The organism is Kitasatospora sp. NPDC001660 (genome assembly GCF_053596725.1).
The window spans coordinates 1-57,671 of record NZ_JBSFGU010000023.1; the positions used below are offsets into that span (position 1 = coordinate 1).

41 protein-coding genes and 5 pseudogenes (1 of these 46 running past the window's edge) are annotated in these 57,671 nt (G+C 70.3%); 20 read left to right on the top strand and 26 right to left on the bottom strand.

Annotation, left to right across the window (positions count from 1 at the left end):
• Positions 1-585: 585 nt before the first annotated feature.
• Together ACWCXH_RS23675 and ACWCXH_RS23680 are read left to right on the top strand one after the other, a co-directional pair.
• On the top strand, positions 586-1,125 hold the full coding sequence (locus ACWCXH_RS23675) for a hypothetical protein (RefSeq protein WP_449803455.1): 540 nt from the start codon (positions 586-588) through the stop codon (positions 1,123-1,125).
• Positions 1,126-1,156: 31 nt separating this feature from the next.
• Positions 1,157-2,212, top strand: a complete 1,056-nt coding sequence (locus tag ACWCXH_RS23680; RefSeq protein WP_449803456.1) for a peptidase — start codon at positions 1,157-1,159, stop codon at positions 2,210-2,212.
• A gap of 43 nt (positions 2,213-2,255) precedes the next feature.
• Here ACWCXH_RS23680 and ACWCXH_RS23685 read toward each other — a convergent pair whose 3' ends face one another.
• The 7 genes from ACWCXH_RS23685 to ACWCXH_RS23715 form a co-directional block, all read right to left on the bottom strand.
• Positions 2,256-3,560, bottom strand: coding sequence for a hypothetical protein (locus ACWCXH_RS23685; RefSeq protein WP_449803457.1), 1,305 nt, complete (start codon positions 3,558-3,560; stop codon positions 2,256-2,258).
• A gap of 511 nt (positions 3,561-4,071) precedes the next feature.
• Complete coding sequence (locus ACWCXH_RS23690; RefSeq protein ID WP_449803458.1) at positions 4,072-4,725, bottom strand: RICIN domain-containing protein; 654 nt, start codon at positions 4,723-4,725, stop codon at positions 4,072-4,074.
• A gap of 375 nt (positions 4,726-5,100) precedes the next feature.
• Complete coding sequence (locus tag ACWCXH_RS23695) at positions 5,101-6,492, bottom strand: Mu transposase domain-containing protein (RefSeq protein WP_449803459.1); 1,392 nt, start codon at positions 6,490-6,492, stop codon at positions 5,101-5,103.
• A gap of 414 nt (positions 6,493-6,906) precedes the next feature.
• Entirely contained in the window at positions 6,907-7,425 is a 519-nt protein-coding gene (locus ACWCXH_RS23700; protein ID WP_449803460.1) for an ATP-binding protein, read from the bottom strand.
• Positions 7,422-13,934 (bottom strand): SDR family NAD(P)-dependent oxidoreductase, encoded by a 6,513-nt coding sequence (locus ACWCXH_RS23705; protein WP_449803461.1) that lies wholly within the window; start codon positions 13,932-13,934, stop codon positions 7,422-7,424. Before ACWCXH_RS23705 ends, ACWCXH_RS23700 begins: the two co-directional genes overlap by 4 nt.
• Before the next feature lie 77 nt (positions 13,935-14,011).
• On the bottom strand, positions 14,012-15,298 hold the full coding sequence (locus ACWCXH_RS23710) for a beta-ketoacyl synthase N-terminal-like domain-containing protein (RefSeq protein WP_449803534.1): 1,287 nt from the start codon (positions 15,296-15,298) through the stop codon (positions 14,012-14,014).
• Between the two features lie 232 nt (positions 15,299-15,530).
• On the bottom strand, positions 15,531-15,743 hold the full coding sequence (locus ACWCXH_RS23715) for a DUF5988 family protein (RefSeq protein ID WP_449803535.1): 213 nt from the start codon (positions 15,741-15,743) through the stop codon (positions 15,531-15,533).
• Positions 15,744-16,376: 633 nt separating this feature from the next.
• Between ACWCXH_RS23715 and ACWCXH_RS23720 the strand changes: the two genes are divergently transcribed.
• Positions 16,377-16,874 carry an IPT/TIG domain-containing protein gene (locus tag ACWCXH_RS23720; protein WP_449803462.1) on the top strand — a complete coding sequence of 166 codons (498 nt, stop codon included), beginning with the start codon at positions 16,377-16,379 and terminating at the stop codon, positions 16,872-16,874.
• A gap of 157 nt (positions 16,875-17,031) precedes the next feature.
• Here ACWCXH_RS23720 and ACWCXH_RS23725 read toward each other — a convergent pair whose 3' ends face one another.
• Both ACWCXH_RS23725 and ACWCXH_RS23730 read right to left on the bottom strand, forming a co-directional pair.
• On the bottom strand, positions 17,032-18,090 hold the full coding sequence (locus ACWCXH_RS23725; protein WP_449803536.1) for an IPT/TIG domain-containing protein: 1,059 nt from the start codon (positions 18,088-18,090) through the stop codon (positions 17,032-17,034).
• 9 nt (positions 18,091-18,099) lie between these two features.
• Positions 18,100-18,297: pseudogene (locus ACWCXH_RS23730) on the bottom strand (IPT/TIG domain-containing protein); the annotation flags it as partial.
• 301 nt (positions 18,298-18,598) lie between these two features.
• On the opposite strand from ACWCXH_RS23730, the gene ACWCXH_RS23735 reads away from it, so the two are divergent.
• Positions 18,599-18,730: a hypothetical protein gene (locus ACWCXH_RS23735; RefSeq protein WP_449803463.1), complete on the top strand. Its 132-nt coding sequence runs from the start codon at positions 18,599-18,601 to the stop codon at positions 18,728-18,730.
• Between the two features lie 1,518 nt (positions 18,731-20,248).
• Here ACWCXH_RS23735 and ACWCXH_RS23740 read toward each other — a convergent pair.
• The 4 genes from ACWCXH_RS23740 to ACWCXH_RS23755 all read right to left on the bottom strand — a co-directional run bounded on the left by ACWCXH_RS23740 (position 20,249) and on the right by ACWCXH_RS23755 (position 25,880).
• A complete protein-coding gene (locus tag ACWCXH_RS23740) occupies positions 20,249-21,664 on the bottom strand; it encodes a replicative DNA helicase (RefSeq protein ID WP_449803464.1) in 1,416 nt (471 codons plus the stop codon).
• 83 nt (positions 21,665-21,747) lie between these two features.
• Entirely contained in the window at positions 21,748-22,914 is a 1,167-nt protein-coding gene (locus ACWCXH_RS23745; protein WP_449803465.1) for a helix-turn-helix domain-containing protein, read from the bottom strand.
• A gap of 1,225 nt (positions 22,915-24,139) precedes the next feature.
• Positions 24,140-24,892, bottom strand: a complete 753-nt coding sequence (locus ACWCXH_RS23750) for an IPT/TIG domain-containing protein (RefSeq protein ID WP_449803466.1) — start codon at positions 24,890-24,892, stop codon at positions 24,140-24,142.
• 784 nt (positions 24,893-25,676) lie between these two features.
• Complete coding sequence (locus ACWCXH_RS23755; RefSeq protein WP_449803467.1) at positions 25,677-25,880, bottom strand: hypothetical protein; 204 nt, start codon at positions 25,878-25,880, stop codon at positions 25,677-25,679.
• 86 nt (positions 25,881-25,966) lie between these two features.
• On the opposite strand from ACWCXH_RS23755, the gene ACWCXH_RS23760 reads away from it, so the two are divergent.
• Positions 25,967-26,848: a hypothetical protein gene (locus ACWCXH_RS23760; protein WP_449803468.1), complete on the top strand. Its 882-nt coding sequence runs from the start codon at positions 25,967-25,969 to the stop codon at positions 26,846-26,848.
• Between the two features lie 194 nt (positions 26,849-27,042).
• A complete protein-coding gene (locus tag ACWCXH_RS23765; RefSeq protein WP_449803537.1) occupies positions 27,043-27,936 on the top strand; it encodes an endo alpha-1,4 polygalactosaminidase in 894 nt (297 codons plus the stop codon).
• Positions 27,937-28,030: 94 nt separating this feature from the next.
• Here ACWCXH_RS23765 and ACWCXH_RS23770 read toward each other — a convergent pair whose 3' ends face one another.
• Positions 28,031-30,481: a PKD domain-containing protein gene (locus ACWCXH_RS23770; RefSeq protein ID WP_449803469.1), complete on the bottom strand. Its 2,451-nt coding sequence runs from the start codon at positions 30,479-30,481 to the stop codon at positions 28,031-28,033.
• Positions 30,482-31,454: 973 nt separating this feature from the next.
• Between ACWCXH_RS23770 and ACWCXH_RS23775 the strand changes: the two genes are divergently transcribed.
• Positions 31,455-31,826, top strand: a complete 372-nt coding sequence (locus tag ACWCXH_RS23775; protein ID WP_449803470.1) for a hypothetical protein — start codon at positions 31,455-31,457, stop codon at positions 31,824-31,826.
• Between the two features lie 198 nt (positions 31,827-32,024).
• On the opposite strand, the gene ACWCXH_RS23780 is transcribed toward ACWCXH_RS23775, so the two are convergent.
• The gene (locus tag ACWCXH_RS23780) at positions 32,025-32,555 is read right to left on the bottom strand and encodes an ArsR/SmtB family transcription factor (RefSeq protein ID WP_449803471.1); all 531 of its coding nucleotides are present in this window, start codon (positions 32,553-32,555) and stop codon (positions 32,025-32,027) included.
• A gap of 102 nt (positions 32,556-32,657) precedes the next feature.
• Here ACWCXH_RS23780 and ACWCXH_RS23785 point away from each other — a divergent pair, with 102 nt between their 5' ends.
• The 3 genes from ACWCXH_RS23785 to ACWCXH_RS23795 all read left to right on the top strand — a co-directional run bounded on the left by ACWCXH_RS23785 (position 32,658) and on the right by ACWCXH_RS23795 (position 37,434).
• Positions 32,658-33,911 carry an MFS transporter gene (locus ACWCXH_RS23785; protein WP_449803472.1) on the top strand — a complete coding sequence of 418 codons (1,254 nt, stop codon included), beginning with the start codon at positions 32,658-32,660 and terminating at the stop codon, positions 33,909-33,911.
• 1,175 nt (positions 33,912-35,086) lie between these two features.
• A complete protein-coding gene (locus ACWCXH_RS23790) occupies positions 35,087-36,286 on the top strand; it encodes a ParA family protein (protein WP_449803473.1) in 1,200 nt (399 codons plus the stop codon).
• Positions 36,283-37,434, top strand: coding sequence for a ParB/RepB/Spo0J family partition protein (locus ACWCXH_RS23795; RefSeq protein WP_449803474.1), 1,152 nt, complete (start codon positions 36,283-36,285; stop codon positions 37,432-37,434). Before ACWCXH_RS23790 ends, ACWCXH_RS23795 begins: the two co-directional genes overlap by 4 nt.
• 669 nt (positions 37,435-38,103) lie before the next feature.
• Here ACWCXH_RS23795 and ACWCXH_RS23800 read toward each other — a convergent pair.
• The 3 genes and pseudogenes from ACWCXH_RS23800 to ACWCXH_RS23810 all read right to left on the bottom strand — a co-directional run.
• Positions 38,104-38,304, bottom strand: a pseudogene (locus ACWCXH_RS23800) (LLM class flavin-dependent oxidoreductase); the annotation flags it as partial.
• A 15-nt stretch (positions 38,305-38,319) separates the two neighbouring features.
• On the bottom strand, positions 38,320-38,781 hold the full coding sequence (locus ACWCXH_RS23805; protein WP_449803475.1) for a TauD/TfdA dioxygenase family protein: 462 nt from the start codon (positions 38,779-38,781) through the stop codon (positions 38,320-38,322).
• 277 nt (positions 38,782-39,058) lie between these two features.
• Complete coding sequence (locus tag ACWCXH_RS23810) at positions 39,059-39,946, bottom strand: LysR family transcriptional regulator (protein ID WP_449803476.1); 888 nt, start codon at positions 39,944-39,946, stop codon at positions 39,059-39,061.
• A gap of 1,446 nt (positions 39,947-41,392) precedes the next feature.
• Between ACWCXH_RS23810 and ACWCXH_RS23815 the strand changes: the two genes are divergently transcribed.
• The 3 genes from ACWCXH_RS23815 to ACWCXH_RS23825 are packed head-to-tail and all read left to right on the top strand — an operon-like array spanning position 41,393 to position 44,522.
• The gene (locus ACWCXH_RS23815) at positions 41,393-42,496 is read left to right on the top strand and encodes a bifunctional DNA primase/polymerase (RefSeq protein WP_449803477.1); all 1,104 of its coding nucleotides are present in this window, start codon (positions 41,393-41,395) and stop codon (positions 42,494-42,496) included.
• Positions 42,493-44,121: a DNA primase family protein gene (locus ACWCXH_RS23820; protein ID WP_449803478.1), complete on the top strand. Its 1,629-nt coding sequence runs from the start codon at positions 42,493-42,495 to the stop codon at positions 44,119-44,121. The genes ACWCXH_RS23815 and ACWCXH_RS23820 overlap by 4 nt, the downstream gene beginning before the upstream one ends.
• Positions 44,118-44,522 (top strand): DUF6009 family protein, encoded by a 405-nt coding sequence (locus ACWCXH_RS23825; protein WP_449803479.1) that lies wholly within the window; start codon positions 44,118-44,120, stop codon positions 44,520-44,522. Before ACWCXH_RS23820 ends, ACWCXH_RS23825 begins: the two co-directional genes overlap by 4 nt.
• A 772-nt stretch (positions 44,523-45,294) precedes the next feature.
• On the opposite strand, the pseudogene ACWCXH_RS23830 reads toward ACWCXH_RS23825, so the two are convergent.
• Positions 45,295-45,432: pseudogene (locus ACWCXH_RS23830) on the bottom strand (MarR family transcriptional regulator); the annotation flags it as partial.
• Here ACWCXH_RS23830 and ACWCXH_RS23835 point away from each other — a divergent pair.
• The 3 genes and pseudogenes from ACWCXH_RS23835 to ACWCXH_RS23845 form a co-directional block, all read left to right on the top strand.
• Positions 45,421-45,672, top strand: a pseudogene (locus ACWCXH_RS23835) (oxidoreductase); the annotation flags it as partial. The pseudogenes ACWCXH_RS23830 and ACWCXH_RS23835 overlap by 12 nt on opposite strands.
• 428 nt (positions 45,673-46,100) lie before the next feature.
• Complete coding sequence (locus ACWCXH_RS23840) at positions 46,101-47,453, top strand: helix-turn-helix domain-containing protein (protein ID WP_449803480.1); 1,353 nt, start codon at positions 46,101-46,103, stop codon at positions 47,451-47,453.
• Between the two features lie 368 nt (positions 47,454-47,821).
• Positions 47,822-48,127 carry a hypothetical protein gene (locus ACWCXH_RS23845; RefSeq protein WP_449803481.1) on the top strand — a complete coding sequence of 102 codons (306 nt, stop codon included), beginning with the start codon at positions 47,822-47,824 and terminating at the stop codon, positions 48,125-48,127.
• A 362-nt stretch (positions 48,128-48,489) separates the two neighbouring features.
• Here ACWCXH_RS23845 and ACWCXH_RS23850 read toward each other — a convergent pair whose 3' ends face one another.
• The 5 genes from ACWCXH_RS23850 to ACWCXH_RS23870 form a co-directional block, all read right to left on the bottom strand.
• On the bottom strand, positions 48,490-49,467 hold the full coding sequence (locus tag ACWCXH_RS23850) for a hypothetical protein (RefSeq protein WP_449803482.1): 978 nt from the start codon (positions 49,465-49,467) through the stop codon (positions 48,490-48,492).
• A complete protein-coding gene (locus ACWCXH_RS23855; protein ID WP_449803483.1) occupies positions 49,464-50,057 on the bottom strand; it encodes a SigE family RNA polymerase sigma factor in 594 nt (197 codons plus the stop codon). The genes ACWCXH_RS23850 and ACWCXH_RS23855 overlap by 4 nt, the downstream gene beginning before the upstream one ends.
• A 169-nt stretch (positions 50,058-50,226) precedes the next feature.
• Entirely contained in the window at positions 50,227-50,766 is a 540-nt protein-coding gene (locus ACWCXH_RS23860; protein WP_449803484.1) for a hypothetical protein, read from the bottom strand.
• Between the two features lie 234 nt (positions 50,767-51,000).
• Complete coding sequence (locus tag ACWCXH_RS23865) at positions 51,001-51,960, bottom strand: hypothetical protein (protein WP_449803485.1); 960 nt, start codon at positions 51,958-51,960, stop codon at positions 51,001-51,003.
• Between the two features lie 14 nt (positions 51,961-51,974).
• Entirely contained in the window at positions 51,975-52,814 is an 840-nt protein-coding gene (locus tag ACWCXH_RS23870; RefSeq protein ID WP_449803486.1) for a papain-like cysteine protease family protein, read from the bottom strand.
• Positions 52,815-53,362: 548 nt separating this feature from the next.
• Between ACWCXH_RS23870 and ACWCXH_RS23875 the strand changes: the two are divergent.
• Together ACWCXH_RS23875 and ACWCXH_RS23880 are read left to right on the top strand one after the other, a co-directional pair.
• A pseudogene (locus tag ACWCXH_RS23875) lies at positions 53,363-53,527 on the top strand (IS256 family transposase); the annotation flags it as partial.
• Between the two features lie 191 nt (positions 53,528-53,718).
• A complete protein-coding gene (locus tag ACWCXH_RS23880; protein ID WP_449803487.1) occupies positions 53,719-54,219 on the top strand; it encodes an HIT family protein in 501 nt (166 codons plus the stop codon).
• A gap of 295 nt (positions 54,220-54,514) precedes the next feature.
• On the opposite strand, the gene ACWCXH_RS23885 is transcribed toward ACWCXH_RS23880, so the two are convergent.
• Entirely contained in the window at positions 54,515-55,126 is a 612-nt protein-coding gene (locus tag ACWCXH_RS23885) for a TetR/AcrR family transcriptional regulator C-terminal domain-containing protein (protein WP_449803488.1), read from the bottom strand.
• A 105-nt stretch (positions 55,127-55,231) separates the two neighbouring features.
• Between ACWCXH_RS23885 and ACWCXH_RS23890 the strand changes: the two genes are divergently transcribed.
• Positions 55,232-56,746 carry an FAD-dependent monooxygenase gene (locus ACWCXH_RS23890; RefSeq protein ID WP_449803489.1) on the top strand — a complete coding sequence of 505 codons (1,515 nt, stop codon included), beginning with the start codon at positions 55,232-55,234 and terminating at the stop codon, positions 56,744-56,746.
• Between the two features lie 51 nt (positions 56,747-56,797).
• Here the strand turns inward: ACWCXH_RS23890 and ACWCXH_RS23895 are convergent, their stop codons facing one another.
• Positions 56,798-57,247, bottom strand: a complete 450-nt coding sequence (locus ACWCXH_RS23895; protein ID WP_449803490.1) for a MarR family winged helix-turn-helix transcriptional regulator — start codon at positions 57,245-57,247, stop codon at positions 56,798-56,800.
• A gap of 103 nt (positions 57,248-57,350) precedes the next feature.
• Between ACWCXH_RS23895 and ACWCXH_RS23900 the strand changes: the two genes are divergently transcribed.
• A protein-coding gene (locus ACWCXH_RS23900; protein WP_449803491.1) for a nuclear transport factor 2 family protein crosses the window boundary here: on the top strand, positions 57,351-57,671 show its 5' portion. Its footprint extends 84 nt past the window's final position; 321 of the gene's 405 nt are visible here — the first part of the coding sequence; the start codon lies at positions 57,351-57,353; the stop codon falls past the right edge of the window.

Here is a 57,671-nt window from a genome sequence, read left to right on the forward strand (position 1 = left end):
TCACCCACGGGCGCAGGGATTTGGGAGGGGGGTGCGGGGAGTCGCCGAAGGCGACCGTGCCGGGCGCTGCGACAGCGGCCGTCAGGGCCAGGACGACGAGCGCACGGTAGAGCCGCCTGAGGCGGCCAGGACGGTGGGACATGAGACACCTTCCTGAAGGGCACGGCGGGAGCCGGAGCGCCGGCATGACACGCATCACCGGCGTCGGGCTTGGAGGGAAGAGAGGCGAGGCAGCCGCCCGGTGCCGCGACACGCGGCTCAGGACGACATCACATTCGTCATCACGCTGCGCACGTACAATCCCCACTGAGCTGGCGTCAAAAACAAACGATGGAGCGGAATCTCGGACTTCTCTCTTCGGAATTCATGAGCGCGCATCTCATATGACTGCATTTCGCAAATCCTCACCGCCTGTCGATGATGCGTTCGTCTCCCGGCCCGACCCGGCCGGGCTCCCTTCCATGGTCGCGTTCGACCAGACGGAGGAATGACGTTTAGCCGCTGTGCGCGTACGGATATCACTAGGGGTCGCCACTGGGGCGATACCCGGACGGTTGCTGTTCCGGGCTTGGACGAGGAGAGCCCATGCGTATCCGATATTCCGTGGCCGCCGGAGCCGCGATGGTTGTCGCCAACACCGGAGTGGCCAGCGCCGCGCCCGGAGACACGGCGGTCACGTTCTCCGTCTCGGGTGGTTCGTTAGCGATCTCGGTCCCCGCCGGCCCGGTGGGCCTGGGAAGCGGACTGCCCGGAAACTCCATCAGCGGACAACTGGGCAATGTCACGGTCACCGACTCCCGAGCCCTGCTCACGGCGGCCTGGACCGCGTCCGCGATCTCCACCAGCTTCACGACGGGCGGCGGCACGGCCGCGGAGACGATCCCGGCCAGCGCGATCTCCTACTGGTCGGGAACCGCGAGCTCCACGACCGGCCTGGGCGTCTTCACGCCCGGCCAGGCCACGGCCGCCCAGGCCCAGAGCCTCAACGTCAGCCGCACCGCCTACAGCCTCACCGCGGGCACCGGCAACAACTCCGCGACGTGGAACCCCACGCTCGTCGTCGCGGTCCCTGCCAGCGCGGTGAACGGCACCTACACCGGGACGGTGACACATTCGATCGCGTAGCTCGGCGGGCCTGTGGTGTACGGCCGCAGCGGTGCTCGCGTTGGTCTGCGGCGCGGGCACCGCCACAGCCGAAGGCCCGGACCAGACGCCGCCTCCCACCATTGAGGGCAGCATCGGCCTCAAGTTGCTCGACGCGCCCCGGGACCGTGAGTCCGACCCTCGCGCACATATGTACATCGTGGACCACCTTGCGCCCGGCAGCGTCATCCACCGCCGGCTGCTGGTGACGAACACCTCCGACGTCGACCAGCATGTCGACCTCTACGCGGGCTCCGCCGCGGTCAACAGCGGCACCTTCACCGTCGATGCCGATCGCACCCAGAACGAGCTCACGACCTGGGTCTCGGTGGACGACTGTGTCTCGGATGCGGATGTATCCAGCAAGACGACGGACTGCGGCGCACCGGGCACCCGGCCGCCCACGCCGCCGTCCACCGCCGTGCGTGACATCCCGGCGCACGGCACGGCCGTGGTCCGCGTCAGCGTCCGGGTGCCGTCGAACGCGTCCGCCGGCGAGCGGTACGCAGTCTTCTGGGCACAGGTCGCGGGCCTTGCCGGCCCGGCTGCGAACGTCCGCCTGGTCAACCGCGTGGGAGCGCGGATCTACCTCGACGTCGGTCCCGGAGGCGAGCCGCCGTCCGACTTCCGGATCGAGGAGCTGACTCCCGCGCGCGCGCCCGACGGTACGCCGAAGTTGGTGGCCAAGGTCCACAACACCGGTCAGCGTGCCCTCGACCTGACCGGATCGATGTCGATGACCGACGGGCCTGGATCCCTCAGCGCCGGTCCCTTCACGGTGAACCTCGGCACCACGCTCGGCATCGACGAGACCGAGCCCGTGACTGTCCTCCTGGACAGGAAGCTGCCCGACGGCCCCTGGAAGGTCCACCTCACACTCGCCAGCGGTCTGATCCGACGCACCGCCACGGCCACCGTCACCTTCCCCAGCGGCTCCCAGGCCGGCGCGTCGGTCACGCCGGACACGGCGGACTCCCGATCGATGACGCCGGGCATGGCCGCGGGCGTGTCCGCCGTCCTTCTCCTGGTCGCCTGCGGCTGGACGGTTCGCCGCATGCGGGTGAGCTGAACCCGACAGGCCCGAACGGGCTCATCGGCAGGGGACGGCGCCATCAGGCGACGGAGTGGGTCACGGTGCCCGTGTAGGTGCCGTGAACCGCAGCGGCGGGGATGTTGACCACCAGCGTGGGGATCCAGCTCGTGGAGTTGTTCCCGCTGCCGGTGGAGGTGAAGGCGGTTCTCGCACTGTTGAGCGCCTGCGCGGCCGAGGCACTGCTCTCACCCGGCGTGGCCGTCACGGTCCCGTTCGTGTTCGTCGCGGCTCCGGACCAGTAGGAGACGTTCGAGGTGGTGATCGTCTCGGCGGACGTGGCGCCGCCGGTGGTGAAGTTCGTGGCGGACACCGTTGCTGTCCAGGTGCTGGTGCTCAGTCCTCGCTGGTCCGAGACGGTCACCGTGCCGAGGGCCGCGCTGAGGGTGCCCCCGGGCGCCGCGCTGCCCAGGCCTGCGGTGGTCGGCACGCTGATCGACAACGTGCCCGTGGTCGGAATGATGGTGATCTGGGAGCTGTTGCTGCCGTTGGTCTCGACGCTGTCCACGACCGCGCCGGTGAAGCTGGCCTTGCCTCCGGATGAGGCCGTCAGCTTCCCCGCGGCGGTGTAGAGCACACCGCCACCGGTGAGCCAGGTGCCGTTTCCGGTGACCGAGACCCCCGCGGTGTTGTTGCGGTCGGCGATGAGCGAAAGACCGGTGAAGGCCCCCGTGGTCGGTGCGCTGAGAGTGATCTTGCCTCCGCTCTGGTTGGTGAAGGCCGCACCGCTGGTGCCCGCCGCGCACGCGGTCGGGTAGGACGGGCAGGCGAGGTAGATCGTCACTCCCGTGCCGTTCACCTTCCCGCCGGAAATCGTCAAGCCGCTGGTGACGACGTACGTACCGGGATTGAGGGTGAGCGTGCCGGCCAGGGACGAGATGCTGGAGTACACCCCCGGACTGATCGTCTGGTTCCCCGAGACATGGTTGACCGAGGGGTACGGCGGAGTCGGCGTCGAAGGACAGGCCGACGCGGCCGGGCACTGGGCCAAGGCGGCGTAGGGGTCGGTACCGGCGGGCTGGTTGGTCGGGGCCGGGCTGTACGAGCCGCCGCTCGACGTGGCGAAGCCGGCCGGTGCCGCCGGGCCGCCGATGGTGCCCCCGTTCGCGATGACCGAGGTGGCACCACTGACGAGCGCGGCCTGACTGTTCGTCGAGTCGACCAGGATACTGCCGGTGACCTGGACGCTGCCGGGGTGGACGTACAGGGCGTCCGCAGCACTCGCATTGAGGACGCACAGACTCGCCGTACACGCAGTCGCGGCCCGGGCGGCCTCGGACGGACCGGTCACGACCCAGGCCAGCACGGACGTGAGGGCAAGGAGCATGGCATAGAACGCGTGCGACAGACGGCTCCGTCCACGCCTGCGGTTGAGGCCGACCGACCGAGGGGGCTGGGTAGTCGTCGTTCGCCGCGACACCTTGAACCGAACCGCCATCCCCCGGCCCGACCGCCCCTGCTCGCACCGGGCCCGCCGGATCCTCTCGAACAACGCCTCACGCGACCTGTGCACCAGCGGTCTCCCTGACCCGGACCGTGATCGACAAGCACAGCGTGACGGGCCGAACGGCCTGCGTACCCCGATTACTCCGAAAGCGGCATGTCACACACCATCACACCAGGTGGCGCCCAAACCCACTGAAAATCCAGTGGCCCCCGATCCCGCCGAAAGCGCGGTGCCCATCCACCCCGAAGAAATCAGCCCGTCACCGCCGTCCCGTCCCAGCCCACCGAGGTGGCCGCCGCCGTCACCGCCGGCGTGGGTGGCGCGCAACATGGGGCAGCAGCCGGGCCTAATCCCGACTACTGCCCCACGAGGACTGCTCGGTGTCGCCTGGTCAGATACTGGTCAGGGACCACCAGTTCTTGGCGTCGTTGCTGTTGGTGTCCAGCACCACGACCTGCTCGGGCAGGTTCTGGATCGGCGTCATGGCCTGTCGCGTGGAACGGTTGACGATCTTGTACAGGTTGGTGAACACCGAGTGCTCCAGCCCCCACTGGAACTCGAAGCTGTCGTTGCAGCTGGCCTGGGTCACGTACGTTCTGCCGAAGTAGGTGAAGGGGGCGGGTTTGAGGCACTTGCCGGTGGCGTTGTTACGGATGAGGAAGTAGCCGCTCAACAGCTCCTCGAACGTCCACTGGTCGCCGCGGGTGGCGCTGTTCCAGGCGACCACCCAGATGTTGTCGTCGTGGTCGTCGCCGAATCCCCAGGGGAGAAGGTGGCCGCTGGTGGCGGAGTTGACGACGGTGACCGGGCTGAACAGGTCGCCCGGCGCGGCGCTCGCGGGCGCGACCGATGTGCCGAGCAGCGCGGTCATCAGGCCGAGCAGGACGGCCAGACGCGCCACGATGATGCCGTGTCGCGGACGCCCGGCCGCAGCAGGGGCGAGAGTGGTGGGGGTGCTCTGCGCTCTGGCGTGCTCGCGGGATGCGCCGGCGATGGACGACCTGGCGGCTGTGCTGACGGCGCCCAGGGCGCGGTGGATACGCACGGGAAGACCTCCTGCAATGGCGTGGTCGAGGGACAGCGGAAGCCGCCCCAAACAGCCTGGCGGCACTGTCAGTAATCGCTAATGTGCAGTGTGTACTCCATGTTGCCCAAGGGGGATCACCCCTTTGGCGGGCGTGCGAAGCATTTCCTGGAGCGCGCTATGTGAATGACCGGCTGGCGGGACGATGGTGCGCCCGCCAAGCCGCATCAGCTGACCCCCGTAAAGTCAGGTCGGCATTGAGGTGTTTGGCGCTCGCCTTTCTGGTCACCTGTGGCAGCGCCGGGTTCACCCTGCCCACCGCCGACAAGCCAGCTTCCTCCGTCCTCACCCCCGTAGGGCCCCGCAGGGCCCCGACCGTGGGCCGCAGGCACCGCTTCACCGCTGGAAGACATCACGATCGTGGCCGGACCTGGGCGGAAGACGGTGCTGGGATGCTCGTCGGCCCTCAGCAGTCCGCTCCGATCGCTGTGGATACGCGGCACCGGAATCGGCTCCGCGTGGGAGAAGCGGATCCGCCTCCTGCTCCGCGGTGCGAGGGAGCGGCCTGGTGGGCTCCTCGCCGTCGTACCGGGCCAGGGCCTGGGCCTCGGCCAGGGCGGCCCGGGACCGTGGGCGGAGGATTCTGCCTGCCGTGCAGGTCTGCGCCCTCGCACCGAAGGTCCGGGTGGGCCGTTCCAGAGTGACGGAGCCGCTGCGCCCGGCGACCGTGTGGCCTGCCCCTCTCGGGGCCCTCAGGAAGCACGCGATGACCGCCCCGCGGGTGGTCGTGATCGACAGGTGGGGTTCGTCCAGCCGCCAGCGGATCCCTACCTCGCTACCGGCGAGATCTGCGGGGAGCAGGTAGAAGTTGCCCTCGAACGACACGAGTCCGTGAAGATCGACCCTGCGCTGAACGCAGATGCGAGCCGGGAACGGGACTGCGGGCAGGGGCAGCAAAGCCCGGGCGTCGCAGCCTGCCCGTCGACGCCAGCCGTCCGAGCGTTCGGCGAGACGGTCGAGGCTGTCCTGTGCCGCCTGCATGCCGAGATCGCCGGCCGTGGTGTCCCACCAGTGAAGGACGATGGAGCGGCGGGCACGGGTGGCGGGGACGGACGGTCCCGTCCGCGGGCGGATCGCGATGGAGGCGGCGTAATAGATCGCGATCTCGTGGAAGGCGGCGGTCACCTTGCCGGCCGGTGAGCAGACGGGAGGAGTCCGGTCGAATAACCAGCGCTCACCGGTGCCGCCCAGCCGACGCAGTACCTGGTCCACGGCTTCGACGCAGTGCGGGAGGTCGTTGGCGTCGGTCAGGGCCGCCCGCCAGCGGCCGGATCGCGTGAGCGAACCCATGAGCAGGTACGCCTGGCGCCCGTAGTCCCATTCGACCGGCGGGGCCGGGAGCTGCACCCAGTCGAACTGCACGTCCTCCGTAGTGCCGCGGGTGGGGCTGGCCCTGCCCGGGTGGCAGAGTCCGCAGCGCGGCCGCGTCAGATACTTGCGCAGGGCGCGGGTGAAGGTCGAATAGGCGCCGTCGTAGCCCAGCTCGACGATCTCGCTGTGAAGAACGTTCGCCCGCAGGTGCGGATCGTCGTCGAGCCGCTGCTGGCAGTACGGGACGAATCGCAAGAACTCGTTATGGGCCACCGCTCGGACCCCTACGGTCCGCTCTCCGTTGAGATAGGCCCTGACCGTCTTGCGGTCACGCCCCAGACATCGGGCGATCGCCGAGACGGACCAACCCTGGCGACGCAGGGTGCAAACCTCTCTGTACTCCTCTGAGCTGAGCACCCAAACCCCTAACTGTCGAACTTCACCACCACAAAGTGCCTTGAATTAGCGACGACCGGGAGACATGGTCGAAATATAGCACGTGGCCCAACCGCCCCCCAGGGGAGAAAACGTTTCTGCTGAAATATGTCATGGGTAATTTCAGAGATTTTGAGCCACCGTCATACTGGCAAGGATCACCGCCTCCGACCTGCGAAATCAGCGGCACAAGCCACCCCTCTGCGGAGTTTTGCCGAGCATTGCGAGAATTGCATATTGAAGGACGCCAGAATCGTGCGCACACAGGGATTGGCGGTGAATCGTTCATGCCGCAAAACCGGTGTTCGCCGCCCCGCCCCCCACCCGGCAAGCGGGGGGCGAACCGGCAGTCGGTGCGGCTGGTGGCAGCCGGCGTGGGACACGACGCGCGCCGTCTCACAACGACAATCGGCAGGAGACGGTCTTGGTTCCGTCGGGATGGAAACGGCAGGCCCAGGAGCCGGCGATGCTCTCGACCAGAAGCAGGCCGCGCCCGCCTTCTTGACAGGTGGTTGCCTGGTGCGCTCGGGGAACGGCCGTCGAGCGGTCTCGAACACCGATCAACAGCCACCGCTGGTCGAGCGCGATCGTCACCCGGATCGGCTGCTCGCTGTCGGTGTGCCGGATCGCGTTCGTCAGAAGCTCAGTGGTCAGGAGTTCGGCGTCATCGGTGAGGTGCGCCATCTCCCAGTGGCTGAGAATTGCCTTCACGGCGCGGCGCACGGGCTGCAGTTGATGGGGCTCCGGAAACACGAACATGGAGATGTGCCGTCCCTGTACGTCACGTGCGTCCATGCTCGGCGAGTCTGTGGTGGTCATGTCCGTCCCCTGGTTCCACTCCCCCGGCGAAGCCGGGATCCCGTCCTTCACGGTCCGTCGGCGGTTCGGCGCGCTCGCAGCCTGGAGTGCGCTCATGATTTCTTCCTCGGAGGCCTGGTGCCGACCGGGGCGTCCGGCGACTCGGCCGGCTGTGGTGGGCGGGGACCGATGAGGTCCACGGCCGGGGATGCGGTGCCGTCGGGGGGAGCCGGAGAGGCGTCGGCGGTCAGGCTGACGCCGATCTGCTGGGCGAGGCCGTCGGCGAGAGTTGCCAGGGTGGGGTGGGCCGCGACGAAGTCGCCGGCGAGTCTGACGCCGAGCGAGGCCTCCAGGCGGGTGCGCAGTTCGATGCGGAGCAGGGAATCGAACCCGAGTGCCTTCAACGGGGTCTGCGGGTCCAGGGTGCTGGCCCCCAGTCGCAGGACGGTGCGGATGTGTTCGGCCAGGTAGTCCTCGAGGACCGTGCGGCGGGCGAGGCCGGGTTCCGCGGACTGCAGCTCGCCCCGGATGTCGCGCGCGGCATCCTGCGAGACCGTCTGCGCAGGGGTGTCGGGCGCCTCGGGCATGAGGAGCGCGAAAAGGGAGGACTTCCGGCCTGCCGGGGGGATCCAGGTGTCCGGCGGGCCGGGGACAACACCGGTGCGCACGCGGCTGTGGGTCAGGAGCGCCGCGAGGGCCGTGAGCCCCTCGGCGGTGGGGATGGTCTGGTAGCCGCGGGTCGCGAAGCCGGTGGCGACCCCGGTTTCGCCCCAGGGCCCCCAGTTCACGGCCAACGTGGGCAGGTCCTGGGCGGTGCGCCAGGTGGCGAACGCGTCGAGCCACGCGTTGGCGGCCGAGTAGGCGCCCTGGCCCGGGTTGCCGAACAGGGACGCCATGGAGGAGTACAGGACGAACCAGTCCAGCGACAGCCGGGCGGTGGCCTGGTGCAGACGCCAGGCACCGGTGGCCTTGGGGTGCCAGACGCGTTCGAGCTGGTCGTCGGTGATGTTGGCCACCGCAGCGTCGTCGAGGACCATCGCGGCGTGGATGACGCCGCGCAGTGTCCCGCCGTCGGCGGTGGCTTCGGCCACCAGCTGCTCGGCGACCCCGGGCTGGGCGATGTCACCGAGCACGACGCTGACGCGGGTTCCCCGTTCGCGCAGTCCGGCGAGGACCCGTTCGGTGTCGGCCGAGGGCGGTGTCCGTCCGTTGAGAACGAGGTGGGTGGCGCCCTGGTCTGCCAGCCAGCGGGCCGTGGCGAGGCCGACGCCGCGCAGGCCTCCGGTGATGAGGTAGGCGCCGTCCGCTCGGACCGGTGAGGGCGCTTCGCGCAGTACGGCAGTGGTGCTGCCTTCGCCGGGTACTGTCAGGACCAGTTTGCCGATGTGCCCGGCACCGGCCATGAGGCGGAAGGCATCGGAGGCCTGCGCGAGCGGATGGGTGCGGCAGGGCAGCGGGGTGAGGGCGCCCCGGTCGAACTCCGCCAAGACCTCGCGCATCACCTCGGCGAAGGTGTCCGCGCGGGTGTGCTGGAGCTCGACGAGGTCGACCGTGCTCATGGTGATGTTGTGCCGTAGTGGTGCGAGACCCAGCGGGGTGTCGGCGAGAATGTCGCGCACACCCAGCTCGACGAATCTGCCGAAGGGCCGCAGCGTCTCCAGCCCGGCCCTGATGGCTCGCCCGGAGAGGGAGTTGAGGACCACGTCGACCCCCTCTCCCCCGGTGAGGGCGCGGGTCTGCTCGGCGAAGTCCAGCGAGCGGGAGTCCATGATGTGCGGGATGCCCATCGCACGCAGGTACAGGCGCTTTTCCTCGCTGCCGGCGGTGGCGAACACCTCGGCGCCCAGGCGCCGCGCGACCGCGATCGCGGCCAGTCCGGTCCCGCCGGTGGCGCTGTGGATCAGGACACGCTCACCGCTGCTGAGCCTGGCGACGTGGCGCAGTGCGTACCAGGCGGTGAGGTAGGCGATGGGCAGGCCGGCGGCCGTCTCCGCGGACAGGCCCTCCGGGATGGGGGCGACGGCGGCCGCGGGCACGGTGGTGAAGGTGGTGAAGAGACCGCCCCGCACGTCGACGACGAGGACGCTGTCGCCGGCGCACAGGTGCCTGACGCCCGGTCCGACGGCGGTGATCACGCCGGTGGCCTCGAAGCCGATGCGGTAGCCAGCTTCCTCGTCGGTCGCCAGCATGCCCATGGCGGTGAGCACGTCGCGGAAGTTCACGCCCGCGGCGTGGAGCCGCAGTTCGACCTCTCCGGGGCCGGGGGCCCGTCGTGGGGTGGTGGTCAGGCGCAGGGCGTCGAGGTCGCCGAGCCGCTCCGCGTGGAGCTGGAAGCGGTCGATGCCGTAGCGCACGGTGCGGGTGACAGCAGTGGCGCGTTCGGTTTCGGACAGGGGGGTGTAGGCCAGCCGGGCGATGTGGCGGGCGTCCCCGCGCAGGGCTATCTCGTCCTCGGGGGGGTCGGTGAGGAGTTCGGCCGCGAGCCGGTGCAGGTCGACGTCAGCGCGGTCGGCGTCGATGAGGGTCGCTCGCAGCTCCGGGTGTTCGTGTGTCAGGACGCGTACGAGTCCGCGCACGGCGCTCTGGGCGGGGTCGGCGGGTTGCCCCGGCTGCGGATCGTGGGCGGATCGGGTGACGGCGAACAGGCGTGTGGGCCCGCTGTGCGCGATCGTGCTCTGGGCGGCGGCGAGCAGGCGGCGGGTGCGGCGCAGTGCGATCGCGTCGGTGTCGTCCTCGGGCGCGGGCGGTGCGCACAGGAGGACCACGGCGCACGGTGCGGGCGAGGAGTCCCAGTGCCGGGTGATGGTCTGCTTGAGCTGCGGGAGGGTGGCGGCGTCGACGGGGAGGTCGAGGACCTCGGCGCGTGCCCCGGCGTGGTCGAGGGCGTCCGCCAGTGTCCGGGCGGATCCGTCCGCTTCGCCGATGACGAGCCAGGATCCCGGGTCGGCGGGTTCGGGGCGCTCCCGGCGCGGCACGGGCTGCCATTGGGTTTCGAGGAACCACCGGTCGACGGTTTCGCGGGCTCCCCCGCCGTGGCGCATGAAGCGCAGTGCGTCGATCTCGACGAGGGGATTTCCCGCCTCGTCCAGCAGCCGCACGTCTCCGACGATGCTGTCGGCAGTGGTGTGGGTGAGCCGGGCGTGCGCGTAGCGGGCGTCCTCGGGAGCTCCGAGGATCCGCACGGCCCCCACGTGGACGGGCAGCACCAGGCCGTGGCCTGACTCGTGGATCAGGCCGGCGACGACGAGCTGGGCGCACAGGTCCAGGAGGACCGGGTGGATCCGAAGGCCGTGACGGGCGCTCTGTGCCGGGGCCGGCAGCGTCACGCGGGCCCAGAAGCTGTCGCCCTGGGCGGAGCTGCGCAGTTCGGTGATGCCGCTGAAGGCCGGGCCGTGCTCCAGGCCCCGTGCGCGCAGGCTCGCGTAGAGGGCGTGCGGATCCAGGACGACGTGGTGGTCGGCGGCCAGTGCGGCCACGGAGAACGCGGGTTTCCGGGGGGATGCGTCGATGCGGCGCAGCTCGGCGGTCGCCTGCCGCACCCAGGCTCCGTCCTTGTCCTGACCGAAGATTTCGCAGGCGGCGCGGTCGGTGCCGGTGAGGGTGACGGTCGTTCCGACGGGCGTGCGGGCGTCGAGGTGCAGCAGCTCGCGGAAGTGGATGTCGGTCGCTTCTATATCGTGCGCGGCGCCGTGGAGGGCCTCGCCGGCGGCGGTCAGGGCCAGGGCGATGTAGGCGGCGCCGGGCAGGACCGGCTGGCCGTGGACGCGGTGGTCGGCCATCCAGGGCAGGACGTCGGTGCCGGTGTCGGCGTGCCAGGTGTGGCGCGGTTGGTCGCCGGGCACGTCGGTGTGCGTGCCCGGCAGGGCGGCGGGTGCGCGTTCGGCGTGCTGGGAGGCCGCTCGGGGCGGGGCGACGTCGGTCCAGTGGGGACGGCGGTCGAAGGTGAGCGCGGGTACGTCGGTCAGGTGGCCGTCGGCGTAGAGGCGGGACCAGTCGACGCTGACCCCCGCGCAGTGCAGGGCGGCGAGCTGGGTGCGGAAGGTGGTGCGTTCGTCCTCCCTCTTGCGCAGCGTCGGCAGGATCACGGGCTCGTGGAGCAGGCCGGTCAGGCTCCTGGCGAGGGGGTGGGTGACGACGGGTTGTGGCGAGACCTCCACGTACACCTGGTGGCGGTCGGCGGCGGCCGCGGCCACGGCGGCGTGGAAGCGTACGGGTCGGCGCAGGTTGGCGCACCAGTAGGCGGCGTCGAAGAGGGGGGTGGCGCGGGGGTTGTCCAGGACGGTGGTGTAGAAGGGGATGGCCGGTTGGCCGGGGGTGAGCCCGGCGAGGGCGGTGGCGAGGTCGGCGAGCAGCGGGTCGACCTGGGGGCAGTGCGAGGCGACGTCGACGTCGATCATGCGTACCACGACTTCGCGGGCCTGCCAGGTGGCGCTCAGGTCCCGGATGGCGGCCACGGGGCCGGCGACGACGGTCGAGTCGGGCGCGGCGACGACGGCCACGGACACCGTGTCGGCGCCGATGGCGGCGAGCTCGTTCTCGATGGTCGCGCTGTCGAGGCCGACGCTCGCCATGGCGCCGGCCCCGGCTATGCGGGTGAGGAGAGCGGATCGTCGGCAGATGACGCGCACGCCGTCGGCGAGGGTGAGTGCTCCGGCGGTGACCGCGGCCGCGACCTCGCCCATGGAATGGCCGATGACGGCGGCCGGCTCGACCCCGTGGTCGCGCCAGGTGGCGGCCAGGGCGACCTGCAGGGCGAACAGCGCGGGTTGCACGCGGCCGCAGCCGCTGATGTGTTCCCGGTCGCGGACGGCTCGCAGGACGGAGAACCCGGTTTCGGCGGTGATCAGCGCATCGGCCTCGGCCAGGGCCTCGGCGAAGGCCGGCTCGTGGCGGAGCAGGCCGTGTCCCATGCCCTGCCACTGCGAGCCCTGACCGGAGAACACCCAGACGGGGCGGCGGCTGACGCCCGCGCCCACGTGGCCGCGTACGACGCCGGGGTGGGCTTGGCCGGCTTCGAAGGAACGCAGGGCGTGGGTCAGCTCGGCGCGGGAGCCGGCCACCACCCCGAGCCGGCCGTGCCCGGGGGAACGACGCAGGGCGAGGGTGTGGCCGATGTCGTGCAGGGGCACGGCGGCTCCCTCGGCCTCCAGCCAGTGGGCCAGGCGTGCGGCGGCGGTGGGCAGTGCGTCCGGGGAGCCGGCGGCCAGGAGGAGGACGTGGGGCGGGGTGGTCTGTTCCTGCGGTGGCGATGTGTCGACGGGGACGGCGTCCGCGTTGGTGGCGGTGCCGGTGGTGGGAGCGCTGGGGAGGACGGCGGCGCGGCTGCGGGTGGGGGCCTGTTCGAGGATCACGTGGGCGTTGGTCCCGGAGAAGCCGAAGGAGGAGACGGCGGCCAGTCGCGAGGCCGTCAGGGTGGGCCAGGCGGCCAGCTCGGTGGGGACGAACAGGCGGGTGCCCTGGGCGTTGATGGCCGGGTTCCAGCGGGTGAAGTTCAGGTTGGGCGGGACGAGCCCGCGCTGAAGGCAGAGCACTGCCTTGATCAGGCCGATGACTCCGGCCGCCGGTTCCAGGTGGCCCACGTTCGTCTTCACCGAACCCAGCGCGCAGCGGCCCTGTCCCACACCGTAGACCGCGGCCAGGCTCGAGAACTCGACGGGGTCGCCGACGGGTGTGCCGGTGCCGTGCGTCTCCACCAGGCCCACTTCGCGCGGGTCGGTTCCGGCTCGGGCGAGGGCCTGGTGGTACAGGGCCTGCTGGGCCTCGGCGGAGGGCGAGGCCAGGACGTCGGAGCGACCGTCCTGGTTGACGGCCGAACCGCGGACCAGGGCCAGGATGCGGTCGTCGTCCCGCAGCGCGTCCTCCAGACGTTTGAGGACGACGACGCCACAGCCCTCGCCGCGTACGAAGCCGTCCGCGGCGGCGTCGAAGGTCCGGCAGCGACCGGTGGGCGAGAGCATCCCCATGCGGGCGAAGGACATCGTCGTCCTCGCGCCGAGCATGAGGGTGACGCCGCCGGCCAGTGCGAGATCGCACTCGTCGTTGCGCAGGGCCTGACAGGCCAGATGGACCGCCACGAGCGAGGACGAGCACGCGGTGTCCAGTGCGACACAGGGGCCCTGCAGGCCCAGCAGGTAGGAGATGCGCCCTGGGGCGACGCAGTGCCCGTTGGTCAGGATCGCGCCCTCGAGTTCGCTGGGTTGGCCGGCGAGGGACTCCATGTAGTCGGTGTAGCTCAGGCCCGAGAACAGTCCCGTGGAGGTTCCGGCCAGTTGCTCCGGGGGGAATCCGGCGTGTTCGAGTGCCTCCCACGTCACCTCCAGGAGCAGCCGGTGCTGGGGGTCCAGAACGTCGGCCTCCTTGCCCGAGACCCCGAAGAAGTCGGCGTCGAAACCGGCGACGTCGCGAAGGTAGCCTCCCCACCGCGGCATCGCCCCGGCGGCGCCGACCGGAGCCGAGGCGATCTGCCCTGCGCGGGTGATCGGCGGTTCGCCGACCGCGTCCTGGCCGTCCTCGAGCAGCCGCCACAGCGCGGCGGGCGAGTCGATGTCGCGGGGAAGGCGGCATCCCATGCCGACGACGGCGATGGGCGCATCAGCGGCTCTCGGGTTCTCTGCGTGGCCTATCACGTGGGTCTCCTACGCGCTTGCACGAACGTGGGTGGGGAGCGCTCGCCGTCCCGCGGCGCGGTCGGCGGCGGCCGGGGTCAGTCGGCGTCCGAACTGCCCAGCAGGATCGCGCTCTTGACACCTCCGATCTGGTAGTTGCAGGTCAGTGCGTAGTCGAACTCCACGTACCGGGTGTGGACGCCGGGGACGGGATCGAAGCAGATGTTGTCGGCCGGCTCCTCGCAGTTCGCGGTGGGGCACACCTCGCCCTGTTCCAGCATCAGGAGGGTCAGGGCGACGCCCAGAGCCCCCGCCGGGGCGCCGTTGTGGCCGAAGCAGGCTTCCTGGGAGGTCATCAGGAGGCCTTCGACGGCGTCGCCGTAGAGCTGTCGGACCGCGTTCGCCTCGAACGCGGTCACGACGACGTCGCCGTCGCTGCCGCCGTGGATGTAGGGGATCTGGCCGATGTTCCACCGGTCGCCGAGGCACGTGCGGATGGCGGCGACCAGTGAGGCACCGCTCTCGTCGCTCGCCAGCGGATTGGACAGGCCGTCACGGGTCATGCCGTGCGACAGGACCTGGCCGTAGGTGTACGCCCCGCGGCGCTGGGCGCGGTCGCGGCTCTCCAGCACCAGGGTCACCGATCCCTCCCCGTGGTTCACGCAGTCGGCCCGCCGGTCGTAGGGCCTCATGACCCGGTCGAAGGCCGGGAGGAGCTCGGGCATGCCGTCGACGCGGATGGAGTCGTAGGCACGCTGGGCACCGTGCAGCAGGCGTTGGACGTTCTGGATCACGTCCACACCGAAGACGTCGACGCCGGTGACGACGGCGAGGTCGATGTCACCGTCCGCGATCATGCGGCGGGCGTTGCCGATCTGGACGGCGGAGGACGCGCAGCCGCACGAGACGGTGAAGCAGGGGCCGGTCGTGCGCATCAGCGCCCCTTGGACCAGTGCCACGTCAGAGGGGGTGAGTCCCTGCTGGGCTCTGACGAACAGCTCCATCGCCTGGTGCGGGGTCGTGGTGCTCGCGTCGGCGTGCAGGACTTCGAGGTAGCTGGGGACGTTGGCATCGATGCCCCCGCGTCCGACCAGGACCGCGGCGTCGGTGAGGTCGCCGTTGCGGATGCTCAGCTGGGCGTCCCTGCAGGCTTCCACGAGGGAGACCAGTCCGTAGCGGTGGGCGTTGGTGTAGTGCCGGGAGAAGATGCCCGGCAGTTCGGGCAGGCGCTCCGCGAACGCCGTCTCCGGCAGGTCGACGGAGCCGTAGTAGACGCCGTGGTGCTTCAGGCACGAGCGGCCGTTGGAGGCCACGTCCCAGACTTCGTCCACTGTGAACAGCGGATGCTCTTCGCCCGGCAGGCAGAACCCCATGCCGGTGACCATGGTGTCCCGCTCGCCGGCGACGCCTCGTGGGCGCCGGCCGGAGGGCCCGCTCACGACGCGCGCCCAGGGGCGCAGGGCGGACGCTCGTTGCGTCCTCGCGCAGGAAGGTCGCTGATCACTGCTCACCTCGGGGTGTGGGGGATGGGGTGATGCGGGACGGCGCCGCGCTGGTGTGCGGCTCCTGGGGCCCGGCGTCCGCGTCGGATGCCGGGGAAGGCGGTGACGGGCGCTGCTACTCGGCAACGGCGGTCCGGTACGACCACCGGTAGACCGGCATCAGCATGCCCCCGACGTCTTTGAAGCCCCGCGTGAGCTCGAAGTGCTCGTAGCCGTTCCCGCGCGGGATTTTCAACCGATCTTCAATGACCTCGGATTCCACTTCTTGAATCTCGGGAATGTCGCTCGGACCTCCGCTGAGGAAGACGAGCAGGCGGTGGGACGTCATACTCACCTCACCAATTCAAGACACTCGGAATTCTTCGGGAGGGTCCAGCAGTGCACTGATCGCACGCGCTCCAAATACCCGCTCAGATGGTGGCTAACCCAGGAAACCAAGCGGCGCGCACAGTGAGCCAGGGGCGCGCACCACAACAGGCCACCACTGGCCACCTGGACGTAGCGCACCGGCAAACCGTGATTCACATCACGCACACCAGAAATCGCCGTGGTAAATAAATATGAATAATTCGACATGCTCGCGCCGAATCTCCAGGTGGCATGCATCGCAGCAGGTCAGAGCGATGCTCAAGCTGGCATCCGTGCACGTCCTCATCGACCGAAGGCGCTTCTCGGGCAATTCCTGTACGGATCATCAGGGAATCCGTCGACGGGCGGCCGGAGGGCATCCGAATCGCGCTCACCAAAAATGGCCAGGGGCAAGCCCTTCAATCACCACAGATTCCACCGAGCGGGGCACCGAAGAGATTGCGCGCCCCTGAAGGGGTCGGACGCTCCACCTTCAGCGAATAACCTATTGCCGCTCGCCGACGTCCGAACCTACCGTGAGGAAAACGCCTCGTCGACTTGGCCAAAATGGTCTTGTCCGGCGTTCTTCAGAGATCGGGAAAGAGGAACCCCCATGTCTCCGATTCTCCTCGCCATCGTCCCCTCGCAGGGCCCGACGACCGGGGGCAACCCCGTGCTCCTGGTCGGCACCGGCTTCACCGGTGCCACCGCGGTCCTGTTCGGCGCCACCCCCGCGACCTTCACCGTCCAGTTCGACGGCGCCATCACCGCCGTCGCCCCGCCCGGAACCGGAACCGTCCCGGTGACGGTGATCACCGGTGCGGGAACCAGCAACGCGGCCAGCTACACCTACCAGCCGGCGGCCCCGCCGGTCATCCTCGCGCTCGTGCCGCCGGTCGGCCTGGCCACGGGCGGCCTGCCCGTCCTCATCGTCGGCCACGGCCTGGCCGGTGCGACGTCGGTCCTGTTCGGCGCCACCCCGGCCACCAACTTCACCGTCCTGGGCGACGGCGCCATCCTGGCCGTCTCCCCGCCCGGAACCGGAACCGTCGCGGTGACGGTGACCACGGGTGCCGGCACCAGCACCGGCGCCTCCTACACCTACCTGTAGGGGTTTCGGTCGCCGGTCCTGGTGGACAGGACCGGCGACCGGGTGACAGCAGTGAGCTCCGACAGCAGACCGGCTGTCGGAGCTCACTGCTTGTCGGACGCGGTTGCGGGCGGCCGATGCCCGCGCCGTTCCCGCAGGGGCGGCCACCCGCACCGGCTCAGATCGTCGGTGGGGCGGTGTAGTTGTAGGAGAGGCTGTTGCTGGTACCGCCGGGGGTGGTCACCGTCACCTGCACCGTGCCGGAACCGGCCGGCGCCGTGGCGACCAGGTAGCTGTCGGACACGACGGTGAAGGCGGCCGGCGCGGACCCGAAAGTGACCGCGGTGGCGGCGCTCAGCCCGGTGCCCCCCACCGTGACCGTGGTCCCGCCCGAGGTCGGCCCCGCGGCGGGAACCACACTCGCCAGGTGGGGAACGGAAACGTAGGTGAACGCGACGCCGTCGCTGGTGCCACCGTGCGTCGTCACCGTCACCTGCACCGTCCCCGAGCCCGAGCCCGCCGGCACCGTGGCGGTGATCTGCGTTGCCGACACCACGGTGAACGACGAGGCCGCGACGGCACCGAACCGCACCGCCGTCGCCCCCAGCAGATTGCTGCCCGTGAGGGTGACGGTGGTTCCGGCGAGAACAGGCCCTTCGTCGGGGACGACAGCGGTGAGCTGGGGGGTGCTCAGGTAGTAGTAGAGCACCGGGGAGCTGACGCCACCGGGCGTGGTGACGGTGACGTCGACCGGCCCGGGCCCTCCGGTCGGCACCGTGGCGGTGATCTGCGTCGCCGACACCACAGTGAACGACGAGGCCGCGACGGCACCGAACCGCACCGCCGTCGCGCCCGTGAACCCGCCGCCCGTCAGCGTGACCGTATTGCCCCCGGACGCCGGTCCCTGGGCCGGGACGATCGTGGTCACCACCGGTCGGGCGGTGTAGGTGTAGGCGAGGCTGTTGCTGGTGCCGCCGGGGGTGGTCACCGTCACCTGCACCGTGCCGGAACCGGCCGGCGCCGTGGCGACCAGGTAGCTGTCGGACACGACGGTGAAGGCGGCCGGCGCGGACCCGAAGGTGACCGCGGTGGCGGCGCTCAGCCCGGTGCCCCCCACCGTGACCGTGGTCCCGCCCGAGGTCGGCCCCGCGGCGGGAACCACACTCGCCAGGTGGGGAACGGAAGCGTAGGTGAACGCGACGCCGTCGCTGGTGCCACCGTGCGTCGTCACCGTCACCTGCACCGTGCCCGAGCCCGAGCCCGCCGGCACCGTGGCAGTGATCTGCGAGTCCGACACCACGGTGAACGACGAGGCCGCGACGGCACCGAACCGCACCTCCGTCGCCCTCCAGAACCCGAGGCCAGCCAGCGTCACGACCGCCCCCGCCGCCCCCGACGCCGGACTGACCGAGAAGAGCTCCGGATTGTTGTGATGCTCAGCCATGACCTACCCCATGGAGTTGGGCAGCCTCTGAAGGCTGACGGGATGTCGTGTGTGCGCCAGGCGGCGAGAGCGCCGGTCCGGCGCTCAGGGACGCTCGGCCACGAGCGCCGAGGCGGGGTGAGCCCCGGTCGACGGAGGGAACATCGACCGGGGCCCGTCAGGGGTGGTGTACCGTCCAGGCGGCCCGGCCGCCCGCCCCGACAGGGCTTGTGCCGACTCGCGACCACCGTGCCGAGCCCGAGCGCGGACCGCTGGGAATCGGATTCCGGGCGGGGAGATGCAGGCGAGGGCGCCGACCTGTGTGCCGGTCCCACCGGTGGTGATCACCGTCATGCACTGGGCGTCGGCGGTCCCGGGCGGGGTGACGGCCGTCGGCCCGGTGTCCGGGACGACCGCCGACGGCGCGGGCGTGTCCGCCGTCAGAACCAGCTGAGCGGTCGCCAGGTGCGTTCCGGGCACCGTCACCGGAGTACCCCGGGGTCGGGCCGGAGTGTCCGGCATGAGGACGCTCAGCCGCCCGGTGTTCTCGTTGTCCGGCTCGCAGGCGGCCGGGGTACGACGTGGCCGGCCTGACGCCGTGGCGTACGGGAACCGGTACCGCCGTCGATCGACGAAGGCCGGCACGAGGGACCTTCTCCGCCCCCGGAACGGAGGAGCTCACCGCCGTCCGCCCGGTCACTGTCGCCGGGGCGCCCGCCTGTGCGGCCGCAACGCCTTCCTCGGCCGATCCGCGCCCGGCTCCGCCTGTGCTTGCCGTGGACGGACTCGGCCGAACGCACCGCACGCGACTCCCGCCCGGAAACCTGGTCATCGGTGGCCACGGTCACGCTCTCCGTGGTCAGCGGTCCGCTCGGGCGCTGACCGCCCGCCATCACCGTCGGTACGTACCACCCCAGCAGAAGCCCCCAGCGCCAGAGCGCCGGCGTCGCCCATCGACGGTCCGGGAGAAGGGAGTTGCCATGGCGTGTCGGCCGATTCCCGTCGGGTGCGCGACGCTCCCCCGGCCCGACGGCCGGGAAGTGTTCCCAGGGCACGCACCTCGCCGTGCCGACGTCGGCCGCCGATGCTCCGCGCGCGCTCCCTCCTCTGCCCTGCGATGCACGCACCTCAACACCGAGCGCCGATCCGCCGCGCATTGTCAGACACGCCTTGGACCAGCCGGTCGCCACACTGGCCAGCATGCTGTGGAACCTTTGGATTGCTCGCATGACGCCCGCCTCCTGGCGTATGTGAGCCGCCGCACCTGCCGGCACCGCTGAGGCGGCACCGGCAAGTGGATCCAAGTCCTCCACGGGGGCGCCCATCGCACAAGCCGTATGCGACCGCCGCCTGACGGACAGCGGACGCTGGCTATTGCGTTTCCCCCCGGGGAGGGATGGGCGGCCCGCCGGGTTGGATACAAAAAGTAATCCAGAGCCCCGAAATCGGTGACAAGCCTCCCGGCCCGCTTTCACCCGGTTGGCGCAGTGCCCGGCCAACTCCCACAACCACGGAAAATGGCCGGAACCGCGCCGCGCAGCCGACGTTCATCAGCAAAAGCTACCTGTCCGTGCGGAGATTTGCGCGCAAATTCCCCACCCGGCGAGATCACGACTTCCGCACGGGGACGGCCGTGAACCGACCCGCGCGGAACATGCGCGAGCAGGCGCCGCGACGCCGATTCAGCCGGGTTTCGTAAGCGCGACCGCGCGGCACCGCGACGGCGCCCCGCCGGCGATCTCCCCGGCCATGCCCGGGTCCGGCCCAAAACGCGGCGCGACCGGTGATGGATTCTCTCGAAAATTCCCCACCGTCTGCCGTTCGAAATGCCTATCTCGCTCATCAGATTTCCCAACCGAAATCTTCTGCTCGGGCATCCGCGCGCCCGGAGAAGGCCGACTCCACCGTCCCGAGCGGACCCGATGCCACTCGTGTACGGATGAAGACTCGATCCGGAACGCGTCACTCTCGGTCATGTGACATTGCGTGTCATGTCGACGAAGCGCGAGTAGTGGCCCTGGAACGCGACCGTCGCCGTGAACGTGCCACCCATGCGGTTCTTGGCCACAATCACGTCGGCCTCGCCGGCACGCGGAGACTCCTTCGTGTAGGCATCTTCCCGGTGCAGCAGGATGATCGCGCTGGCATTGGCCTCGATGCCCCCGGATTCCCGCAGGTCGGCCATGGCCGGTTTCCTGTCCGCACGCTGCTCGACGGATCGATTGAGCTGGGCGGCCACGATCACCGGAATGTTGAAAGCCTTCGCAAGCATCTTGAGGCCGCGGGCGAGTTCGTCGACCTCGGTCGCTCGACTGGAGGTCCGGCCGGTCTCGGGGGACATCAGCTGCAGGTAGTCGACCAGGAGGACGGCCGGCAGGCGTCCCTGGCACTGCAGGCGGCGCAGCCGAGAGCGCAGCCGGTGGATGCTGACCTCCTCGCTCGTGTCGACGGTCAGCGGAGGGGTGCCGGCCAAGGAGATGGCCCGTCGTCGCCGTGCCTTCTGCTCCGCGTCCAGGGTGCGGTTGCGGATGCTGTGCAGGGGGATACGGGCTTCGGCGGCGATCATGCGCTGCATGACCTGCGTGTGCGTCATCTCCAGGCTGTTCAGGTAGACCGGAAGGCGGTGGCGGATCGCGGCGTGCCGGGCCAGGTCGACCAGCATCACGGACTTTCCCATCGCGGGCCTGGCTCCGATGACGATCAGATCGCCGGGCTCGATGCGCAAGCCGGCTTCCAGATCCGCGTACGGCAGTGGCAGGAACGGGGCCGCTCCCGCGTTCTCCGCGGCGAACATCGCGTCGACCATCTCGGCCCAGTCCTTCACTTGATCGTCAGCGGTCTCGATTCCGCAGGTGACAGCCATGACCTCGGCTTGGGCGGTGTCCAGGACGGTTTCCAGTCGGCCTTCGGCGGCGTACCCCATGCCGGCGATCCGGGTGCCCGCCACGATCAGGCGTCGCAGCACGGCGCGCTCGTGGACGATCTCGGCGTAGTACTCCGCGTTGGCCGCGGTCGGGACGGAGCTGACCAAGGTGTGCAGGTAGCCCGGACCGCCGACCCGGCCGAGCTCGCCACGCTTGGTGAGCTCGTGTGCCAGGGTGATCGGGTCGGCCGGTTGGTTGGCCGCGTGCAGGTCGATGATCGCCTGGTGGATCAGGCCGTGCGCGGGTCGGTAGTAGTGCTCGGGTTTCAGCGCCATGTCCATCACGTCGTTGATGGCATCAGGGGAGAGCAGCATGCTGCCCAGGACGGAGTGCTCGGCCGCGAGGTCCTGCGGGGGGCGACGTTCCAAGCTCCGTTCTTCCTCCCCTCGGTGGTGTCCGTGGCCCGGGTGCGTCACCGGATCCGTCGGCGGCAGGTGCGGGGTGGTCTGTCGGGGAAGCCTCATGGTGATCTCCTGTCATTGCGAGGCGCGGACCGGCGGGGTCACGGGCGCCGCCGTCCCGTTCTCCGGCGTGCAGGGCCGACCGGTCAGGTCTTGCTGGGCATCGGTTGCGCGACGTAGGTGCAGGCACAGCGACCCGCGGTCTCCATGCCGTTGAACTGGCTGTAGACCCAGCCCTCGTCGCAATATCCGCAGAACGGCCGGAAAGGCGACTGCCGGGTGCTCCGGAAGACCGGCTCGGCCGGAGCGCCGGCGTACTGGGCCTTGGTGGCTTCGCCCAGACCGACCCAGGAGGGCTGCTCCGTTCCCATCCACATCGCCACCGCGATCAGCCACTCCACCGACCGGCCCTGCCGCACCAGCGTGGTCGCCGCCGCCGTGAAGTCCCGCAATGCCGTCGCCCGGCGGTGCGGGCCGAAGCCGGCGGCCTTGCGCGCGTTGATCCAGGTCGCGACGATCCGCTGGACCTGGGCGTCCTCGGCGGCGGATGCGTCGTCTTCCCGGGCCTCCCCGGGAACGGTCGTCGGATCCGCCGTGCCGCCGGGCACCCCGCAGGCCGCCGCGAGGCGGTTGTCCGGGTCGCTCTCCGTGCCGGTCTTCTTCCGCTTCCTCACCGTGGGCTGTCCTACGGACGGTCCGGAAGAAGAAGAGTGGACAGAGTTAGAGGACAGAGTTGGGGTGCTTGAAGCACCTCCTGCGGGTGCTTCAGGCACCGGGGTGCTTGAAGCACCCGGGTCAAAGACCTGTGAACCCGGCGAATTCGAGCAGGGGGTGCTCAAAGCACCCGGGAGGCCGGAAGCACCCCCCGAGGCATCCGGGTCGACTGACCGTTTCACCCCTTTGTCGACACGCGGCTTACGTGCCGGCGCGGGAGCGAGCGGGGGCCGGTCCTCGGCCGTCAACGGCCCCAGCCCGCGGTCGGCCCGGTCCTCGTTCACCCTCGCCAGCTGTTCGGGGCTGAAGAAGGAGAAGGGGATCATGATGTCGTACACCTTGGGCCGCAAGGACTTCGGGATGCGGAAGGCTGCCCGCTGATCGCCCTCACGGATGATGCCGCGGGCTTCCAACCGCCTCAGCCGGCGGGTGACCGTCGACTTGTCGCACAGACCTGCCCTGGCCAGCGAGTTCCGCGACGGATACGCATCGGTCCCGTCCGAGTTCGCCTTTCGCGCCAGCACGGTCAGCAGCAACCGCTCGTAGGGATCGGTCACCGGTGAATGTTCAAGGGCCCACTCCACGGCCAGAAAGCTCATCGCGGCACCGCCCTTCGGGCAAGGGGTGACGGGATCTGCCCCGCCTGCACGACGAGGAGAACCGCTGGGTAAGGAGAGCGATTGGAATCGAACATCTTGGTTCCACCTGGGCATGACGCGCTCGGAATGCGCGAGGCCGTGCCCGCTGGGGCTGAGGTCGCGGTACAGGGGACGAGCACCCGGTAGTCCTTAACCCGACCCGGGACGGATGAACCCGAGCTCGGAATGCGACCTGGTACCGCCTCGGTGGGATGTGCGTCGGAGCAACGCAGGGAACAGCGCGATGACCCCCGTCGGGGAGACGGGACGGGGCAGGACCCTCCGGGGCCGGGTCGCCGACCGGAATTGCGGGCACTCTCACACCGTCAGGCGTGGTCATCGTGTCGATCTCCTCTTCGCGACTTCAGCCATCCCGAGAGGATCAACCACTAACCGCTGCACCCGCAGACGCCGCTCCGAATCGCGATCCCCCCGGAGCGGGGCCGTAAATCCGGCAGCGGTCCAACCCTGGATCAATCGTCTTGCGGCCGCCAGGCAGCTCCCCCGTCGGGTCGGTCGCCGGTGAAGCGCTCGTGGTCGTCACGCACCTCGCCGCCGGCATCCTGGCGGGAAGTGCCCCCCTTCCGAGCCGAGCGGCCAGCTCCGGCAACCAGGGACCCGCCCGCCAGCGTGCCAGAAGAATATGCGTGACTCATAGTCACGAGTCAAGTGCGGAGCGCAGCTGGGGCGTGTGGAAGCATCTTCGGCTCTTCACGGGGCTTGGTACGCCGATGAAGGTGCTCAACGCAATCCCGACGCAGGCGGTTCCGTCACGGCCCGGCACGCCAGGAACACCGGGCGACGACGTACCGGTCGAGGGTCTCCATGGAGCGGGGCCGTGCGGGAGGTATCGCCAGGTGTCGGCAACGGCCCCACGTGGTTCAGTCCCGCGCCCCTCTGATCGGGTGACACCCTCGCACCGGCTCTTGCCACCCGTTCGAGGGCATGTGTCGCTTTGAGCAGGGAAACCACTGGGCCGCCCATCCCGTCCCGGCGACCTCGGGAGGGAGATCGCGTCGGTCCTGGCGCGCTCGGGCGGCACGCCGTTCTCCCGGGGCCGGCTGAGAGATCGGAAACCGAGTGCGGCGGAACGGGACTCGTCCGGGCGGGACCGGGAGCGGTCCCGCCCGGACGAGTCGGCCTCGTGGGAGGCGCCGTCCAGGTGTTCAGCGGCCTGGTTCCCGGCTCAGATCCCGGGGGCGGCGAGGTACTGGAACGGGGTCGCGGCGGTCGCACTGCCGGCCGCGTTGGTGACCGTGATGTCGGCGGGCCCGGGGGCACCGTCGGCGGTGGGCGGCGCGACGGCGGCGACGGTGGTGTCGCTGATGACGACGAACGGGGCCGGGTGGCCGCCGAAGGTGACCGACTGGGTGCTGCTCAGGGACGTGCCGGTGATGGTCACCGCGGTGCCGCCGGAGGCCGGGCCCGATCCGGGAGCGAAACTGGCCACCGTGGGCACGTCCACGTAGGTGTAGGTGAAGCCGTTGTTGGTCCCGCCCGCGGTGGTCACGCTCACCCCGACCGATCCGACCGCCGCGCCGGCAGGAACGGCGACGGTGATGACACCGTCGCTGATGACGGTCGGCGTGGCGATGTTGGCCCCGAAGTGCACGGCGGTGGCAGTCGCCAGCCCCGTGCCGGTGATGGTGACGGTGTTGCCGCCCGCCAGCGGCCCGGAGCTGGCGCTGAGCGAGAACTTGAACGGCGCGCCGACGTAGAAGAAGCTCAGCGGGTTGCTGGTACCGCCCGGGGTGGTCACGGTCACCGGGACCACCCCGCTGCCGGCCGGACTGGTGACGGTGACCGAGGTGGCCGTGTTGGCGGTGATGGTGGCCAGGTTCAAGCCGAAGTGCACGGCCGTGGCCCCACCGAGGTTGGTGCCGGTGATGGTCACCGCGGTGCCGCCGCTGGTCGACCCCTGGTTGGGGGAGATGGGCACAACTGCCTCCTTGAACGAGGTGAGGTGAACCGCGCAGCGGCGTGCCCAGGAGGAAGTCGCGGGCCGAGCACGGTGTGGGCCGGACCAGGCCCCGGCAAGGACGAGGATGGGCGGCCGAGGCGGTGAACCAGACGCCGGCGGGCCGGTCCACGGGTGTGGCCGGGCCGCCTTCCGGGCGTGAGGACGTGACGGTCCTGGACGGCTGTCGCCGATCGCGGTGGCCGGCGGATCGTTCACGCCCTGCCGGGAGAGCCCACGGCGCCACTGGTAGTGACCGGCCAGACGGCAGGCCGACGCCTCACTCCCCCGGAGAGGATGGGCGACCCACCGGATCGGACGATCCAAGTAACCCATTGAGGTGACACACGGGCAAGACACTTGACGTCGTATCACTCGAATGGCGGCGCGTACGCCCGAGGCACGGATTCGGGCCGGCGACGCCCGGTGACGGCGGCCGTGACATCCTCCCCGCAGGGCGAACCGCATGGCCGTTGACACCGGGCGGACAGCACGTGCGGGATCGTCTCCGGGCAGAGCGCGCTCGGCCGTTCGGGTGAGAAGCAGGCCTTGCGGTAGCCACCTTCCGTAGCCCGATGAGTTACTCGTAGCGATTGCACCCGGTGGGCCGCCCATCCCTTGCCGGGGGAATGCGTCGGACCTCAGGAGCCACGTGCTCCCGGCCCGGCAGCCTCGGGCGCCCCCGGCATGGAGCCGACGTCATGTCAGCTGTCGTGAACGCGACAGCCTTTGGGCGTCGACGGTCCCCGTTTGACCGGAGGGGACGTCATGACCGCAGCGACCGACCGCCCGACAGCAGGGCGGGCGGCGTGATCGACACCGCGATGAACGCAGTCAGCGCCACCATCGCTGTCAGCGCCAACCCCATCGGCGCGGCGGTCACCCCGAACGGCAGCCGCGCCCACGTGACGAACGACGCCGATGGCAGCGTGAACGTGATCGACACCGCCCCGAGCAGGGCGGCACTCACCCCGAACGGTCTGTCCTCCCACGTGAGCGTTCCGGACACGCCGCACCCGGCCCCGTGAACGATCCACTCGACACCGAGGAGAAGCAATGAGCCACAGCAAGCTGGCGATCCGCACGCTGAGCGCTCTCGGGGCGGCCGCCCTCACGGTCACCGGCATGGCCGCCACCCCGGCAGCCGCGCAGACTTTCGTCCCGTGCACCACCGACGCGCTGGCGGGCGCCATCACCGACGCGAACACCTCCGGCGGCACGCTCGTCCTGGCCCCGGGCTGCATCTACACCCTGACCACCCCGCTGCCGTCCATCCAGAACACGATCACCATCCAGGGTGACGGCGCCACCATCACCCGTGACCCGGCCGCGCCCGCCTTCCGCATCCTCACGGTCGACCCGACGGGAAACCTGGACCTCGGCGAGGCCATCATCGCCAACGGTGACGCGACGGGAGACTTCGGGGGCGGCATCCGCAACGACGGAGTCCTCACTGTCAGGGGCAGCCTCATCCGCGACAACCACGCCGACTTCTCCGGCGGGATCGGCGGCAACACCGGGTCCACCACGCTCGTCGACCGCAGCGTCATCAGTGGCAACAGCGCGCTCCACGACGGTGGCGGTCTGGGCAACGACGGCACCATGACCATCACCAGTAGCACCGTCGTCAACAACACTGCGCTCGAGCTGGGCGGCGGAGCGGCCAACGACGCCACGCTGAACGTCTCGCAGAGCGACGTCTTCGACAACTCGGCATCCGGGCCCACGGGTGCGGGCGGCGGAATCGCCAACTTCGGCGGTGCCGGCGCCACCACCACGCTCACCCGGAGCAAGGTCGACAGCAACAGCGCGACCAACGCCCCCGGAGGCGTCTACAACAACGGCGGCAGCGTCACGCTCAACTTCACCGCCGTGTTCCCCAACAGCCCGACCAACTGCTTCGGCAGCCCCACCGCGGTCCCCGGCTGCGTGGCCTGACCCACCGAGCCCGCTGTCCGCAGCTCCCCCACCTCGACGGCGGCCAAGAACCCGGCCGCCGTCGACGACCATCGCCCGGTCCCTGACGCTGCCGGCAACGGGACGAATGCTGCCGCGCTGCGCTTCCTCCGTGCTTCCGGCACCGCAAGGGGGAGTTGCCCTGAGGACATGCCCTGCCATCCTGGAGTTCGATGATGCCCGTCAACCATGGTCGATCCCGCACGTCGCGCGTCAGGATCGCCGCAGCGCTGACGATCTCGGCGGCGGCCGTTCTCGCATTCTCCTCGTGCAGTTCCTCCGGCGGGACTGCGGAACCGGCTGTGACGATCTCGCCTTCCGCGTCCGAGGGAACATCGGCATCGGCGACAGCCCCGCCCGCCGTGACAATGCCTCCGGTGCACGCCGGGTTCGACTACCAGATCGGCGGGCCGTACCAGCCGCCGGCCGGTGTGTCCGTCGTCAGCCGCGACCACGGGGCGTCCCCGGCCCCGGGGATCTACAACATCTGCTACGTCAACGGCTTTCAGGCCCAGCCGGACGAAGAGCAGCAATGGGACCAGGACCTGCTGCTCCGGGACCAGGCCGGCAACGTCGTCCATGACACCGCCTGGAACGAGGCGCTGCTGGACATCAGCACGGACACCAAGCGTCAGCGGATCGCTCTGAAGGTGAACGGCTGGATCGACGAGTGCGCCACCAAGGGCTTCAACGCCGTCGAGCCGGACAACTACGACAGCTACACACGGTCGGCCGGACTGCTGAGCGCGGCCGACGCCGAGGCGTACCAGTCCCTACTCGTCGCGCACGCCCACGGACAGGGCCTTGCCATCGCCCAGAAGAACGCCGCGGAGCTGGCACCGGACCGCCGGCGACTGGGCCTCGACTTCGCGGTGGTGGAGCAGTGCGGCACGTACGGCGAGTGCAACCGCTACACCGCCGCGTTCGGCGACAGCGTATTCGACATCGAGTACGACGAGCAGGGCCTTCAGGCGGCGTGCACGACTTGGGGGACCCGCATCAGCATCGTGCGGCGCGACCTCAACGTCGTTCCACCGAGCGATCCCGGCTACCTGCGCCAGACCTGCTGAACCGCCGCGTGTGCTGATCGGCCCTGGGAACGGCGGAAGGCCGGAGCACGGCATACTCCGTGTTCCGGCCTTCCGCCGTCGTGCGCCGGGGGCGTCAGACGTAGAGCGTGAACACCGTGTCGGCCCGGCCGACGTAGGCGTTGCTCAGGGCGAACACGTGGCTGCTCGGGCGGAAGATCCCGAACGTCGTGCGGCCGCCGGCCTGCCAGTCGCCGACCACCGGCAGGTCGCCGGCGGCGCCGTAGGAGGCGGTGGAGACGCTGCCGTCGTCGTGGCGCAGGATGAAGGTGTTCGGCTCGCCGGCGCTGCGGCCCGGACGGAAGAGGCCGAACTGGGCGTGGTGGACGCCGTCCCAGTCACCGACCACCGGAAGGTCGCCCGGGCTGCCGAACTGCAGGGTCGTCACGCTGGTGTCGTCGTGGCGCACGGCCAGGGTGCCGGTGCTCGGGCGGTAGACGGCGAGCTGGTCGTGGCCGTTGTGGTCCCAGGCGCCGACTGCCGGGATGTCGCCGGGCTGGCCGAACTGAACGACCGTCACGGACTTGTCCCGCAGCTGCAGGGCGAACGTGCCGGTGCTCGGGCGGTAGATGCCCAGCTGGCACTGGCAGGTGTTCTCCCAGGCGCCGACGACCGCGACGTCGCCGGGGTCGCCGAAGGCCCGGCGCTCGTTCACGCGGCCGGTGGTCTTGGAGTAGTCGATGTTCCAGCGGCCGTTGTCGAAGAGGCCGACCTGGGTGGTCGGGCCGCCGAGGTAGCCGGCGAACGGCACTCCGGCCTGGGGGCCGGCGACGTAGGTCTGCGTGGATGCGGCGGCGGAGCGGCCATGGTCGTCGACGACGGTCTCGGTGACGGTGTAGTAGCCGCCGACGCCGTAGTCGTGCGTCAGGCCGTTCGGCGGGTTCTGGCCGTCGGTGACGGCGGGGGCGGTGCCGTCGCCGAAGTCCACGGTGTACCGGGCGACCGGCCAGGGGCTGGACGTGTTGTCGCGCACGGAGACCCGTGCGGTGGTCTGGTCGACGGTGCTCACCTGGGGGTTGAGCCAGATGGCGCCCACCGGGGCGATCGTCAGCTTGGTGATGCCGGTGCGGACCAGGCCGGTCTGGGTGGTCGCGGTGATCGTCACCGTGTACGCGCCGGACGCCGGGTAGTCGTGGTCGATCTCCCTCGTCCCCTCGCCCACGTCCACCGGCGTGCTGCCGTCGCCGAAGTCGAGCTTGGCACCGGCCGGCGCCCAGCCGGTCTGGTACCAGGTCTGGACCCGGGCCTGCAGCGGGTGGCCCGCCATGGCGTACGGGACCGCCGACACCGTGACGGCGGTTTCGTCCTGGAGCTCGACCGCGCCGCGGTCGTAGTAGCCCGGCCCGGTGCCCGTGTTGGCGATCTTCGGGTGGTCCACGCGCGGGTTGTCGTAGAAGTCGGTCTCCAGCATGCCCGGCGCGGCCGCGTCGGCCGCGTCCGTCAGACCCTCGGCGGCCTGGGGCGCGTAGTCGCTGGAGTAGTACTGGTACTTCGGGTCGGCCGCGTTGTCGTGAGCGCCCTGACCGGTGGCCCTGAAGTCGGCGGGAGCGGTGTACGGGGTGCCGCCCCAGAGGTAGCTGACGCCGGCGGCCGCGTGCACGACGCTGTTGTAGTCGACCCTGGTTCCGGGGACGGAGTCGGCCGAGACCGACAGGTCGGCGGCGGACTTGAGGGCCTGGTCCGTGCAGTAGCCCGCGGGGACCTTGGTGATCACGTTGTTCACCACCGTGGCTCCCGAGGAGTTCCCGGCGAGGAGCACGTCGTTCCCGCAGTTCGCGACGAAGGTGTTGCTCGCCACGACGGTGCCCGGGGCGTCGGTGACCACGACGCCGCCCGCGAGGCTCTCCACCACCTCGTTGGTGGTGATGACCGTCCCGGAGACCCCGGCATCCACGACGATGCCGGCCGTTCCGTTGCCGTAGACCCTCGTACGGCTCACCGTGGTGGCGGTGGTCTTCCCGGTGATGCGAACGGCGGGTGCCGGGTTCGGGTAGGACGCGCCGCCGTTGGCCGCGGGGTTGCCGGCGACGACGGTGTTCCGGTTCACCACGATCCGGTCGGCGTCCTGGACGAGCACACCCTCCTGCGGTGCCTCGAACTGGAAACCGGACACCGTGATGTCGTGCACGCCGGAGAGCACGAGGGCGTGCGGGGCCGGCTTCGAGTTCGCGTCCCAGGAGCGGATGCCGAGGATCGTCTGCGGCGTGCCGTAGGGGATGTCGGACTTGATGGTGATCGGCTTGCCGGGGAGCCCGGAATGCTTGACCGTGACCGATTCGGGATAGGAACCGCCGGTCACGACCTGGACCGTCTGTCCGGGTTGGGCCGCGTCCACGGCCGCCTGGACGGTGCAGTACGGCCGTTCCTGTGTGCCACTGCCGGCGTCGGTGCAGATCTGCCCGGCCGATGTGTTGTTGACGTAGAGCACGGCCTGGTCGGCCGCGTGGGCGACCGAGGGGAGAACCGCCCCGGTTATCGCCGAGCCGGCAACCGCGGCGGCCAGGCCGACGCGATGACGAATGGTCACAGATGTCCCCTTGAGGCGAAGTGACGCCGAATGTGCTGGGTTCGGGAAGCCCTCGTGATGGGTTCGCTTTCCCGATCGTTCGGCGAAGAGTATCGCCGATGATCAGCCGGTCGTCACGCGGGTATCTCCGCGCCCGGAACCGGGGCCAGGAGCGCCCCGGCACCCTACGTGGGTGCCGAGACGTCAGGTGTTGCCGGCAGGGCGACGGTCGACTACCCGCCGTAGAACTCCCGGGTGTTGATCCGATCAACGGCATACCCGCTCGAGTGATGATCTCTCCGTTCACGTCACGGTGACGGATGCCGGCCACAGGTTCGTTCACGTGTGAGAGTCCGCGAAGATTTCACCGATCGGCGTACGAGCAGATCACGGCCGCAGGCTGGTGACCCCCGGGCTGCGGTCCCTGCGGAGGGGTACCCGGGCTGATGTGGGCATGTCTGCCGTTTGGACGCCTTTCCCGCACGGCCGTGGTGGCGGCGTGGCGGGCCCGGCCAGTTGACGATGCCGTCGATCGGCTGGGCGTAGGCGTCGGTGCCGGTCATCGGCTGGAGGCCGAGCGCGGCTCCGTCCCCGGCGGCCCCGGCGGGCAGGCAGGACAGGCCAGGCTTGGGCGGACCAGGCCAGGCTTGGGCGGGTCTGGCTCCATCTCCCGCCTGGAGCCGAACCGCTGACAGGGAAGGGCAGGCGGGATACTTGTGGGATGCGGCAATCAAGGGCTTCTTGGGTCAACACCACTCACGACTGGGCCGGTGCCGTGGACGTGGGACATCTCGGTCAGATCCGGCAGGCTCCCGGGGCTTTCGCTCCGGGGGGCACAGGCCACCTGCTTCTCGAGATCGTCGCTTATGCCGCTGACGAGGCAGCAAGCCGGGGCAGTGGACGATGCGTAGTCACGCTGCACTCCGACGGCTCGGTATCCGTGGAGGATGACGGACGGGGCACCGACACCCGGGTCGACGAGCACGGTCGGGTGGTGAAGAAGCCGGTCATGGCGACGAAGGACCTTCGCTTCTTCGATCTCCCGGAGGTGGAGCGGCTTCCGGACGGGCATCCGCGTCGCGGCGCGTCCGTCGTCGCAGCGCTGAGCGAGTGGCTGATTCACACCAACCGCCGGCTCAACGGCTCCTGGACCCAGCGCTATGAGCACGGCCTCCCCGTGACCGACTTGGAGCCCGTCGAGGCCGACGGGACCACGGGGACGTGCGTGCGCTTCCTGCCGCACGAAGCCCTGCGGTCAGGGTTGTCGGTGGCTGCGGGTGATCTGGCGCGGTGGTCCGCGCACTGGCCGGACCTGACCGTCCGCCTCGACGATCAGCGCGACCACAGCAACCCGCCGGGTCGGTGACCCAAGGCCCCGAACGTCAGGACCTGGCTGCAGCAGCCGCCTCGGTCGATCGGGCCCAGGCGACCATCCCGGGGCAGCATGAGTCACGCGACGGGCGCACGGGGATGGCCCTTGAACCCCTCGTCCGTTCCGTACCGACGGTGTAGACGGTGCGGAACGGGGGTGGCCATCCGTGGGCTTGCCCGCGCCCGCACGGGATCAGTACTGCCTCGGCAGATCCGGATGCGTCGTGTCCTGCAGGGGGAAGGCCATCATGCTGACGCCCAAGGGGATGGTGCCCGGTGCGTGCGGTGGCTGCGCGGCCTCGTGGAGCTCGACGGCGAGCTCGGTGAGTCGTCGTCGAACGTCCTGCCAGGTCCGGGGATCCACCCACAGTTCGGCGTCGACGGTCACGCCCTCGCTCGCCTCCAGCCGGCGACTGGCACGTTCCCGGAGGGTGTGTGCCATGGTCTCGGCCAGCATCGGGGCCCCGTCGTGCTGGTCGGACAGCGGCGTGCCGCGGACGGTGCGGTAGCGGCGCTCCCTGCCACCGCGACGAGTGCGCTCCTCCGCCAGCTCGACCAGGCCCACCGCGTCCAGGCGCCGCAGGTGCTGACTGGCCAGCGCGTGCGAGACGTCCAACTCGCGCGCGAGCTCGGCGGCCGACATCGGCCCCGGCCACATGAGGCTGAGCATCCGCAGTCGCAAGGGATGGGCGAGCGCGCGAAGTACTGGGTCGGTATCGGTCACGCAGGCAAGTAAACCGCAACCGGCGCGGTCTGAACCCCTACCACCAATCAAATGCTTGGGGGTAGGGTGAGCGCGATCAGGTGCACGACGAGGGGGATACGAATGAGCTGGCGCACGCTCAAGGTCCTGCGGGACCGCAACGCGGGTCTCTATCTGGGCGGGGTGATCGTCTCGGGGTTCGGCGACTCGGCCATGTCGCTCGCCGCCGGTATCTGGGTCAAGACCCTCACCGGATCCAGCAGCCTTGCCGCGCTGGTCGGCTTCTGCCTTTGGCTGCCGACCTTCGCAGGCCCGGCGATCGGCACAGTGGCGGACCGGGTGCGCCGCCGTCCGCTCCTGGTCGCCACGAACCTGGTCCTGGCCGCCGTCATGACCGCGCCGATCGCCGTGCACTCCCAAGCGGACATCTGGCTGCTGTTCGCGGTGCTGACCCTGGTGGGAGCGGGAATGGTGCTCACGGACGCGGCGGCGACCGCGCTGGTGGCCGCTGCCGTGCCAGAGGAACTGCGCGGTGACTTCAACGGCCTGGTGTACACCGCGATCGAGAGCATGAAGCTGCTCGCCCCGCTGGCCGGGGCCGGACTGTTCACCGCCTTCGGCGGGCCTGCGGTGGCAGTGCTGGACGCGATCACCTTCGTACTGGCCGCGGTCGCCTTCCGGTTCATCCGAGTCCAGGAGGCCCTGCCCGCCACCCGCGAAAAGCGGGCATGGACCACTGAGACCGCTGAAGGCGCCCGCTTCCTGTGGCGGCACCCGGTGCTGCGTCCCCTGGTCGTCACCGGCGGGACGGCCATGGCGCTCTCCAGCCTGAGCAGTACGGCCACATTCGCCATGCTCGATGCCGGGCTTCACCAGTCTCCGACGTACGCAGGCGTACTGACCCCGCTCCAGGGGTTCGGGTCAGTCGTCAGCGGACTGACAGCCGGTGCGTTGATGCGCCGGATGTCCGAGCGTGCCTTCTCGGCGATCGGACTCTCACTCTTCGCACTCGGCGTGCTCGCGCGGGCGACTCCCTGGCTGCCGGTCGTGCTCGGCGGCAGCCTGGCCATCGGGCTGGGCCTGCCCTGCGCACTCATTGCGGCCATGACCGCCGTGCAGCGGGAGACTCCAGGCGAACTGCTCGGCCGGGTTGCTGCTACGGCCAACACCCTGATGTTCGCGCCCACCGGGCTTGCCCTGCTCATCGGCACCGCGATGGTGGCCGGCCTCGACTACCGGGTGCAGCTTCTCAGCTCCGGGGCCATGGGCCTGACCTGGGCCGCCGTGCTCACTGTGGCCGGCCATGCGGCGCGACCCACAGCACCGGACGGCGCGCAGCCGATGCCCGAGGCTCAGCAGGTCGACATCGCCCAGTAGGAGGAACAGTGCGGCAGGGATCCATCGCCATGGGGGACTTGATGCGATCCCCGCTGCCCGTTACCGAGCTCACCTGCTACACCGACACTCCCCCCTCCCCTCCCCTCCCTTCCCCTCCCCCACCCTCACCTCCGACCAGCGCCGCCAGGCCGCCGCCGCGATCCGCGCCATCGGCCGCCTCGCCCCCGTCCGTACCGCTCCCGCTACGCCTGCGACACCTGTGCGGTGGCGTGGTCCGGGCCCGGGGCCGACTGCTGGTCCTGCGGACGGCCCGCCACCCACATCTGCGCAGACTCCTCCCTCCCCCACCGCCTGCTGCTCTCCCCCGTGACCTCCAGGAAGGCGGGACGACGGTGAGCACCCTGCTGCCCGATGACCTCGATCGGCGTCTGACCCCCGAACTCGTCGAGCGTCGGGAGCTGGCCGCCCTCGCGGCCTCCGCCTCGACCTGGGGAGTGCTGACGCTCGGGCTCAGCGCGGACCACGTGTTCGGGCTGAGTTCCGCCCTGCGACAAACAAGGCGGCGCGGACGCGGAGGACGTGACCACCGGAACGAGCCCCGGGCCGTGACGGGGCTGCGGCCCTGGTCTGCGTCGGCCAGTCCGCCTGGTTGGACACGGGCCACTTCATGCTTCGATGACGGGGCGTGTCTGTGAGGACGTTGGTTGTGGCGGCCGTTCGCGTCCCCCGCCAGGCTCAGCCCTCGCCGGCTTTGCCGGTGGTGCATAAACGCCGTTTACGTTCACGGAGGTCCAGGGATGACCACAACGCCACCGGAGCCGCCAACCGACCAGCAGCAGGCTCACCAAGTCGCCCAGGTGCCCGCGAGCGTCCTCCCTCGTTTCCACGATGACCTTGAACATGGCCATCCCACCGAACCGTGAGCACTCACCTACACCCACTACCTAAACGCCGTTTACGTTCACGGAGGTCCAGGGATGACCACAACGCCACCGGAGCCGCCAACCGACCAGCAGCAGGCTCACCAAGTCGCCCAGGTGCCCGCGAGCGTCCTCCCTCGTTTCCACGATGACCTTGAACATGGCCATCCCACCGAACCGTGAGCACTCACCTACACCCACTACCTAAACGCCGTTTACGTTCACGGGGGATCCCGTCGATGACACACCGGCCCTGATGCCACCAAATCCGCCACTAGCAACTAAGGTGACGCCATGGCATCTCCTTATCCTGGTGGCGGCAGGGAAAAGGTGGCATCCAAGCTGCCGCCGTCCCTTCGTCAAGAACTCAAGACCCGAGCCGCCCAGCTCGGTATCGACATGCAGGTCGCCGTCACCGACGCCATCGAGCAGTGGCGCGCCCGGCCGGTCGACGACAACCGTGTCGTCGACACCTCTGGGGCCGAGAGCTGGAACACCTGGCTCCCGACCGGCCTGCCCGACGCTTTCAAGGCCGACTGCGCGGACCGGGACATCTCCTTCGTCCAGGGCCTCGCCCAGGCGATCCGCGTCTGGATCGACTCACACGGCGTACCGCTCACCGACCTGACGATCCCCCAGTACACACGCCGAATCGTCGTGTGCAACCAGAAGGGCGGGGTCGGCAAGACCACCGTTGCCGCCGGCGTCGGCCAGGCCATAGCGCTGGGGCTGCCGCGAACCACCGGCGCCGCCGGACTGCCGGAGCTCGCCGGGCTCCGCACCCTCCTCGTCGACTACGACCCGCAGGGCCACCTCACCTCACAGCTCGGCGTCAAGCAGATCGCGCCCGGCACCGAGAGCCTCGTAACGCACATGGTCGAGCGCGAGCGAACCACGGGGAGCCTGATCGACCAGGTCGTCCCGATCGCACCGGAGCTCTTCGACGACCGCCTGAGCCTGCTGCCGTCCAGCTTCGACGCCTTCCTGCTCGACTCGCGGCTCGGCTCGGTCCGAGGCCCCCGCGAGACCAGCCTCCAACGCGCCCTCGCACCGCTCGAGCAGCACTTCGACGTCATCGTCGTCGACGCGCCCCCCAACCTCGGCCTCGCGATGGACGCCGGCCTGTACTACGCACACCGCCGCAAGAACGAGCCCGCCGGGGCGTCGGGCGTCCTCATTCCCGTCGAGGCGGAGGACTCTTCCGCCGACGCCTACGCCATGCTCGACAGCCAGATCCGCACGGTCAGCCTGGACTACGAGGTCGACATCGACCGCCTCGGGCTCGTCGTCAACAAGTACGACAAGCGCAAGGGCTACGTGGCCACGCACTCCCTTGAGAACTGGAGGTCCCTCGGGTCCCCGCCCGTCGTGTCGGTTGTGCCCGATCTCAAGGAACAGCGCGAGGCCGTGCACCTCAAGCAGCCCCTGCTGATGTACGCACCCACGTCCGTCCAGGCGCAGCGCATGCGCGAGATCCGCAGGAGGCTCGGATGAGCATCGCGAAGAAGCTCGCCGGCGGTGGTGGCTCTTTCGGTGCGCTGGCGCAGGGTGAGCGCCGTCAGGAGGAGGTTGTCGCGCGCAGTGAGGCCCTTGATGCGACGGGGAGGGTCCGGCGGTCGTCGGTCGCTCCGGTCGCGTCGATCGTCTTCAACCCTCTCAACCCGCGTAAGACGATCATCGACGAGACGATTGATGAGCTGGCGGAGAGCATGCGCCGCGGTCAGATCGTTCCGGTCACCGTGGTCAGCCGGGGCGCCTTCCTCGATGCGAACCCGGATCAGGCAGGGGCGATCGGCGACGCCGATTTCGTCGCGCTGGACGGCAACCGTCGTCTGAGGGCGGCGCAGCGGGCCGGGTTGGCGACGTTGCGCGTGGACTTGAATGACGATCTTGCGGCCAGTGCGTCCGACCTGGTGGAGGCCGCACTGGTTGCCAACATCCACCGGGAGGATGTGGCGCCGTTCGAGGAGGCCCAGGCCATCGAGCAGCTGGTTGCGACCGTGTACGCCGGCAACCAGGCTGCGGTGGCTCGCAAGCTCGGCAAGTCCGCAGCCTGGGTCGGCCAGCGGCTGGCCCTTCTCCACCTGGCTCCCGAGCTCCAGGAGCAGGCGAGTGCGGGTGAGCTGGCCATCGAGGATGCTCGCAGGATCGGTGCGGCGGCGCGAGCGGGGAAGCTCACGGCGGCTGACCAACTGGAGCGGGCTGAGGCGGCGAGGAAGGCTGCGGCAGACAAGCAGGCGGCGAAGGCCGAAGCGAAGGCCAGGCGGGCGGCACGGGTGGAGGGCGCCGGTGTGCCTGCTGCTCAGAGCGAGGCTGTGCCGGATGCCTCCCGGACCGGTGGCGCCGCGCACGACGTAAACGCCGTTTATGCCCCCGGTTCGGTGAGCTCCGCTCCGGGCGGCGGTCAAGATCGGGACGGCGACGTAAACGGCGTTTATGCACCCGCCGTTCCGGATCAGCGCGAGGCACGGACCGAGGGGGCGTCGGGAGCCGGGCTCGGCCTGCCCGACTGGCGGGATCTGGACGGCATCGCCGGATGGATCTGCAGGTTTCTGCCACCGGACGAGGCTCGTGTCGTCGCTCAGGCCGTGCTCAGCAAGGTCGAAGAGCTTGAACACCAGGACGGCGCGACGGCCCGCTGACGGCCACGCTCGGACGGGAGCCCGGCACTCGCCTCACGGCGAATGCCGGGCTTCTGCCATGTCGGACAGCCTCAGCAGGCGGGGAAGGCCGGCTGGCGGGGAGGTTCGACCGCGCTGTGGCGGAGGTCCCTCCGGCGGCCGGGCGTGCGACCGGAACCTCCCGGAGAGGATCCGGTGCGCTGCGGTACGAGCCGCCGGCTCCTGACGGCTCTTTGGTGCCCGCTCGGGAGCGGGCACCAAGCCGGTGTGACGCCGGCCTCGCGCAGGCGAGGCGTACGCGGGGACCGACCGAGGACGGCACAGGTGCTCGTGCAGCGATGTTCGCGACCATGTGAGCCTTGATTGCATGGACATGGCGAAAAATCGGCCCGCAGAAAGGCCCCTTCTGGCGCCTTTCGGAGCGTGGCCGGTGCGTGGGGCTTGTTGATCGGTCAATAGGGCGCCAGCGAGGCCTTCCAGGGATTTTGATCATGGTGTTCAGCGCTGAAATGGCGAGAGACACCCCTGTGGGCCCCCGGCGCCGTCCCGTCATTCAGCTCTCCCGCAGACCCGCTTCGAGCTGCTCCGCCGACACGAGGCGATCGCGGTCACGGTCCCGGTCGGCAGGTCGCCACCGGCCGGCATGATGTTGAACCCGTCCGCCGCGCCGTGGCGGAACCACTCCTCGATGGGCAGGACCTTCAGCAGCTCCGGGTCCCGGCCGAAGCCGGCGGCGCGCCGCTTCACGTCGGCGTAGAACGCCTGGCCCTCGGCGGGCGTTGGCTGCGCGGTGAAGAGCGCCTCCGCCCAGCGCGCCGCGAAGTCCTTGCCGCTCTCGCTGGACCCCACCTGCACCAGCAGCGCGTGTCCCTGCGGCGAGCGCAGCACGTTTGAGAGGGAGCTGAGTCAGGTCGCGGTGAACCTGACCGGGCCGCGCCCGGCATCGGCAGTGACCACCACCACGTCCGCCGGGTGGCGGCGGACCGCCTGCCGAAGCTCTTCGCGGGAGATGCCGGCGGCGGGCAGCAGGTCGGTCACGGCCCCTCCCCGTCCGGCCCGCCCAGCACTCCCGGCTCGGCCAACGGGGCGGCCCGCAGCCTGGCGAACGTCGAGCAGGCGTCGGCTCTCCGTGGCCGAGACGCCCACCAGGTGGCTGGTGAAACCGAGGTTGACGAACAGGGCCCGCTCCCCCGTCTCCGGGTGCACCCGCACCACCGGGTGCACGGCGACCAGCAGGTTGCTGTCGATCCGCCTGGCGTACTCGCTGCCCGCACCGAACTCCCGTGCGCCGCCCGTAATGGTGCTCGGCCCGCAGGGTGTCCACCAAGACTGGACGTAAGTAGCCTGCCCGATCGCGTTCCCACCCACGATCCCGGCGAACGCCGTACTCCACCTGCCCACTTTGCGTACCGACGGCGCCAAGGTGCGGGCCGACCTCGCTCACGCCCACCCCGTCCCCACGACCCGGCACACCGGCCACACCGTGGCGCTCGGCGTCGACTGGGGCCTGAACACACTCCCGTCCGCCGAGGCGGCCGAGAGGGGCAGCTTGGGGCGCAGGCTTCCACCTGCGCGCCCACGCCACCCCACCCAGATGGGAGACGATCCCAACCGATCCCACAACCCGCGGATCGCACAGGATCGATTAACTGATCAGAGACGCTTCGGTCAGCGCATCGACCACGACGCCGATCGAGGGACGCGCGGCCGAGGTGGATCGCCAGACGGCGAAGACCCGGCGCCGCGGGGCGTCCACCAGAGGCACGAACCGCACTGGAGCGGCAATCGGTTCACGTCCCAGGTGCGGGATGATGGCGATTCCCAGTCCTGCCGCGACCAGGGCCATCTGCGTTGCGTGTTCTGAGGCGGTGTGGGTGATGCGGGCATTCCTGAGGCTGCGCACCAGCCATTCGTGGCACAGCTGCCCGTCGCTCGAGGTGATCCAGTCCTCATCGCCGAGATCGTCCAGGCTCAGTGCCGGACGGCCGGCGAGCCGGTGCTCGGGGGGCAGGGCGACGTCGTAGGTGTCGTCGAGGAGAGCGCGGTGGTCCAGCCCCTGGGGCAGGGCGAGCGGATCATCAGTCCAGTCTTCGCCCACTGCCAGGTCGAGCAGCCCGCGCCGCACCGCCGGGATGGCTTCGTACGGCTCCTGTTCCCGCGCCGACACCGTCAGATCCGGGTACCGCGCCCGCAGGGCGCGCAGCACCGGCGGGAGCAGCGCGCGGGCGGCGGTGGGGAAGGCCGCGATCGTGAGGTTGCCGGTCACCACTCCGTGGTGCTGCGCCATCGTCGCCATGACGCGCTCGACCTGCGCGAGCAGCTCTGCGGCCTGGTCCGCGAGCAAGGTGCCGGCCTCGGTCAACCGGATGCCTCGGCCTTGCCGTTCCGCCAGGTGCGTGCCCGTCTCCTGCTCGAGCCGTGCCATCTGCTGCGAGACCGCCGAGGTGGTCACGTGCAGGAGCCGTGCGGCGCCCACGACGGATCCGGTCGTCGCCACCGCGTGCAGCACCCGCAGGCGTTCGAGGTTCAACATCTAAGTGATGCTACGAGGTGTGGTCCACAGACATTCACTTGTGCTTCCCGGTGACCGACACCAGAGTGGGCGGTGCAACAGGTCGTTCTCATCGGGGGAGCACCGAAAGCCGATCGCTCGGGTTCGGTGCGATGCGGGGCCAGGGAGACCGAATGCCCTCGACCTGGTGCCCGCGCTGTCGAGACCCTCGCAGTGCCTCAAGGTCGACGACGCGTCCGCCCGAGACATCCCGGCAGTGGGCGCGTCGTCGCCCCTCTTCTTTCAGGACTTCACCCTCACCGAGGGGGAGCGACGCACTCGCGCACCTGGTCCTGAAAGCGCTGTAGACCTCGGTCGTATGGATCACAGCGAGAGACTACGAGCAGAGGCAGCTCCACGTCGAAACGCGGTGCTGCGGCCGGTACCGGCGATCGGACAAGCGGAACTCTGAGCAGTATCCGCACGTTTCTGACCAGAGAGCTGAGTCTCTGAGCCCGCACACGGAAATGGCATCGGCAACCCCGTGCCACAGTCGCTTGGGTCGCTGCCGGCTGGGAGCAAGACCCGCGGAGGGGGCACCGCGGCAACAGCTCGACACCCCACTCACGGCTCCTGCGGCCACGACACCGCGGCCACGTTCGCACGGCCCCGGCTCAACGTGGCTGCTCATGAGGCTCCGGAGACTCCTGAGCGACCGACAGCGACTGTTGCTGCAAGCCGAGCGGCTCGGAGCTGTTGCTGCAAGCCGAGCGGCTCGGAGCTGTTGCCGCTCCGGAACAGGGGAGCGACTGAAGCAGCAGCGACGGTCACAGCGACTCAGCGACTCAGCGACCCAAGCGACTCACCGCCTGACACCCGGCCTGGCGCGGGCGCCACCGTCGACCGCAGCAGCCGATCAATCCAGCGGACGGAAGGGGAGCGACCGAGCGACTGAAGCTACCCAAGCGACCGAAGCCAGGGACTTCCAAGAGATCCCGACACCCGCGACACGCCGAGCGACCCGGCGAGAGAGACTCGGTCGCTTCAGTCGCTGAGCTTCAGTCGCTCGACAAAACCCCAGGTCAGAGCACATGCAACCCTCCCAACAGCGACCGAAGCGACCGAAGGTCGGGTATATGAAGACATTCCCGTGTGCGTGTGCGCGTTATAGACCCGGGCTTGAGTCGCTTCAGTCGCTGTTTGCTGTGAAAAACGGCTCTGACCTGCGAGAACGTTCAGCACCCAGGATCAGCGACCGAAGCGACTCGGTCGCTCTCCCCAGGCTCGGTCGCTGAGTTTCTCCTCGAAGTCCGGCAGTCCGGGCCCGAACGTGCTCGCTCGGCTAGTCTGTGTGAGCTATCTTCTGAACTTCGGTCGCTTCAGTCGCTGATCCGGCACACAAGAGTGCTCTGACCAGGCTTTTTGCCCCCAGCTACTGAACGAGCGACTGAAGACCGAGCAGCTACTGACCATGGGGAAGGGACCAGCGTGACGGCGCCGAAGGCCGTGGGGAGCGACCGAACGGTCCGCCAGGCGGACTCACTCACCGTCGCCCGCTGGTGCGCTGCCCAGGGCTGGCCCGTCCACCCACTCGCCCCCGGACGCAAAACGCCGCCCGCCAACTGCCAGCCCTGCCAGGAATCCCCGCACACGCCCGCCGGCTGCCCCTGCATCCCCGTCGGTCGCTGGTGCCACGGCTTCCACGCCGCCACCCTCGACCAGGACACCCTCACCGCCTGGTGGCGCGTCAACCCCGACTTCGGCACCGGCGTCGCCTGCGGCCCCGCCGGACTGGTCGTCATCGACGTGGACAGCCACACCGTCCCCGTCCCCGCCCGAGACCGGATCCTGCCCGGCATCCCGATCCACGAGGGCGTCAGCCTCGACGGCCTCGAGAACGGCTTCCACACCCTTTCCCTGCTCGCCGCCCTCCGGGGAGCCCCCGACCCGGCCGCCGACACCGAGACCCTGCGCGTGCGGACCCCCTCCGGCGGACTGCACATCTGGTACCAGGACCATGCCCACCTCGGGTTCACCTGCTCCACCGGCTCCTCCAACGGCAGGGCCCTCGCCTGGCAGGTCGACGTACGGGCCCACGGCGGCTACATCGTCGCCCCCGGCACCGCCACCGGCGCCGGCCCGTACGAGGCCCTTCCAGGCGCCAGAACGCCCGCTCTCCTGCCCCAGTGGCTCAGCGAGGAACTCGTCCGCACCGGCCACCTCAAGAGCCGCCCAGGGCACCAGTCCGCCCCCCAGCCGGCCGTCCCCGCCCGCGCCCGCCAGGCCGTCGTCGCCGCGGGCGGCGGCAAGCGCGGAGCCGAACGGATCCTCGACACCGTCCTCCAGGACGTCACCGACTGCGCCTCGACCCCCGAGGGCGCAGGCTTCACCGGCAAGCTCAACCGCGCCGCCTACACGGTGGGAGGACTCGTCTCCGCAGGCCACCTCACCCACACCGCCGCCGAACGGCTCCTCCAGGACGCCGCCCACACCGCACGTCCCCACCAGGACAGGCACAGCTCCGCCGTCATCCGCTCGGGCCTCGCCGCAGGCGCCCGCCAGCCCCTGCACGTCAGGGAGGCCCGCGGATGAACGACAGCCCCCGCAAGAGGACGGTCTTCGACCCCGTGGCCGCAGCCCAGCAGATCCTGGAGTACCCCCCGGTCCCCGGTCCCTCCCCGGCCCCCTGGCACGGCACCGCCGTCCAGGAGAGCCTCCTCGACACCCCGCCCACCGGCGCCTCGCAGACAGCCCCGAAGGCCACCGCCGCCGCTGCACACGCCGCTGCGCATGGTGCCGCGCAGGCCACTGGAGGCCCCGAAGCGAGTCCCCACGGTCTCCTGCCCGACTCCCTCTCCGACCGCGGCAACGCCAAGCTCTTCGTCCACCTCTACGGCCGCGACTACCGTCACGTCCCCGGCATCGGCTGGTACCGCTGGGCCACCCACCGCTGGCAGCTCGACGAGGACGACACCGTCCTGTGGGCCGCCGGCGAGATGGCCGAGAACATCGCCGCCCACGACCCCAGGGGCGTCCACACCAACACCGACCTGCGCCGTCACCGCCGCCGGGCCCTGTCCACCTCGGGCATGAACGCGATGCTGGCCCAGGCCAAGTCCGCCCCCGGCATGGTCCTCAACGCCTCCCTCCTCGACGCCGACGCCTACGCCCTGTGCACCCCCGGCGGCGTGGTCGACCTGCGCACCGGCGCGATCGTCCCGCCCGACCCCCGGGTCCACCACCACTCCCGCTCCACCACGCTGGCCCCTGCCCGCATGCCCACCCCGCGCTGGGACCGCTTCCTCACCGACACCTTCGGCGACGACAAGGAAGGCCGCCAGACCCGCGACTTCCTCCACCTGCTCCTCGGCTACTCGATCAGCGGCGACGTCGGTGCCCAGGTCATGCCCTTCCTCTACGGCCAGGGCAAGAACGGCAAGTCCGTCCTCCTGGACGTCATGATCCAGCTCCTCGGCGACTACGCCGACGCGGCCCCGCCCGGTTTCCTCATGGCCAAGACCTTCGACGGCCACCCCACCGACCTGGCCGAGCTCCACGGTCGGCGCATCATCGTCTGCTCCGAGCTCAAGCCGGGCGACCGCTTCGACGAGGCCAGGGTCAAGCTCCTCACCGGCGGCGACAAGATCAAGGCCCGCCGGATGCGCCAGGACTTCTTCTCCTTCGAGCCGACCCACAAGCTCTGGCTGCTCGGCAACCACCGCCCCGAGGTCGGCACCGGCGGCTTCGCGTTCTGGCGCCGCATGCGCCTGATCCCCTTCGAACGGGTCGTCCCCGAGGAGCGCAAGATCGACAACCTCGCGCACGTCCTCGTCGCCGAGGAGGGCCCCGGCATCCTCGCCTGGCTCATCGACGGCGCCCGCCGCTACTTCGCCGGCGAGAAGGACCTCGCCGGCCCCCAGCGCGTCCAGACCGCCACCACCGCCTACGCCGAGACCGAGGACCACGTCGGCCGCTTCCTCAAGGAGGCCTGCATCACAGGCGAGGGCATGCGCGCCGAACAGTCCCAGCTCTTCGGCGCCTACACCCGCTGGTGCGGATTCGAAGGAGCCAATCCAGTATCCGGCCGTGCGTTCGCCGCACGAGTTCGGGAGACACTGGGTATGACCTCTCCCAAGGAGATGGTCCTGTCCAACAGCCGCAAGTACTACCCGGGCATCGGCCTGATCACCGACGACACAGAGGAGCAGAACGCGTGAGCGCGCTGATCGACCCGGCCGAGCTCGCCCACGAAACCGACCTCGTCTGGCTCGAGGACACCACCGACCTCGACTACGTGCGCCAGTCCCTCGACCGCCTCACCACCCGCCGCGGCCGCCCCGCCTACCACCGCGACGGCCGCATGGTCGGCTACGCGATGCTCGGCCCCGACGCCAGGTCCTCCCGCGCCTCGGGCACCTTCCGCCGGCGCGTCTTCTGGCTCCTGCCGCACGACCGGGACCAGGACCCCGACGGCCTCTACTCCACCGGCGCCCCGTCGGAGGCCGTTGACCCGCGTACCGTCGCCCCCGGTGTCAAGGGTTACAAGACCGAGCGTTCCGAGGGCGGCCCGGCCTCGCCGGCGATGCTCGAACTGGGGATAACCCTCCCGAAGGCGTGACCGCGTTGGTGTGGGTGCGGCAGCCCCCACACCAACGCCCGGTGCCCACGGTTTCCGGGCCAGGTCCTCGGTGCTCCTGCTCCCGCCGGAGGCTTCCGGCGATCCCGGCCGTGGCCTGATCCGGTTCGTGCAGATCTGGTTCACAACAACGCGCGAATTGTCTGCGGAAGACCCGAAGGCCTCGACCGGGTTCACCGCCTGGGCCGACGACACACCCTGAGGCCTCTCGGTCCGGCCCGGCCTTCCGGAGGACGGCCGGCACCGTCCCGGGCCAACCCCGGCGGCGCCAAGGGGGTTGCCCGCGCATAGTAGGAGAGACCGGTCCGCCCCCGAACCCCCGAGCGGGCCCGCGGACCGGCCCCCACAACATCACCCCGACCATGTTCGCCCTCGCGTTCCTGGTCGAGGCCGTCAACGATGCGGGACGACCGGACCGGCGATGGCGCCGACGGTGCGGCGGCCGATCGTGGCCAGCCGGCGGACCTGTGCCCTGGCGAGGGCGTCGTGCGGTTCCCGCCCGGCCACCGCCCCGTCCCAGCCGCCGGCCTCGGCTCGCCCGGCCGTCCTGGACGATTCCCGGCAGACCGTACCCGCGTCCCGACCGGCAGATCCGGCTGCTCGTCCGGGTGCCCTGGGCACCAGTGGATCTGCCCGTAGGCACGGCTGACGCCTCGGCAGCGCGGTGCCGGCCCGGCGGAGTCGGTCGCCGGTGGCTGCCACCGTCCTGACCTGCCAATGCCCGCAAACGCGAACGAGGCCCGGCACCCTGGTGGTCGCGGCGCAGGGCGTGGCTGGCCGCGGTGGGTTCGATGAGGGATGCGCGCTTGTCGGTGGGGGAGGGGCGGCGGCGGACGAAGCCGGCCTGTTCCAGGCGCTGGACGGTGCGGGTCATGGTGGCGGCGGCACGGTCGAGGGCCGGAGCCGTTTCGCCGTCGAGGTCGTCACGGCCGTGGCCGAGGTGATCGGCAGCCACCGGGTGGGCCTGCGGATCTCGCCCGGGAACCCGTTCAACGACATCGCCGAGGACGACCCGGCCGAGGTGTACGAGGCGCCGCTGGAGCGGCTCGCCGGCCTGGACCTGGCCTACCTGCACCTGATGGAGGGCCCGGACCGCGCCCTGACCGCGCGGCTGCGCAGGGCCTGGCCCGGCACAATCCGCTGTCGTGTCTGCCCGCAGTTCATGTCAGAGCCGCATATTCACCGCCAATCAAGAAGATTCACGCTTCCACGCCGGAACGGCTCCTGACCCTCGCCCCAGGTCGCAGCCTCCTCGTCGAATCTACGGGCCATGGCAAGAGGATCGCAGTGCGGATCTGCACAGTTGGCGGCTTCACAGGGTGCCGAAGTGCACAGTTGTCCTGTCGGGGCCCGAAATATCGCCGCGTGTACTCTGCAGTCCGACGCATCGGAAGATACCGGGGGAATAGCGTGGGGACTGATGATATTCGCGGTATAGCAGCGACCCGGCAGGCTGAACGGGCGGACGACATCCTGGCCATGCATCGCGCCGCTCGTAAAGGCGGGACGACGCAGGTACTCCGCTGGCTGGCGCACCGGACGGGGGCCGAAGCCTTCTTGATGAACCCCTCCGGCACCGCGGCCAGTGCGGTGGCGCCCGCGTTAGGGGGCGCCGCGCGCGCCCTCTGCCTGCGCGGCGTGCGGGAGATCACCAGCCGGCGGCTCCGGTCCGTGGCCGTCGATCAGGACGATCTCACCTGCTTCACCCTGACCCTCGACGACACCGGACAAATGCCCCTCCTCGCCGTGGTCGCACAGCGGCCGGCGCCTCCGAGGCTGCCGGTCGTGGTCGCGGACGCCGCATCCGTCCTCGGCCTGACATGGCAGGCGGAAGAAGTCCGGCGAAGGCAGCGTCGGCTCCGCGCCGCGGACGACAGGGTCAGGGAAGCCGTCCTGAACCTGCTGATGGACGGCCAGACAGCCACGGCCCGACAGATCTCGGGAACACTGCAACCCGCGCTGCCCGAAGTCGTGCAGGTGTACGTCGTCGAAGGCTCACGCGGGGCACGCGACGAGATGGCGCACCGGATAGCCGAGGCGGGCGAGGGGGCCTGGGCCGTGCCGTGCCCCGTCCACAACGACCACATGATCGTCCTCGCGCCCGCGGCCGCCTCCCTCCCGGCCTGGACGACCGACCGGCCCGCAGCGGCGAACACCTGCTGGATCGGGGTGAGCACCGCAGTGCCCCTGCGGGAAGCCGTCACCGGCTACGCCCAGGCCTTCCACGCCCTGGCCGCGGCCCGTCACCGCACCGACCGGCTGTCGACGTTCGCGGCCGAGCCGGACCTCGCACTCACCATCGGAGCGCCCGCTGCGGACTGGGCCGACTCCTTCCTCTCACCCATGCGGCTCCACCGACCGAGGCGCCCTCAGGACCCGGACCGCGCCGAGCTGATGGCCACCGCCGCGTCATGGCTGCGCTTCTCCTCCGGTGCGGCGGCTCATCTGAAGATCCACCGCAACACCCTGGCCGCACGCCTGACCTCCGTCCAGGACCTGCTGCACCTGGACCTCGCCCCGCTCGCCAACCGGTCCGCACTGGCCCTCGCCCTGCACACGACCGCGGCCGGTGCGCCACCCCGGAGGGACGGCGACGCCACCGCAGACGGCCAACCGGCGCCCACCCTGGACGATCTCCTCGCGCTGCCCCGCGTCCGGGCCTGGGCCCACCGCCTGTTCCGTCCGCTCCGGGCGGCCGATGCCCCGACAGCCATTGCGGAGACGCTCGCCGCGTGGCTGCGCCTGGACGCGCGCCTCGGCCCGACGGCCGAGGCGCTGTCCCTCTCGCCGTCCGCCGTCCGCAAGCGCCTGGCACGGGCCGAAGAGCTGCTGCAACGCTCCCTGACGCGTTCCCCGACCTCCGTCCACGACCTGTGGCTCGCCCGACGGGCCCTCGAACTGGCAGAACGGTGATCGGAGCGACGAGCGGGACGATGACCAGGACGACAGCCCGACGGCCGGCCCCGTCGGGCCGCCGCCGCCGGACAGCACGGCGGCGATCCCGTCCAGGCCTCGACCAGTGCCGGATTTTCCGTACCTTTTCTCTCAATAGACACCTGCCTGCCGGTTTTGCGACTGTGTGTGGAGAAATATCGGGCCCGTAAAGGGATGACTGTGCGGTTCGACACCGTACGAAGCCGCTGACTGTGCAATACGGCACCAGACGTCTCCTGCGATTGCTCTAGATTTGATGACGGTCCGCAGAGCAAGCGCGGGCCAGGTGAAAGGAAAGGGCTTTCTCCCCGATGTGGGGATACATCCGCCTGGCTGGAGGGGATTTGATGCTCAAGGTACGCGCATTGGCACTGGCGGCAGTTGCCGCGGGCTCGCTCGCACTCGGAGTCGGCACCGCCGGGTCGGCCTCGGCGTCAACGACCGATGTCTGCACCGAGTGGTACGACGGCAACACGTATGGGGCCAGTTGCCCCCGCTCCAACACCGCCATCGTCTTCCAGGCCGTGGCCGTCTGTCAGAACGGCCAGAACGTGTACGGGGCGTGGAAGCCGACCGGCAGCGGTCTGTGGAGCTATGCCTACTGCAGCAGCGTGAACTCCTCGCTCCTCGATTTCTATGTCAAATTTGCGTGAGATCAGGGGTTGATCCGCTCCGGGCAGTTCGCGGCCGGGAAAGGCTGCAGCCGGCCGAAAGGGGCGGCTGGGGGCTGTCGGGATTCTCGTCGCAGGAATCCCGACGGCCCCCGCCGGTCCCGCGGTCTCGGGCCTCGATGAAGCTGACGGTGGTGCGCGTGACGATGGAGGCCGGCTCGGGCGGCCACCTGATGGCGAGGTCCGGGTCGAGCGGGTCGAGTGACAGGAACTGCTCGGGCGGTCCAGTTCGCCCGGGGAGCCTGCAGAGCCGCCCAGGGACCCTTGCAGGTCCGGCAGGACGAGTCAGGGCGCGGCCGGTCGTTGCCGGGACGGTGTCCGCGCCCTGTGGCGACCCCGTCGGATCAGAGATCCTTCTGGTAGCCCTTGTCGCTGTCGGAGTCGTAGACCAGCTTCCCGCTGGTGTCGTAGCCCTTGATGCGCGGGGTCCGGGTCACCGAGTCGTTGAGGATGCCGGTGGCGGCGAACCAGCCGTGGTCGAGCGCCGCCTCCACGGCCGGCCCGTCGCCGTACGAGACGGTCACCCGGGCGACCGAGGGGGCGAAGGTGCCGATGCTGCCCCAGCGGTACGGCAGCTTCCACGCATGGCCGTCGATCATGGCCTGCCGGTACAGCTTGCCGCCGTTGATGTCCGGGTTCACCAGGCCCTCCGGGCCGCCCGCCCGCGGGTCGGCGCCGCCGGTCTGTAGGCCGGAGGCCTTGCCGTCGGTCTGGTGGCAGACCATCCGGGTCGGGTGCGGGCCCTGACTGACACCGACGACGACGATGCCATCGCCGGGGGAGTTGTCGTCCCCGGTGCTCTTCATGGCCAGCAGGATGCGGTAATCGGAGACGGCTCCGAAGTTGTGGACGGGGAAGCTCGGGTGCGTGGTCTGTGCGGCGGTCGGCATCTGGGCCTGCAACCTGGACTGCATCTGCTGGTCGTAGTCCAGGCACTGCCCGAGCGCGGTACCGGCCTGCTCGAGGGTGATGCCGTCGACCAACTGGGCGGCCGACGCCGGGGGCAGCGGCCCGGCCACAGGCGTCGCGCTGGGCGTCGCCGGGGCGGTGGAAGGCGAAGCGGAGACGGGAATGGCCGTACCGCCCGCGGCCGGGGCCTCTACGGTGGCCGGGTGCGCATTCTCGTGGCTGCCGGCCGAGATGGCTGCGCCCGACAGTGCGATCAGGCCGACCAGTGCGGCCGAGAGAACAACAGTGCGGCGCCGGCGGGCCGCGTGGCCCTGCCGCCGGATGGCCTCGTAGGGCGCCTCGCCCGGCGTCCGGTCGAGGACCGTGACGGCGAGCTGCTCGCGCAGTGCCGCCTCGAAATCCGGCCCAGTCATCGCTTTCCTCCAGCAGCAGTGGTGATGAACTCGTCGAGTCCGGACGAGATCCGGCCCGGTACGAAGCGGCCCTCCGACACTCCCGGGCCGGCGGGCATGGCCGCCAGCCCTGGATGCGCCCGCAGTTTGGCCAGCCCCTTGGAGGCCTGGCTCTTGACCGTGCCGAGCGAACAGCCCAGCGCCTGGGCGACCTCCGCCTCGGTGCGATCGTCCCAGTAGCGCAGCACCACCACGGCCCGCTGACGGGCCGGCAACGCGACCAGTGCATCCAGCAGACTCCGCCGCTGGTCGATCTGGCCGACCGCGTCGCCGGGCGCGGCGACCTCCGGCAGCGCCTCGGTGAGCCGCTCGGCGACCCGCCGCTTGCGGAACCGGTCGCTGTTGCACGTCACCAGCATCCGCCGGACGTAGGCGTCCGGGCTGTCGGCCTTGCTGACCCGCCGCCAGGATCGGTAGGCCTTGGCCAGCGCGGTCTGGGCCAGGTCCTCTGCGTGGTGCCAGTCGCCGGTGAGCAGGTAGGCGGTCCGTACCAGGTGCGCCCACCTGGTACGGGTGAAGGCCTGGAAATCGGCCTCTTCTTCTGTGTGCATCAGCACCCCCTCAGCCCTCCAGACCACGCCCTTGCCGCCCCAGGTTGCCTTGGCCGCCACATCACGGCGCCACGGGCCACCGGCACCGGGGGCAGACGGGCCTGGGCGGCGCGCTCCGTAACGCCTTGGGGGCGGCCCGGCCTCCGGGCCGCCCCCAAGGCGGGTGGTCCTACTGGCCGGGGGAGTTCCCGGCCTCCTTGTCGTCAAACTGGTGCAGTGGCTGATGGAGAGCGAGCCGCAACGGTTCCTGCCGCCGGCGGCGTTCCACAACGGGGACGGTCCCCACGACCCCGACGAGTTCGAGGAACTCGACGAATCCGACCTGGCGGAGGTGCGCTGCGGATCGGTCTTCCTCCTGGCCAGCACCTATGTCGGCGAGTGGGACTGGGACACGAGCGACGCCATCTTCGACCACAGCGGGTACTTCGGCGACGTCGTCGAGCAGATATCGGCGCACTACGGCGAACCGGTTCACGGTGAAGAAGAGCTGTTCTATGGGGAGTCCGACGAGGTCGCGCACTGGCCGGTGGGAGACACGCGGCTGGTGCTCCAGACCTACCTCAACCACGGCGACGGAGACATCGAGAACCCTCCCCGCCCGGGAAACCGGCGATTGCGCAGCATCCACCGACGCGGCCGCCCACTTCACCCGGATTCCGACGTTCCCGCAGGAACCAGTGCGCACCGAGTCGCGGACCCTGCAGATCATTCGAGACGGGACGTGGTCAAGAACGCAGGGTCCGGCTCGGAAAACCGAGCCGGACCCCCGACGGGGGTGCGCTGCCAGGGACCCGAACTCCGAACCCGCGGATCGAGAGGCTGCCGCGTCGGCCGACTGGCGCACGCCGGCGCGGCAACCTTCGCGCAGCCGGGGCTCACGAGGTACCGGGCGCACGGGGCGTTCGTCCGTCGCCCGGTGCCTCGTGTGTTCGTCGTTCGGGCGTCAGTCCGTGGCTGCGACGCGGCGCCGGCGCAGCCAGAGACCGGCGCCGCCGCCGACCAGCGCGGCGGCTCCGGCCGCCGGCAGTTGCCACGACACCGGGGACGGCTGATCGGCCGACGCCGAGGCCGACGAGGCCGGCGACGTCTGCGTCCCGGACGGTGCTCCGGGGCTGGCCTGCGGTGGAGTTCCGGACGGTGCCCCGTCTGCGGGTCCCGTGCCGTCGAACAGGCCGAATCCGCCGGCAAGCCCGTTCCGGTCGTACCCGGATCCCGGGAGCTTGTCCGCGTACCGGGTGGTCACCAGCTTCTGGTAGGCGGCCAGCGGGAGGCTCTGCTTGCCGCCGAGGCCCGTGGTGGCCTCGGTGTTGAGCGGCTCGACGTCGCCGCTCTCGGTGAGCCGGTACCAGGCGTGGATCTGCGGCTCGGTGAAGACGTGCGTGCCGGCGGTGGCTCGTTCGGCGAGCTTGAGTTCGTTGTCGCCGTCCCGGATGCCCGCCAGCCGCCAGCCGCCGCCCTTGGCCGGCGGAGCAAGCAGTACGGCGGCCTGGTGACCGTCGGCCGCGCTCACCCGCGAGGCGAGGTAGGACAGTTTGAGCGCGTTCTGCGGTGTCGGCTGGGCCTTGCCCGTGACGAAGTCCACCGACAGCTCGTACATCGGCACCGGGTCCTTGAGCTCGAACGGCGGCGGTGCGGCGACCGCGTTCGGGGTGTTCGGCCGGCCGCCCGCGCTGCCGCCGTCGGCGCCGGTCCCGGTCCCGGTCCCGCCGCCCGGCACGGCGGCCGTCTTCGCAGCGCCGAGGAAGCGGGAGACGGTGTCGTGTGTCTGGCCGGAGCGAAGGACCTGCTGCGCGGCGCCGTAGTCGGGGACCTCGCTCCCGCTGTCGGCCCGGGCCGCCGTGGTGGCGGCGCCGACGCCCACGAGTGCGGCGGCGGTGAGAGCGACCACCTTCAGCGTCCTCATCGTTGGTTGTCTCCTCATGCGTGGATGCCGACCCGCGAGTGGGTCCACCGGAACGAGCCGTTGTCGACGTAGGTGTTGAAGTTCCACCAGGTGTACGTCTGCGTGCTGGGCCACGGATCGCCCACCGCGATCATGTTGCTGGTGCTGTCGTAGCCGTAGATGACGTTCATGTGCCCGCCACCCGAGGCCCAGCCGATGCGCACCGCGAACGGCCGCCCGTTGGCTATCTCGTTGGCGACCTCACTGAACGAGGCGTTGCGGTTCAGGTCGTACCCGCCGTTGCGAAAGCCCATGGCGGACAGGCCGTTGGCCATGTCGTCCAGCGTGGCGGGCCGGTCGTTGCAGTCGAGCCAGCGCCCCTGCTGGGCGAGACGGCAGAAGTCGTACTGGCTGTACTGGTTGTAGCCCCAGTAGGTGGCGATCGTCAGGCCGGAGGCGTCCCAGCACCATTGGTCCTGGACCTGCTTCTGCATGGTGATGTCGAGTGCCGTCCAGCTGGTGGGCCGGGTGGAGCTGCAGAGCGGCAGGTTCCCGGTGTCCTCGCTGATGAAGGCGTCGGCGATGTAGTAGGCCCCGGACCAGATCCAGCGGTTGTCGTCCTCGACGGTGTCTCCCGTGGTGCGGCAGATCATCGGGATGCGGTCGCCCGGTGCGGCCTGGCCGGAGACCCGGGCCGAGAGCGAAGAGAGCACGCGCTCGTTGACGGTGCTGTAGTTACCCCGTCCCCCGATGACGGTTCCCTTGACCAGGCCCGCCTGGGCCACTGCGCCGATACCCAGCGCGGCCGCGCCGGCCAGCACGGCGGCGATTGCCGTCACGCCCAACCGGCGGTATTTCCTGCGGTGTCTGCTCATGCGTCAGATCTCACTCCCCGTTAGGTGAAACCGAATGCGGGGGAGTCTGGCAGAGCTGTGTCATAACCGGAACGGGGAAGTCCGGGTCGCTTGCGGGCTACACGCATAGAAGGCGGGTTCCGCTGGTGAACGGGTGCTTCATGGAAGCGACTTGGCGAACATCGGCCCGAGTGGTCTAGTCCACCGTTATCCCATTGTTATCCTTGGGCGCATATCCTTCAGGCTGTGAAATTTCACAGAGTGAGTGCAATGTTACTCACGATGATGGTTTCAGAAGCAGGGATTCGGCAATCCGAAGAAGAGCTTATGTGGACCGCTTCGGAACCATTCCCGCTCCTGGGTCTCTCAGCTCCGTGCTGTTCAACTGGGGCCATGCCTGGGAGCGCCAAGGGGGCCACCGGCGCACCGAGCAGTCCTACCGGCGGTACTCCGATACCTGCCGAGCCGCCTGCACACACACCGCCCGCTCGCTGCCCGCGCCCTGTCGTCCGGTGGGGGACGGGGGCCCGTTCCGCCTATTCCATCGCGATGTCGCCGAACGCCACCCGGGCACCCGCCGGGTGCTGGCCACCGCGCTGGAGGCGGAAGTCAACCAGTACCTGGCCGAGTTGGCGGCCGAGCGGGACGAGCGCGGGCGCCGTCCGGTGGTTCGCAACGACCACCGCCTGCCCCGCACCGTCGTGACCGCGGCCGGGCCGGTCGAGGTCACCGCGTCCTGGGTGTTCCCGGCCGCCCGCCATCGGCGCTGCCGGGTGATGAGACTGGCTCGATCTTGGCCGGCGCTGCTTTCGCCTCATGTCGTCCGGCTTTGAACGGAGCGGGGAGTCTGGGGAGCGGCGAGCGACCATCATCGGCAGCGGCCGGCTGAGTCCTGCTTGATCACACGCGGGTAGGGTGCGGTGTCATGGTTGACGATTGGCGGGACGACAGGATCGGCAGTGCCCTGAAGGGCGCGAATCCCACTGTGCTCCGGCGGCTTGACGCCGGCTTTGCGGTGATCGGCGACGTGCAGTTCCTGCCGGGCTATTCGGTTCTGTTGGTGGACGAGCCCGATGTGCAGCGCCTGTCCGACCTTCCGCGGAGCAAGCGGATGGCCTTCCTGGCGGACATGGACCGCCTGGGTGAGGCCGTGGAGCGGGCCTGCCGGCGGCTGGACCCGGAGTTCAGGCGTGTGAACCTGGAGATCCTCGGCAATACCGACGGTTTTCTGCACGCGCATGTGTGGCCCCGGTTCGAGTGGGAGAGCCCGGATCTCGTCCGCTACCCGGTGTGGCTGTACCCCGCAGAGAACTGGCGCGATCCTGCGAGCGCGCTCGGACCGGCGCATGACGCCTTGCGCGAGGCGATCGGCCACGAGCTCGATGTGCTGTCGGCTCTGGCTGCCGGTCCGGAAAACGCGGGATGAGACACGGTGGGGGAGGGGCGGCCGGCTGGTCGCCCCTCCCCGCCGATGAGCAGGTCGCGGTGCCGGCGCAGGATCGTGTCCGGGCGAACCGGGAGCAGAAGGTGCCGCAGCGCCAGGATCTCGATGTCCTTCTCGCGGCCGCTCATCAGCATCAGGCGCAGTAGGGCGAACGCGTTGGTGCACCGGGGGAGCGCCGCGAACGAGATATCGGCACGCCCTGCCCAACGACCCGGCCCCGCTGACGTACCGGCCACATCATCACTTCATCCGAACCGGTCACATGCGGAGGATGGGGTTAGCCGACCGGCCCCTCGGCCCGGAGAAGGCCGGCGATGATCAGGTCGAGGGCGAATTCGAAGCGCTGGTCGAAGTTGTCCGGGCCGACGTACGGCAGGACCGCGGCCAGGGCCGGGTAGGTGCCGGCCGGGACCTGGTCCGGGAGGAGGGCCGGTGCGGTCTCCTGGGCGGCCTGCTGTTCCTGGGTGAGGCCCAGGGTCAGGTAGAAGATCGACCAGTGGGTCCACGCGGCCGTGCGCGGCGAGTGGCCGGCCGCCAGCAGGGTGGCGATCACGGTGTCGGCGTAGCGCAGCGTGCGGGGCTCGGCGGCGAAGACGCCCGCGACCATTCTGGCGGCGTCGCGGTGGGAGAGCAGCGCCGCGCGGCAGCGGCGGCTCAGTTCCTTGAGCCGGTCGGGGAACGCCTCGGGCAGCGACTCGTCGAGACAGTGCGCGAGGAGTTCGTCGGAGGCCAGTTCGAGCAGGCGGCCCTTGCTGGAGGCGTGCCAGCGGACGGTGTTGTGCTGCACCCCGAGTCGGGCCGCGACGGCCCGCATGGTCACCCCGTCCAGCCCGTGCTCGTCGAGGACCTCCAGCGTGGCGGCGACGATCTCGCCCCGTGTCGTACCCATCCGATGCGCCTTTCCGGTCGGCTTCCGCACCCCAGTTGTCCAATGGACAATTCTAGGGCATGCTCGCTCTTGTCCAACGGACAAGAGCGAGAGGAAGTGGTTGTCATGCTCGACGTGCTCATCGCCGGGGCCGGCCCGGTGGGGCTCTGGCTCGCCGCGGAGTTGCGCCTGCACGGGGTGGAGGTGACCGTCGTGGAACGCCGGGCGGCACCGGACGGACGGTCGCGCGCGGTCGGCATGCAGGCCGGCACGCTGGACACCTTCGCCACCCGCGGACTCGCGGAGCGGTTCATCGAACGCGGCACCCCGGTGCCGACCGGCCACTTCGGCGCGGCGACCACCCGGCTGGACTTCTCCACGATCGGGGCGGTGCACCCGTTCATGCTGGCCCTCGGTCAGTCCGTCACCGAACAGCTCCTGGAGGAGCACGCGGTCGCCGTGGGCGCCCGGGTGCTGCGCGGTGAGGAGGTCGTCTCGCTCACCCAGGGCCCGGATGCCGTCGAGGCGGTGATCCGGGCCGGCGGCACCCACCGGACCGTGCAGGCCCGCTGGGTGGTGGGCTGCGACGGCACCCGCAGCGCGGTGCGCCAGGCGGCCGGCATCGACTTCCCGGGTCAGGACACCACGCTGACCGGGTGGCTCGCCGACGTCGAACTCGACGATCCGCCCACCGCGCCGCTCGCCGCCACCGGGCCGGCCGGTTCGTTCCTGGCGGCCCCGATCGGCGACGGCGCCCACCGGCTGGCGGGCCTGTCCACGGCCACCATGCACCGCGGCACCGGCGAGCCGCTGACCCTGGAGGAGGTGCGCGAGCAGACCCGCGCGCTGCTGGGACGGGACCTGGGCATCCGCAACCCCCGGTGGCTGTCGCGCTACGGCAACGCCACCCGCCAGGCCGCGCGGTACCGGGCCGGACGGGTGCTGGTGGCCGGGGACGCGGCGCACATGTTCTTCCCGGCCGGCGGGCAGGGCATGAACCTCGGCATCCAGGACGCCACCAACCTGGGCTGGAAGCTGGCCGCCACCCTCCAGGGCCGGGCACCCGACGGACTGCTCGACAGCTACGACACGGAGCGCCGGCCGGCCGCCCGGGCCGTCATCGACAACACCCGCGCGCAACTGGCCCTGTTCGCCGCAAAGAGCCCGGAGCAGATCGCGCTGCGCGAGGTCTGGTCCGCCGCGCTGGCCGAACCGGCGACCAACCGCCAGTGGGCCCGCCGGATCGCCGGCTTCGACGACCCGCTCCCCGCCGACACCGCACCCGGCGCGCACCCGCTGACCGGCACGCGACTGGCCGGCCTCGCCCTGGACACGGCCGACGCACCCACCGCCCACCCGCTGATGCACCACGGCCGGCCGCTGCTGCTGGACCTCGGCGGGACGCGGACGCCGTGCCCCACGGATGGCCTGGAACGGCGGGCGGCTGCCGTCAGCGCCGAAACGACGGAGCCGATCTGGCGGGACGTCACCGCCGTCCTCATCCGGCCGGACGCCCGGATCGCCTGGGCCAGCACCGACACCGACCCGCAGCGCCGGGCCGCGGACTGCCTCACCGCCCTGCGCACCCTGTGCGGCTTCCGCCCCGGCCCGGCGTCGAGCCGTTGGTCTCCGCGCGTGTGAGGTTCGGAGGCAGGCACTCACCGGCCGGCGACACGGATCCGCGTGCCGGCGTCACGATTCCGCGAAGGGGCCGGTGGTGACGAAGCGGTGGAGCTGGCGGGCGAAGGTCTGCGCCTCGCCAGGTGGCCAGGAGGCAAGGCACGCCTCGATGTGTGTGGCGAGGCGCTGTCGGGTGGTTTCGACCGCCCGTCGTCCGGTCGCGGTCAGTGCGAGCAGGGTGGCGCGGCGGTCGTGGGGGTCGGGTTCGCGACGCAGCAGGCCGGCTTCCTCCAGTCGGGTGGCGCGGCGGGTGACGCCGGAGCGGTCCAGGCCGATCTCACCGGCAAGGTCGGCGGCGCTGCGCGGGCCGGTGCGGGCGAGGCCGCTGAGGACGGGGTACGTGGTCTCGTCCACGGCCTCGCCCAGGTCGTCTGTCAGGCGTTGGTACAGCTGTGCCCGGGTGTCGCGCCTGAGCAGCGTTCCCAGGGCGTCGGCGATCTGGTGTCCCACGTCGTTCGGCATGACTCCAGTTTAGCGTGCGCAGCGCACGCAATCTGTAGTACTGTGCAGATGCGTGCTCGACGCACGCACATCTTGCCGGAACGTGAATCCAGAGGAGACCCTCATGACCGCCGCCGCCACTCGCACCGACGTCGTCGCCGCCCTCACCGACCTGCTCTTCACCCCCGGTCTGGAGCTGGCCGAGGCCGTCGACCGGCACTTCGCCCCCGACTACCGCCAGCGCACCGACGGCCGCTGGGACAACCGCGAGGAGTTCACGGCCCACATCGCCCACCTGCGCACGATCGTCGCCGGCGGCGAGATCCAGGTGCTGGAGGAGCTCGTGCAGGGCGACCTCTACGCGGACCGCCACATCATCGACATCCGCAAGACCGACGGCTCCTCCGTGCGCGTGGAGGTCTACCTCTTCGGCGAGTTCGCCCCC

Bases quoted from the DNA above. Each gene is read 5' to 3' on its own strand.
- ACWCXH_RS23675 (WP_449803455.1), top strand. From the start codon at position 586: ATGCGTATCCGATATTCCGTGGCCGCCGGAGCCGCGATGGTTGTCGCC.
- ACWCXH_RS23685 (WP_449803457.1), bottom strand. From the start codon at position 3,560: ATGCTCCTTGCCCTCACGTCCGTGCTGGCCTGGGTCGTGACCGGTCCG.
- ACWCXH_RS23700 (WP_449803460.1), bottom strand. From the start codon at position 7,425: ATGAGCGCACTCCAGGCTGCGAGCGCGCCGAACCGCCGACGGACCGTG.
- ACWCXH_RS23710 (WP_449803534.1), bottom strand. From the start codon at position 15,298: ATGGTCACCGGCATGGGGTTCTGCCTGCCGGGCGAAGAGCATCCGCTG.
- ACWCXH_RS23715 (WP_449803535.1), bottom strand. From the start codon at position 15,743: ATGACGTCCCACCGCCTGCTCGTCTTCCTCAGCGGAGGTCCGAGCGAC.
- ACWCXH_RS23720 (WP_449803462.1), top strand. From the start codon at position 16,377: ATGTCTCCGATTCTCCTCGCCATCGTCCCCTCGCAGGGCCCGACGACC.
- ACWCXH_RS23740 (WP_449803464.1), bottom strand. From the start codon at position 21,664: ATGAGGCTTCCCCGACAGACCACCCCGCACCTGCCGCCGACGGATCCG.
- ACWCXH_RS23745 (WP_449803465.1), bottom strand. From the start codon at position 22,914: ATGAGCTTTCTGGCCGTGGAGTGGGCCCTTGAACATTCACCGGTGACC.
- ACWCXH_RS23760 (WP_449803468.1), top strand. From the start codon at position 25,967: ATGAGCCACAGCAAGCTGGCGATCCGCACGCTGAGCGCTCTCGGGGCG.
- ACWCXH_RS23765 (WP_449803537.1), top strand. From the start codon at position 27,043: ATGCCCGTCAACCATGGTCGATCCCGCACGTCGCGCGTCAGGATCGCC.
- ACWCXH_RS23785 (WP_449803472.1), top strand. From the start codon at position 32,658: ATGAGCTGGCGCACGCTCAAGGTCCTGCGGGACCGCAACGCGGGTCTC.
- ACWCXH_RS23790 (WP_449803473.1), top strand. From the start codon at position 35,087: ATGGCATCTCCTTATCCTGGTGGCGGCAGGGAAAAGGTGGCATCCAAG.
- ACWCXH_RS23795 (WP_449803474.1), top strand. From the start codon at position 36,283: ATGAGCATCGCGAAGAAGCTCGCCGGCGGTGGTGGCTCTTTCGGTGCG.
- ACWCXH_RS23810 (WP_449803476.1), bottom strand. From the start codon at position 39,946: ATGTTGAACCTCGAACGCCTGCGGGTGCTGCACGCGGTGGCGACGACC.
- ACWCXH_RS23820 (WP_449803478.1), top strand. From the start codon at position 42,493: ATGAACGACAGCCCCCGCAAGAGGACGGTCTTCGACCCCGTGGCCGCA.
- ACWCXH_RS23840 (WP_449803480.1), top strand. From the start codon at position 46,101: ATGAACCCCTCCGGCACCGCGGCCAGTGCGGTGGCGCCCGCGTTAGGG.
- ACWCXH_RS23845 (WP_449803481.1), top strand. From the start codon at position 47,822: ATGCTCAAGGTACGCGCATTGGCACTGGCGGCAGTTGCCGCGGGCTCG.
- ACWCXH_RS23850 (WP_449803482.1), bottom strand. From the start codon at position 49,467: ATGACTGGGCCGGATTTCGAGGCGGCACTGCGCGAGCAGCTCGCCGTC.
- ACWCXH_RS23855 (WP_449803483.1), bottom strand. From the start codon at position 50,057: ATGCACACAGAAGAAGAGGCCGATTTCCAGGCCTTCACCCGTACCAGG.
- ACWCXH_RS23860 (WP_449803484.1), bottom strand. From the start codon at position 50,766: ATGATCTGCAGGGTCCGCGACTCGGTGCGCACTGGTTCCTGCGGGAAC.
- ACWCXH_RS23865 (WP_449803485.1), bottom strand. From the start codon at position 51,960: ATGAGGACGCTGAAGGTGGTCGCTCTCACCGCCGCCGCACTCGTGGGC.
- ACWCXH_RS23870 (WP_449803486.1), bottom strand. From the start codon at position 52,814: ATGAGCAGACACCGCAGGAAATACCGCCGGTTGGGCGTGACGGCAATC.
- ACWCXH_RS23880 (WP_449803487.1), top strand. From the start codon at position 53,719: ATGGTTGACGATTGGCGGGACGACAGGATCGGCAGTGCCCTGAAGGGC.
- ACWCXH_RS23885 (WP_449803488.1), bottom strand. From the start codon at position 55,126: ATGGGTACGACACGGGGCGAGATCGTCGCCGCCACGCTGGAGGTCCTC.
- ACWCXH_RS23890 (WP_449803489.1), top strand. From the start codon at position 55,232: ATGCTCGACGTGCTCATCGCCGGGGCCGGCCCGGTGGGGCTCTGGCTC.
- ACWCXH_RS23895 (WP_449803490.1), bottom strand. From the start codon at position 57,247: ATGCCGAACGACGTGGGACACCAGATCGCCGACGCCCTGGGAACGCTG.